Genomic DNA, 49718 nt, shown 5'->3' with positions numbered 1-49718 from the left:
ACATTAGGTGCCGGCGATGTCTCTACTCCATCTGCTTTCGTTGCAGGACGAAGAAATCGATCAGATTACAGCAGTCGTTCAGAAATGGTCTTCCGCCCATCGGACGCCCGTGGACAGTCAACGTGGACGCCGGGCGATGTGTGAGGCGGTGAGCATGGTCCTTCTTGCCAAGCAATCGCATGAACTTCTCTATGCAGAGCTTAGCCGCCACATGGACAAGCCAGTTATAGAGTTCGAAACGAACGCGCCTCCACTCGATAATATCCTCTCAGTTGAAACAGCAGGCCTGAAGCTCATTCTGTTCGAGATGAAGGCTGCCGAGCGTGATAGTGGACGCTAGCCAGTGCACCAATCGTTTTTATGGTGCGGAGTCCATGTCCTGGCAAATCCCTCCTCGAGAAGCTTGGTGCCGATCTCTTCCCCATTCGTTCGATAGATGTTGATGAGCGGCCTATGCTTCGGCGTGTGGTCGTAGCCTTTGATTTCGATCCGTAGGCCGCGCTCGTCCAAAAGCTCTTTCAGCCTTCCCTTGGCGATCAGCGCCAGCTTCCGTTCCTTGATGCATTTCGCGTGCGATCCGATCTCCGGGGTGTCAATGCCCGACTGGAACGGCACTCCTCCTCCCAATAACCGCATGAGCTGCCCATCGCAGCGTACGGTGTCGCCATCGACGGCCGTCAGACTGCCGCACATCAAGATAGCTGTTATCATTGCTGGCCAGATCCGTGCGCCGGCCAGCCGCGATAATTCGATGGCTGGTGCTCCCGGCAATACCAGAGGGTGATCGCCTGACTCTCCTCGAAGCCGTAGCATCCCCATTTCGGGCACCTCGATCCGTCGGGCCCTTCGTGGTCGCAATAGTGCTCTACAATCACATTAGCGCCTGGCGCGCTGCTGTGCCCTTCATTGCTCATCACGACTTCCCCGCTTTCCGTTATATCTCATTAGCCGGTGGTAATAGTCTTCCACCATCCGCATAGCCTCTCGGCCATTGGCTTCGTAGCCCTGATGCGGCAAGAGACGTCTCCTCGTCAGAGGGCCATGAGCAGACCACATCCAACGGTCCCTCATCAGGCCGTGCAACTGTTTTGTGATCCGACCGAGCGGCACATCTCCATCCCACCCCATCCAGTCGTCATCGCTCGGAGGATCGCTCTCGTCGATCTGCGTCCGGCGCCATTTGTAGAGGGGTTGGTAGGGACCTTCAATGAAGGTTCCGGCGGCCATTGAGCCGATCGCTCTGGACCCTGAGCGAAGCGCTCATCACGACCATCCCAAGAGCTTCGCTGAATTCATCTGTGCTCGGGCCGCCGGCGGACCATCGCTGGATAGGCTCGCCAGTTACGGACATCAGAAGCTCGCTGCCTGACGGAATGCGGTAGGCCGCAATCTCCCAGCGGTTTTCTCGATCGACAAAGCGCCAGCGTACGACCTGCTTGTTGGGCAGGCGGATCTCGTCAAAACGTCTCATATGTTTCTTTGGGATGATGTTGCGAAAACGATTGAGGGCCGCGCAGCGCTCGTTGGTGTCGAAACAAGGAGGTTGCCGCGCAGCCCACTTACCTTGCAAGGTGTTCTTATTATGTTCTCATTATCTCGAGAGTCAAGCGGCGTCTGATTCCTAGAATAGACCCTTCCGCTTCATGATCTTTAGGGCTGCCTCGACCTCGGCATTGGCTTCCATCATCAGCACACGATGATCCGAAAGTTCGATAAGTGAGATCAGGACCTCCTCTGGCCGCCAGCCCGCTAGCATCGCTCGTTCAACGAGCTCTTCAAAGCCTCCATGTAATGCCTCCTGGCAACGGAGGAAGCGATCGGGATCATTTGGGGGAAGCATCGGCGGCGGGATCTTGCTCATAGCCGGTAACTTGTCCTGCTTGCCTGCCGTGTCAATAGACGGCATTTTAAGCATTTGCTGATGGAGTGGTCTCATGACCAAGCCTCCCAAGTCGAAGCCGCTCCTTCAGGTTGACAAGCCGCTCCGCTCCCGAGCGCGCAAGCCGCGAGATCCTTCGCAGCCAAATCTGCCCCTCGATCCAATGCCAGCGCGCGTCGATCCGTGCCTTGCCCTCCTGAAGTCGAAACCGCCGAAAGGGCCACAGTGGGCCTTCGAAGTGAAGTGGGACGGCTACCGGATCGCAGTGCATATCGAGCCGAAGGGCGTTCGGATCCTGACGCGCGGCGGCCATGACTGGACGCACCGCTTCCCGGCGATCGCGGCGGAGGCAGCGCAGCTCGGCGCGGCGACAGCAATCCTCGATGGCGAAGCCGTGGTTCTCGATGAGCACGGGCGCTCGGATTTCGGCCAGCTACAGCAGTCGCTGGGCGGCCGCGGCGGGAAACTGAACTCCGGCGCATCCGTTTTGATGGCTTTCGATCTTCTGTATTTCGACGGCCACGATCTGATGAACACAGAGCTCTCGACCCGCCGGCACCTGCTCGAAGGCCTGATCGCACCAGGTCGGGAAAGCGCCATCCGGCTATCTGAGGAGGTGGAGGCCGATGCCGAGCAGCTCCTGCGGCTGGCGTGCGAGCACGGGCTTGAGGGGATCATCGCGAAGGATCGCAATAGCGCCTATCGCTCCGGCCGACTTGGTGACTGGCTGAAGATCAAGTGCATCCAGAGCGACAGCTTCTTTATCGTGGGCTGGGAGCGATCGAGCGTAGCGCGAGGGCAGGTCGGCTCATTGCTGCTCGCAGCCTACAGGGGCAGCGACCTAATCTATGTCGGGTCGGTCGGAACCGGGATCAAAGACAGTGAGGCCTGGAAGCTTCGCGGCATCATGGAAAAGCTGACGGTGAAGAAGCCTCCCGTCGCTTACGATGGCCGCCGCAAGGATCTGACATGGCTCCAACCGACCTTGATAGCGGAAATCGAATACCGGGCATGGACGCATGACAGGAAACTGCGCCACGCTTCCTATAAGGGTTTACGCGAAGCACAGGACAATGCCGAAGTGTATCGAGTGCAGAGATAGGCATCTGGGAACGAAAACTTGGCAACTTCGTTTGCCTTAGCGACCTGCGGACTCAGCGGGCGTTTGAGGTGGCGTGTGGACCGGTTACTCATTCACTTCATCCGGCAGCGGATGCCCGACAATGCCGATGTCGATCTCGGTGAACTGATCGACGCTGCTGAACGGTATTTCAAACAACACTTTCATACGAAGTTTGAGGCGCGCGCATTTTTCGATGCGCTTCGCATGGTCCAGCGCGAACGACGCCAAAAAACCGTTCGTCAAACAGCCAGCGAAATGGCTACAGCCCGTAGATGACTCCCATTGTCGCCACCGACGCGGAAGAACGTTCTGGAAACAGTTATTCAGAATGAAAAAAGGACCGAATTCAGAATGAAGCCTCTTGCACTTCTGTTAGGATGATTCTAAATCCGCGCCACCACACGATATTTTGACATATCGGTCAGAGGTGAGGCCTCGTGGCGGAGTGGTGACGCAGAGGACTGCAAATCCTTGTACCCCGGTTCAATTCCGGGCGAGGCCTCCAAAAAATTCCACCGACATAGAAATCCGATCCGCTTCAGAAATGAGGCGCGGCATCGATTCGGCAGTCTCGCATCACCAGATGCCGGGAACTTGGGCGAAATCGAATTGGGCTGGTTTGATGCCGGTGAGTGAATAAAGCGCCCGCAATCCGCCGCTACGCAGGCCCGCCAGATAGCTGGCATCGTCCTCTGCCGTTGGGTTCTCTATCTGCACATCGGGGCCGAGCAGTCGCTGCAGCGCCTGCGCTGAGATACGTGTGAAATTGCAGATGGCGCCGCTTTTGAACTTCACAAGCAGCAGCCGCGCTTCCGGATTGTAGTGAAGCGCTTCGATATCTGGCGATTGAATGGCGAATGTTTGCATGCGGCCAAACTAGCGAAAGCCGCGATTGGCGCAACAATATGGTTGATATAGAGTTAATGGCGCGATCGACTGTGCCGGCTTGATCCGACTGGACGCCGAAATCCATTTTTCCGGCGCGCCGAGCAGGCGGCCAGGAAACTTTTACTGAGAGAGTGCAATCTGTTCAGTTCATCTCGCGGTCCAGGAGCCCGCAGCAGAATATGCCGACGAGTGCTGCGCCGATGAAAAAGTCGAACAGCGTAAAATATTCCAGAATGGCAGACATGGCCTGCTCCTCCTCATTTCCTCCGGTTAGAACAGTATCATGAAATCGCAATTTACTCCACGCAGAAGTTGCAGCTATCGTTTTTCAGCTGTTGCATGTGGGAAGGGGTTTCCGGGATTCTTCAAACGGGTCTCCGGCAAGCCTTGAAAGCATTCGTGCCGGAGATTAAGAGACGGAAGACAGAACCGCTTTCATCGGCGAGAGGATATGATGGATTTCGAAGCAGCACGCGTAAAGATGGTCGACAACCAGGTCCGCACCACGGACGTTACCTCGCATTCGGTGCTGACGGCCTTCCTCACCGTCCCGCGCGAAGCATTCGTGCCGGAGAAGGCGAAGGTGCTGGCTTATATCGACAATGATATCGAGATTGCTCCGGCAACCGCCGGCAATCCGGGCCGTTTCATCATGGAGGCGTCGCCGCTCGCCAAGCTGCTGCAGCTCGCCGCCGTCACCAAGGATGATGCCGTTCTCGAAGTCGGCGCTGGCACGGGGTACGCCTCCGCGCTGCTGTCGCTGATCGCGGGCTCCGTCGTGGCGCTCGAATCGGACGAGACCCTTGCGGCTGAAGCCAAGGCAAATCTCGCCGGCTATGCAAATGTGCAGGTGGCGACTGGCCCGCTTGAGAAGGGTAATGCCGCCGGCGCTCCCTATGATCTGATCTTCATCAACGGTTCGGTTGAAGAGGTTCCCGCGGCACTTCTCGGCCAGCTGCAGGATGGCGGCCGTCTCGTTGTCGTGCAGGGTTATGGCAATGCTGCCCGCGCGAAAGTCTTCGTCAGCGAGCGCGGGGCTGTTTCCGAAAACGTCTTCTTCAATGCTTCGGTCAAGCCGCTGCCCGGTTTCGCCAAGGCTCGTGAATTCGTATTCTAAGGCGTTTCTACCGCCGATTTTTTTGAGCGGGCGCCATGGGCGCCCGTTTTCGTTTCGGCTGTCTTAAAAGCCTTCACAGACTTCGCTTACACTTGGGTAACAAAACTGTGCATGGCTGCATTTGTTTGATTCGCGCTGATTTTTTTCCCCTTTGGGGTATTCTAAGGTCATGGTGATTCGGGTGCATGCTCCACGCCATCCGGTCGTTGTTAAGGGATAACGGGGATAGATATGGCTCAGCCAGGTGTAGTGCGTGAACCGTCCATGGAAGAGATCCTGGCCTCCATTCGCCAGATCATCGAAAGCAATGAGCCAGGCGCCGGAAAGGCGATTTCCGCCTCGCTTCCTCCCGTTTACGGTGCGGAAGAGGACAACGACTCCGAAATCCATCTGACGGTTGACGATACCTATGCCGGCGTCGAGTTCCCGGAGCCGTCTGCGCTGCGTCCCGATCCGCGTTTCGTCGCTGCAAATTCTGCCGGTATTGCGCCTGAGCCGGAAATGCCGGCCCGCGCCATGTCACTTGCCGACGTCGCAGCCCGCGTCCGTGCTGCTTCAGAGCGTAACGCCGTTCAGGCCGGCCAGGCTCTCCGTGACATGCCGCGTGATATGCCCCAGGTGTTCCGCGAACCGCAGCCGCAATTCGAGCCGCAGTCAGCTTATGACGCGCCGCACGCAGCGCCCACCCCCCGCCCGGTCGAGCCGGCTCCGGCTCCCCGCGTTGCCCCCGTCCCCCATCATGCGCCCGAGCCTGCGCCGGTCTTTGCCGAGCAGCGCCTGCCCGAGGTTCCGCAGCCCGCGCTCGTCGAGGAGGCACCCATGCTTCCCGTCGTCGAACAGCGCGTCGAGCCGGTGGCCTTCCAGCCTGCCGAAGTTACACCTTTGCGTGTAGCGGAAGACGTTCAGCCGTCACTTCTGTCCCAGAACACTGGCCTGCAGGTTGCCCGTTCCTTCGAAGAGCTCGCCGCTGCCATCGATGGCGCAGCCGAGCGCCGCTCGCTGGATGAGATTGCCGAAGACATGCTGCGGCCGATGCTGCGCGAATGGCTAGACGACAATCTGCCGACGCTCGTCGAACGCCTCGTGCGCGAAGAGATCGAACGTGTGGCGCGCGGCCCGCGCCGCTGATCGGAAACGCTTTTTCCAGACAAGAGCCGCTCCGGTCTCCGGGGCGGCTTTTTTATTGACTTGGCCGTAACCATCCTATTTACAAAACGCCCATCCTCGAACCTCGAATTGGTCAGAAAATGCTCGAAAAGACCTACGATTCCGCCGCCGTCGAACCGAAAATCGCTGCGAAATGGGATGAGGCCGATGCCTTCCGCGCCGGCGCCAATGCCAAGCCGGGCGCCGACAGCTTCACCATCGTCATCCCGCCGCCGAACGTGACCGGTTCGCTGCACATGGGTCATGCGCTGAACAACACGCTGCAGGACGTCATGGTGCGGTTCGAGCGCATGCGCGGCAAGGATGTGCTCTGGCAGCCGGGCATGGACCATGCCGGCATCGCCACGCAGATGGTTGTCGAGCGCAAGCTGATGGAACAACAGCTTCCCGGCCGCCGCGAGATGGGCCGCGATGCCTTCATCGAAAAGGTTTGGGAGTGGAAGGGTGAATCGGGCGGCCTGATCTTCAACCAGCTGAAGCGTCTCGGCGCTTCCTGTGACTGGTCGCGTGAGCGCTTCACCATGGACGAGGGCCTGTCGCAGGCAGTTCTCGAAGTCTTCGTCACGCTCTACAAGGAAGGGCTGATTTACAAGGATAAGCGCCTCGTCAACTGGGATCCGAAGTTGCTGACAGCGATTTCCGACATGGAAGTCGAGCAGATCGAGCTCAAAGGCAATCTCTGGCATCTGCGCTATCCCCTGGAAGACGGCGTCACCTACCAGTATCCAATCGCTTTTGATGAGGAGGGCAAGCCCACCGAATTCGAAACGCGCGACTACCTCGTGGTTGCGACCACGCGGCCGGAGACGATGCTTGGCGATACCGGCGTTGCAGTTAATCCCAAGGACGAGCGCTACAAGTCGATCGTCGGCAAGCATGTCATCCTGCCGATCGTTGGCCGACGCATTCCGATCGTTGCTGACAGCTACGCCGATCCAACCGCCGGCAGCGGCGCGGTCAAGGTTACGCCGGCGCATGACTTCAACGACTTCGACGTCGGCAGGCGCACCGGGCTGCGTGTCATCAACATCATGAATGTCGACGCCACGATTACCATCAAGGACAATGAGGATTTCCTGGAAGGTCTCGATCATCCGGCCGCCTTGCATGGCGCCTGGGACCGGCTGGAAGGCCAGGATCGTTTCGCTGCACGAAAGATCATTGTCGAGATTTTCGAGGAAGCCGGCCTGCTCGACAAGATCGAGCCGCATAAGCATATGGTTCCGCATGGCGATCGTGGTGGCGTGCCGATCGAGCCGCGTCTGACCGAGCAATGGTGGGTTGACAACAAGACCCTTGCCAAGCCTGCCATTGCCTCTGTTCGCGAGGGCCGGACAAAGTTCGTCCCGAAGAACTGGGAAAATACTTATTTCCAATGGATGGACAATATCCAGCCATGGTGCATCTCACGTCAGCTCTGGTGGGGGCACCAGATTCCGGCCTGGTATGGCCCGGATGGTCAGGTTTTCGTCGAGAAGACCGAAGAGGAGGCGCTGCAGGCCGCCATCCAGCACTACCTGTCGCATGAAGGACCGATGAAGGCCTATGTCGAGGACCTGCTTGAGAACTTCAAGCCGGGCGAGATTCTGGTACGTGACGAAGACGTGCTCGACACCTGGTTCTCTTCGGCCCTCTGGCCGTTCTCGACACTTGGCTGGCCGGACAAGACGCCCGAACTGGAGCGATATTACCCGACCAGCGTTCTTGTCACCGGTTTCGATATCATCCCGTTCTGGGTTGTTCGCATGATGCAGATGGGCCTGCATTTCATGAAGGACGAGGACGATAACCCGGTCGAGCCGTTCCATACCGTCTATATTCACGCTCTGGTGCGCGACAAGAACGGGCAAAAGATGTCGAAGTCCAAGGGCAACGTCATCGACCCGCTCGAACTGATCGACGAATATGGTGCCGATGCCCTGCGCTTTACCCTGGCGATCATGGCAGCCCAAGGCCGCGACGTGAAGCTCGACCCGGCTCGCATCGCCGGCTACCGCAATTTCGGCACCAAGCTCTGGAACGCCACGCGCTTTGCCGAAATGAACGGCGTCAAGAGCGATCCGCATTTTGTGCCGGAAGCAGCCGAGCTCACCATCAACCGCTGGATCCTGACGGAGCTTGCCCGCACGGAACGTGACGTTACGGAAGCGCTTGAAGCCTACCGCTTCAACGATGCCGCCGGTGCGCTCTATCGTTTCGTCTGGAACCAGTTCTGCGATTGGTATCTCGAACTTCTGAAGCCGGTCTTCGGAGGTGAAGACGAGGGTGCGAAGGCCGAAGCTCAAGCGTGCAGCGCTTATGTTCTGGAAGAGATCTACAAGCTGCTGCACCCCTTCATGCCCTTCATGACCGAAGAGCTGTGGGCGCACACGGCGGGTGAGGGCCAGGAACGTGACGGCTTGCTCTGCCACGCCGAATGGCCGTCGCCGTCTTATGCCGACAATGCTGCGGCCGATGAGATCAACTGGCTGATCGACCTCGTTTCCGGCATCCGCTCGGTCCGCTCGGAAATGAACGTGCCGCCGTCGGCCACCGCGCCGCTCGTCGTCGTTGGCGCCAACAGCCTGACGCGTGAACGGCTGTTCCGTCACGACGCGGCCATCAAGCGCCTGGCGCGTGTCGAGGGTATCTCACTGGCGGAATCCGCACCGAAGGGTGCTGCTCAGATCATCGTCGCAGAAGCGACCGCCTGCTTGCCGCTTGGCAATCTGATCGATCTCGCGGCGGAAAAGAACCGTCTCGAAAAGGCGATTGCAAAGGCCGAGGGCGAGATCGCCCGCATCGATGGCAAGCTCTCGAATGAGAAGTTTGTCGCCAATGCCAACCCGGAAGTGGTGGAGGCGGAACGCGAGCGTCACGCCGAACTGACGAGCCAGATCGAAAGCCTGAGGACTGCTCTAGCGCGAGTTAGCGAAGCAGGATAATCGCGGGGAACGAGTATATTATTCCTGAAGGCGCGTTCCCTTGGAGCGCGCCTTTTGCGTTCAAAAGTATGATGATTCTCTTAAATTTGGCCCGTTAGGGCCGCAACCACTGTGGATATCACCCATTTTGGGCATGCTGTGCGCGAAAACTAACACTGTTGTCAGTTTGATACAGCTTCCACTCTTGATGGAAAAAGAATCTAACAGGCCCTTAAAAATCCAGAGATGGAAGAATAGAATTTTATCCATCCGATTTTTTGACGTGCCCGTCAATTAGTTACGTAAATTAGTCATAACGCAACTTCGCGTCGCAGCGGGGCGCCTCGTTGCGATTTGTTAAGTTCACTAGCACAGTGTGATTACATCAATTGCTTGAGTGGGGGAGACACAATGGCAGCGCGTATGTTTTTCAGGGGCGTAACATCGCTCGTTATCCTTTCGGCGCTCGCTTCACCGTCCTTTGCGGGTGGTCTGGAGCGCGGCGGCTATAATATCGATCAGTTGTTCGATACCTCGCCCTTCTCGTTTCAATCGGGCGTTATTTATGTCACGCCCCAGCGCAAGCTGAAGAATGCTCGCGACACGGATACCTCTGTATCTCCAGGGGGGGGCAATCTGAACAGCCGTTCGAGCACCGCCGACGATACCGCGAATTACGCCGTTCCCTATATTGGCTTCAAGGCCGGTTTCGGCGATGCGATCGACTGCCTTGTCGACTATTCCGAGCCCTTCGGCGGGCACACCGATCCCGGCTTGAACTGGGCTGGCGCCAACAACAATATCGAGACGGAGATCAAAACCCGTAATTATGGCGGCACCTGCTCCTATCGCTTCGATGTCGGTCCGGGACAGCTTCGCTTCATCGGCGGCGCCTTCTATCAGGAAGTCGAGGGCTTCAAGGAGCGTCTGGTTTCGACGGTTCCGCTTCTGGTCGGTACGGGTAATGGCATCGGTCGCCTCGATCTCGAAGACAATGGCTGGGGCTGGCGCGCCGGTCTCGCATACGAGATCCCGGAATATGCGATGCGCGCGAGCCTCGTCTATAACAGCCGCGTCAAGTACGACAACCTGACGGGCACGGTAGATCTGACCCAGGTTACCGCACCTTTTGCGCCGCTGAATGCTGCGCCTTACGGACGCGTCACGCCCGTTTTCGGTTCCGCCGAAGCGCCGGATTCGTTGGAATTGAAGCTGCAGAGCGGTATCGCTCCGGATTGGCTCGCTTTCGGTTCGGTCAAATGGACGAACTGGAGTGTCCTTCAGTCCGTGCCCTTCTGCCCGACATCGACAAAGGGCGTGATCGCCTGCACATCTGGCGGTAAGACAGAACTGACTTCGCTCGACCTTCTCTATCGCGACGGCTGGACCATCACCGGTGGCGTCGGCCACAAGTTCAATGACCAATGGGCAGGCGCCGTCAGCCTGACCTGGGATCGTGGCACCAGCCAGGGCTATGGCGCTCAGACCGATAGCTGGACACTCGGTGTCGGTGCAGCCTTCACGCCGACCGAGCACATCGAATGGCGCGTCGCCGGTGCCGTCGGCGTGCTGACGAGTGGTTCGTCTGGCGTCGTGACACAGAATGGCGTCACGTTTGGAGATGATGTCTCCTATTCCTTTGGCAACGATCTGGTTGCTGCGCTATCGACCAGCCTAAAGGTCAAGTTTTAATTCCCTGATTTGAAGAATTGAGGAGCCCGGCAGTGCCGGGCTCTTCTTTGTTTGCCGCTCTTAATCATTCCATCTTCTCGCCTCGTTTTGTGACGATTCAGCAACACTTTTTTACGACGGTTCGCGTATGGTGTCGGCGGGGCGAATTTGTCCATTTCCCGCCACAAAGAGGGCGCAGCGCTATTAGCGGGCGAGGAGATGACAAGCGTAGGGTGTGCGTAAGCAGTAGCATGGGTCGAGTTTTTTCCGGTAACGCCAGGTATCGCGATGGCGCGGGCGAGAAGCCAGCGGCAGCAGCCGTTTTGCTTTTCGCCAAAGGCATTTCCGGCCGGAAATCCGCCCCTTCGGTAGTGTTGCAGATTTACTCGTTTCAATCATTTTCAGTCTCCCGGCATGAAGCTTCGTTCCCCACGGAAGAGTGCGATACCGGTTTGGTCACATTTGCTGTTTACGAAGACGATAAAGGCGGACGGGTGGGGACCTGGGTCGCGAAAGGAGTACCGCAGGCATCACATGCGGGCCGTGCCGGAAGCCGGATGGTTCACAAGGATGTGCTGGTTTTGAAAGAGGGGTATGGGGCTGGAAGCGACGCGGGTAAAGGGGCCTTGGAGCCCGCCGCGGGATCGCTCGCCTGGAAGGAATGCATCCACGCGGGCAGAACGGCGAAAAAAAGCCGCCGCCAGGCGTCTGTGATGAACGAAAGAAACCGGTAAAGATGGTAACGTCCGAGTTCAGATTGTTCAAATTCATGCTGCTCAGCATGTCGATGGCCGTTTCGCTGGCCCTGGCCTGTCCGGTCCTGGCATTCGACATCAAGACGGGCGTGACGAAGGAATCGGGGCCCTTCGATCTCTTCAAATTCGGTTTCAAAGCTTACAAGAACGGTCAGAAGGAAGAGGCGGTCGAGGCCTATAAATACGCCGCCGAAAAGGGCCACACCGGTTCGCGCTGGGCGCTCGCCAATATGTATGCTGACGGCGACGGTGTCGCGCAGGACGATTTCGAGGCCTTCAAGATCTACAGCGAGATTGCACAGCAGGGCGTGGAGCCTGGCTCGGAGGATACCGGCTTCTTCATCAACGCGCTGCTGTCGCTTGCCAACTACTACAAGCACGGCATTTCCGGCAGCCCGGTGAAGATCGATCTCAATCAGGCCCGCCAGCTCTATTTCCAGGTTGCCTCCACCTTCGGCGTTCCCGAGGCGCAGTTCCAGCTAGCGCAGATGATGCTGGCTGGCGAGGGCGGTAGCGCCAATGTCAATCAGGCCAAGAAATGGCTCAATCAGGCCCGCAAGAGCGGCCATCCCGGCGCCATGGCGGTCTTCGGCAACATCCTCTTCGATGAAGGCCAGTCTGCTCGCGGTCTCGCGCTGATGACGGCGGCTCTCGATCGCTGTAAGCCGAAGGATTGCAGCTGGATGCAATCGCTTCAGGAAGATGCCTTCTCGATCGCCAGCGAAGCGGATCGGCGCACGGCCGTATCCCTGTCGCACACGATTGCGAGCGGCTCGGACGATTGAGTTTTCGAGCAATTACAGCAAAAGTGCTTAGCGGTTTTGCGTCCGGAATTGCGTAAAACGGAAGTGCTTTAAATCTCAGGCAGCGAAATCGAAGTAAGCGACGACGGGCACGTGGTCCGACGGCTTTTCCCAGGCACGCACATGCTTTTCGATGGCCGCTGACGTCATGCGGTCGGCGGCTTCCGGCGACAGCATCAAATGGTCGATGCGGATGCCGTTGTTCTTCGGCCAGGCGCCGGCCTGATAATCCCAGAAGGAATAGAGCGCCGTCGCATCGGTTGCCGAACGCACCGCATCGGCGAGACCGAGATTTTCCAGCCGGCGGAAGGCTTGGCGCGTCTGCGGCAGGAAGAGTGCATCGCTTTCCCAGACCTTCGGGTCGAAGCAGTCATGCGGCTCGGGAATGACATTGTAGTCGCCGGCCAGAATGAAAATTTCCTCGTATTCAAGGCGCTCGGCCGCGAACTTGCGCAGCCGTTCCATCCAGGCGAGCTTGTAGGGGTATTTTTCCGTTTCCGGCGGGTTGCCGTTCGGCAGGTAGAGGCAGCAGACGCGCGCCACCTTGTTGCCGGGCAAGGAGAAGACGGCTTCGAGAAAACGCGCCTGCTCATCGAGCGGATCGCCCGGCAGGCCGCGATTGACTTCGGATGGTGAGCTCTTGGAAAGAATGGCAACGCCGTTGAAGCCCTTCTGTCCATGCGTTTCGACATGGTAACCGAGCGCCTCGATTTCCAGCCGCGGGAAGCCTTCGTCGACCGTCTTGATTTCCTGCAGGCAGACGATATCAGGACTGGAATCCTTCAGCCATTGCGTGAGGTTGTCGATACGCGCCTTGACGCCATTGATGTTCCAAGTCGCGATCTTCATGGCTTCATCCTGCTCTCTGTGCTGAACGCTCTTTTATCTCGCTCCCGCGTCAGCGGACAAGACAAGAAACCGGCCGGAAGAAAATCTTCGGCCGGTTATCAATGGAAAGTCGTTCAAAGTCGTTCTTGGATCAGATCGCGAAGCTGGTGCCGCAGCCGCAGCTTGCCACCGCATTCGGATTCTTGATCTGGAAGGACTGGCCGAGCAGGTTGTCGACGAAATCAATCTCGGAGCCTGCCATGTAGACTAGCGAGAGACTGTCGATCAGCACCTTGGCATCATTCTTCTCGACGACGATATCGTCGTCAGCTGCGCCATCCACAAGATCGAACTTGTAGGAAAAGCCGGAACAGCCACCACCTTCGACGGAGACGCGCAGCGCGCTCTTGCCGGGATCGCTGCCGACGATAGCGGCAATACGCTTTGCCGCGGCATCGGAAAGGGTTACATTCACTTCAGTCATTCTTCCTCCTGCCGGGGTCAAGATCCGGAGAGAATTCTTTTTCGGCGTTTGATATTCAAACGCATGATATCAAAGAAACTTATCATGTTCCTTCGGTAAAGGACAGGATCTGGCGAAGCGGACAATGAAGCGCCTCTTTGCCGTTTCTGTAAGCTATAGGTATGAAGAGCGGATAGCCGCGTCAATGGGCAAGGCTACAACGCGTTAGTGACGGTGAAGAATGAGCTTCGACAGGCATGCATTGGGTTTCGGTTATGGCGAACGGGCGGCTTATGCGGCAGATCCATGGAACTCGCGCGGGCGTCTCTATCACGAGAGCGGCAGCCCGACGCGTTCCGATTTCCAGCGAGACCGCGATCGCATCATCCATACGACCGCCTTTCGCCGGCTGAAGCATAAGACGCAGGTTTTCATCGCCCAGGACGGCGACCATTACCGCACGCGCCTGACACACACGATAGAGGTAGCACAGATTGCCCGCGCGCTTGCCCGCGCCCTGAAGGCTGACGAGGACTTGGCCGAGGGCGTGGCGCTCGTCCACGATTTCGGCCATACGCCCTTCGGCCATACCGGCGAGGATGCGCTGCATGAAGAACTGCTGCCCTATGGCGGATTCGATCACAATGCCCAATCCTTGCGCATCGTCACCAAACTCGAGCGGCGTTATGCCGAATTCGACGGCATCAATCTGACCTGGGAAAGCCTCGAAGGCCTCGTCAAGCACAATGGTCCGCTGCTGACGGCCGATGGCGTCGGCACGCGTGGACCGGTGCCGCAGCCGATTCTTGATTATTGCGAGCTGCACGATCTGGAACTTGCGAGCTATGCGAGCCTGGAAGCCCAGGCAGCAGCGATTGCTGATGATATCGCCTACAATACCCACGACATCGATGACGGTCTGCGCTCGGGCTACCTGAATTTCGAGATGCTGGAGGAAATTCCGTTCCTTGCCGGGCTAATGGCCGAGGTAAGGGAGCGCTACCCGCATCTGGAGCCGAGCCGCTTCACGCATGAAATCATGCGCCGCCAGATCACGCGCATGGTTGAGGATGTCATCGGTGTGGCGCAGAAGCGCCTGGCAGAGCTGAAACCGCAGAGTGCCGATGATATCCGTAAGGCGGATCATGTGATTGCGACCTTTTCGGATGAGATGGCCGAGACCGACAGGCAGATCAAGGCGATGCTCTTCAAGCGCATCTACCGGAATGCAGATATTATGCGCATCCGCGCTGGTGCCGCCCAGATCGTCAAGGATCTCTTCGGCGCCTACATGGCCAATCCCAAGGAGATGCAAAGCCATTATTGGGTCGACCATATCGCCGGCCTTTCCGATGCGCCGAAAGCGCGGCATGTCGGCGATTATCTGGCCGGCATGACGGATACTTATGCCATCAGTGCCCACAGGCGATTGTTTGACCACACTCCGGATTTGCGATAGGCAGCGGGCGCCCGGCAGCCGCCGGCAAACCCGTTGGCACGGCCTGTGCATGGAAGAATGCGATGAACCTTTTTACCGATTTTGAAGCCAGGATTAAAAACGCCCTTGAACAGCTCGATCTGGTCAAGGAAAAGCGATCCGAGCTCGATTTCGGTCGCATTGCAGTCGAGCCGCCGCGTGATGCGAGCCACGGCGATGTGGCGACCAACGCCGCCATGGTGCTTGCCAAGCCGCTTGGCACCAATCCGCGCGCGCTTGCCGAAATCATCATTGCCAAGCTGCAGGAAGACACCGACGTCGCCGAGGTTTCGGTTGCCGGCCCGGGCTTCATCAATATCAGGCTCTCCGTCGGCTACTGGCAGCGCCTGCTTGCCTCGATGATCCAGTCAGGCACCGGCTACGGCCGCTCGGGCCTGGGGCAGGGCAAGAAGGTCAACGTCGAATATGTCTCGGCCAACCCGACGGGCCCCATGCATGTCGGTCATTGCCGCGGCGCCGTCGTCGGTGACGCGCTGGCAAACCTGCTTGCCTTTGCCGGCTACGATGTCGTCAAGGAATATTACATCAACGATGCCGGCTCGCAGATCGATGTGCTCGCTCGTTCCGTCTTCCTGCGTTACCGCGAGGCGCTCGGCGAGAAGATCGGCGAGATTCCGTCAGGTTTCTATCCCGGCGACTATCTGGTCCCGGTCGGAGAATCGCTCGCTGCCGAATATGGCGTGCGCCTGCACAACATGCCGGAAGAGCAGTGGATGCCGATCGTCAAGAATCGCGCCATCGAGATGATGATGGTGATGATCCGCGAGGATCTGGCCGCTCTCAACGTCCACCACGATATCTTCTTCTCCGAGCGCACGCTGCATGCCAACGGCGCGGCTGCCATTCGCACGGCGATCAACGACCTGACCTTCAAGGGCTATGTCTACAAGGGCACGCTGCCGCCACCGAAGGGCCAGCTTCCTGAGGATTGGGAAGACCGCGAACAAACGCTCTTCCGCTCGACTGAAGTCGGTGACGATATCGACCGTGCGCTGATCAAGTCGGACGGTTCCTATACCTATTTCGCTGCCGACCTTGCCTACTTCAAGAACAAGTTTGACCGCGGCTTCGACGAGATGATCTATGTGCTCGGCGCCGACCATGGTGGCTACGTCAAGCGTCTCGAGGCGGTTGCGCGCGGCGTTTCCGACGGTAAGGCGAAGCTGACGGTGCTGCTCTGCCAGCTCGTCAAGCTCTACCGTGACGGTGAGCCGGTGAAGATGTCGAAGCGCTCGGGCGATTTTGTCACATTGCGCGATGTCGTCGAAGAAGTCGGGCGTGATTCGGTCCGTTTCATGATGCTTTACCGCAAGAACTCGGAGCCGTTGGACTTCGATTTCGCCAAAGTAACGGAACAATCCAAAGATAATCCGGTCTTCTACGTGCAGTATGCGCATGCCCGCTGCATGTCCGTCTTCCGGCAGGCGAAGGAAGCCTTCCCGGATCTCGCCCCGACACCGGAGCTTTTGGCGCAATCCGTTGCAAGCATTACGGATTCTGCCGAATTGCAGCTGATTGCCAAGGCTGCAGAATTCCCGCGTATCGTCGAAAGTGCAGCCCAATCTCAGGAGCCGCATCGCATCGCATTTTACCTTTATGATCTTGCCAGCGCCTTCCATGCCCACTGGAACAAAGGTAAAGATCAGACTGAATTACGATTTGTTAACGATAAGAACCGAGAATCAAGTATTGCCAGACTTGGGCTGGTGTACGCTGTCGCGTCGGTTTTGAAGTCGGGACTTGCCATTACAGGTACTGCCGCACCGGACGAAATGCGATAACGTCACCATTTCCCCACAATGCGCTGGCATTGAAGTGTTTGCGTTTTTTGAGTGGGATGGGCATGGCTGATAAACGACTTGCGTATGACACGCGCGGTAAAGACGATATGTTTGCCGACGATGATCCGTTGGCTGAACTTGCTCGTATCGTCGGCTTTGAACCTCGAATTGCGGCCAATACTGTAGATGAGCCTCAGCGGCAGGAGCCGGTCCTCAATCTCGAGGACGAGCTTCTCCGTGAGTTCGAGCGTTACGATGCGCCGCGTCCCCTGGCTGATCTCGATCATCCGGCCGAGCCAATCGCTCAGGAAGTCGAAACCTACGACTATGCCGAGCCAGTCCACGAGGACGTGCCCTCCATAGGCGAGGAGCTCGCGCCGTCGGTTATGTCCGATTTCGAGACGCCTGTCGTCAAGCCCGAATTTTCTACGGAAACTGCCATAGCTCCCGAAGTAGCCGCGCCTGAGCCGGTCGCAGCCGAATGGGAAGCGCCTGTCGCCACCGACTGGGCTCCCGCTCCGTCAAAGCCTGTCGCTGTTTCCGCAGAACCTCCGGTTACCTTGACGGCCTATGGTGGCGCCCGCGATCTGATCGAAGAGCTTGAGCTTTCGATCGGCGGCGCTCTTCCTGTCGCTCCGGCCGTTCAGTCGCCGGCGAAGGCGCCGCAGTGGTCGGCTGCCAGCATTCGTCTGCCACTCGCCAATTTTCACGCGCCGCGTCGTGAAGAGCCGGTCGTCGAGACACCAGTTGTCGATACAACTGTTATTGAGCCGGCTCAGGCTCCGGTTGAAGCCTTGGTCGACGAGCCCGAGTTTGTTGCCGAACCGGAATTGACGGTCGAACCCGAAGTGGTTGCGCCTGAGGTAATTGAAGAGCCTCTGGCGGTCGCCGCGGTTGAAGCGGCAGATTTCGAGCCGGTTGCGGCCTCCTTCGGTTTTCCGGCCGAGATTGATCGCCACGAAGAAGTCGCCCTCCCTGAAGAGCCTGTCGCGACGTTCGAAGATGTTGCTGCCTTCGAAGAGCCGACCGAGCCCGACAATGCCGGTTTCGATCTGATTGCTGCGACCGCCGAAGGTGACGTCCATGCCGATGCAGCCTTGACGGAGGCGCCGCCGGAGTCAGCCTTTGATACGGATGCCTTTGATCTCGACGATCTTCTGGCGGATGTTTCCCGTTATCCCGTGCCGCAGCGTGCTGGTGCCTCCGTCGTGTCCGAACCTGTTGCCGCGACGCCTGAGACTGTTGCCACGCCACCGGTGCCGCAGCCGGTCTCGGCTCCTGCCGCGCCTGTTTTCCGGGCCCCCGTCTTTGATGCGCCCGTCTTTGAGGCCCCTATCTTCGAAGCGCCTGTCTTCGAAGCGCCCGTTGCTCGTGCACCGGCTCAGCCGACGGTGATTGCGCCTGTGCCGATGAGCCGTGCGACGCCCGTTCTTCGTCAACCCGAAGCGGTCGTTCGGGAGCCGATAGAGCCGGTGTCGCAGCCTATCGCGCCAGCGCCGGTCGTCGCGCGTCAGCCGGAACTGGAGGCCGAAGATCCCTTCGCCGGCCACGATTTCGAACTGGATCTCGCCGGCATCGAGCTGGAGCTCGCCGATCTCGATTTCTCTGAGCAGCCGGCTCCGCAGCCGAAGCCCGAGCCCGTGCGTGCAGCACCCTTGGTCGCAGCGCAGCCTGCGCCGCGTCCGCAGCCGCAATCCGCACCGGTTTTCGTGCCGGAGCCGCAGCCTGCTCCGGTGAGCTACGCCAAGCCGGCGCCGGCAAACGAATCCACCGATGATCTGCCCTTCGATCCCTCGATGATCTCCGATCCGGAAGAACGTCCCGAGACGGTCGAGGATATGCATGTTCCGACCCTGCCGCCTGTCGAGCATACGGAGCCGGTCACAAAGACCGCGGATTTCGATTTCGATCTCGATGCCGAGATCGCAAGCTTCTTCGAGCCTGCCAAGCGGCAGGAAAAAGCGCCGGTCGCCCCTGCCTGGGCGCCTCCGGCCGCTGCTGCATCGGCTGCCGCTGCGGTCAAACCGGCAAGCACCGCCTTCGCCGACGGTCTTGATGATTTCGAACGCGCGCTGGAAGAGGACTTCCGCCGCAGTGTGCGCGAGCCGGTCGAGCGCCGCGAGAACGTTTCCGAAGTCCATATCGAATCCGCAAGCCAGACTGCCGATTTCAACCGCGCTCGCTCCATGCGCCGCCTGCTGGCTGCAGCCGCCATGCTGGTCGTTTTTGCCGGTGGCGCTTACGGCGTCTACAGCTGGGTGTCCAACGGTGCCGGCCTCAGCATCGCCGGCTCCGGCGAGCCGCGCGTCATTACTGCCGACAAGGATCCGGTGAAGGTCGCTCCCGAAAATCCGGGCGGCAAGACCGTGCCGAACCAGGACAAGGCCGTCTATGATCGTGTCGCAGGTGCCGCCGAAGAGCCGAAGCAGAAGGCTCTGGTCTCCTCCGACGAACAGCCGGTCGATGTCGTTCAACGCACGCTGACGCCTGAAGTCTCGCCTGATGACGATGAAGGCAATGGCGATTCCGTGCTGCCGACTGCCGTCGGCGAGACGCAGGATCCGCGCTTGCTGCCCGACCACAACGCGACCGCGGACGCGTCCGCTGCCGATGACGATGCGACACCGTCCGTCTCGCCGCGCAAGGTCCGCACGATGATCGTCAAGCCGGACGGCACGCTCGTTGCCCGCGAGGAGCCGGCACCTGTCGAGCAATCCGCACCGGCCAATGAGGTGGCATCGGCAACGCCCGCAGCCCAGCCGGCAGCGACGCCGTCTGCTGCAAGCTTCCCGGCAAGCAACGGCAATCAGGTCGCGTCCACCGCTCTTCCGCCTGTCGGAACGACGCCTGCAGCCCAGCCGGCTCAGACGGCTAAGGTGGCTGAGGTGAACGCTGCCAACGCAAATCAGGTTGATCCGCCGGTTCGCGCAGTCAAGACGACACCGATCACCGATACAGCGTCGGCTGCGCCGACCGATACAGCGCCCGTCCCAACGGCTCGCCCGGCCGAACAGCCGGTCAATGTCGTCGGCACGGTAACCGAAAACGGCAATGTCCGCCCGACGGCTCAGCAGAAACCGACACAGGTCGCTTCCGCGCCGGCAGCAGCCGCTGCCCCGCCGTCACAGCAGGCTCCGACCGCCGCAAGCGGTGGCTACGGCATCCAGATCGCATCGCTGCCGTCAGAGGATGAAGCAAAGAAGTCCTACGCCAGCCTGTCGAAGAAGTTCGCTGGCGTGCTCGGTGGCCGTGCTTACGAAATCCGTAAGGCCGATATTGCCGGTAAGGGCACTTTCTACCGCGTCCGCATCCCGGCCGGCTCGAAGGATGAAGCTGCCGCCCTTTGCGAGCAGTATCGCTCTGCCGGTGGAAGCTGCCTCATCTCGCGCTGAGCTTTCTGGCTAGTCTTATCGGAGCGGCGGGCTTGTCCCGCCGTTCTTTTTTGTGGGATCGCGCTTGAGCTTGCTCGCAATTCGCGGGGTGGCCCTTATGATTCGAGTATGACCGAATCAAAAGCAATGATCCTCGGCTGCAGCGGCCTTAAGCTGACCGATGAAGAGAAGGCCTTCTACAAGGCTGAACGCCCTTGGGGCTTCATCCTTTTCGGACGAAATATTTCCGAAGCCCAGCAGATCAGCGATCTCGTTGCCGAGCTGCGCCAATGCGTCGGTTGGCACGCGCCCGTGCTGATCGATCAGGAAGGCGGCCGCGTCCAGCGCATCCGCCCGCCGATCCTGCAGCATTATCCGCCGGGACAGGCGCTTGGCGATCTCTATCGCCGCGACCGGGCGCTTGGGCTGCGCGCCGCCTGGCTGATGTCGCGCCTGCATGCCTTCGATCTCCAGAGGTTTGGCGTCAATGTCGATTGCCTGCCGGTATTGGACGTACCGGTCGAAGGCAGCAGCAACGTTATCGGCAACAGGGCTTATGGCGGCGATCCCGTCACCGTCACGGAAATGGGGCGGGCCGCAGCCGCGGGGCTGAAAGCCGGCGGCCTGCTGCCGGTCATGAAGCACATGCCGGGGCATGGGCGCGGTTTTGCGGATTCGCATCTGGAGCTGCCCGTCGTAACGGTGTCGCGCGAGGAGCTGGAAGCCCACGACTTCCCGCCCTTCGTTGCCATGAAGGACGAATTGATGGCGATGACCTGCCATGTCGTCTTCACGGCCATCGACCCGGATAATCCGGCCACCACCTCCCGCAAGGTGATCGATGAGGTGATCCGCACCGAGATCGGCTTCAAGGGACTGCTGTTGTCGGACGATACCTCGATGAACGCGCTTGCCGGCACAATCGGCGAACGAGCGGCGAATATCATTGCAGGCGGCTGTGATATCGTGCTGCACTGCAACGGCTATATGGACGAGATGCGTGAGGTCGTGGCAAATGTTCCGCCGCTGACAGGTCTTGCGCGCGAGCGGGCACGACTGGTCGAGGAAGGTTTCCCGACGGCCGATGCTACGGACGAGGCAGCGATAAGAGCAGAATTCGACGCGATGTTTGCGACAGCGTGAGCAGGGGCCTGAAAGGCAGGGTAGGGTGAACACGATCAAGGGCACGGAGCGGTCTCAGGCGGCGGCAACGCCGATGGACAAGCTGTGGCAGGAGAATGGCGCCGAGCGCGCTACTCATGAGCCGGCACTCGTCATCGACGTCGCTGGCTTCGAAGGCCCGCTCGATCTCCTGCTTTATCTGGCTCGCAACCAGAAGGTCGATCTGTCGCGCATTTCCGTCCTGGCCCTTGCAGAGCAGTATCTGCAGTTCGTCGAAAGCGCGCGGCGTATCCGCATCGAGCTCGCCGCCGATTATCTGGTCATGGCGGCTTGGCTCGCTTACCTGAAATCGCGACTGCTGATCCCCCAGCAGGTGAAGGACGACGGCCCTTCAGGTGAGGAGATGGCTGCAACGCTCGCCTTTCGCCTGAAGCGGTTGGAAGCGATGCGCCAGGTGGCCGACGGTCTTGTCAACCGCAACCGGCTCGGCCGGGATATTTTTGTCCGCGGCGCGCCGGAGCATATCCCGGATCGCCAGCAGTCCGATTATGTTGCCAACCTCTACGACCTCCTGAGCGCCTATGCGGCGTTGCGCCAGCGCCACGCGATCACCCAGGTGACGATCGAGCGCCGCAATGTCTGGTCGCTTACCGATGCCCGTGAACTGCTGACCCAGTTGATCGGCGACATCGTCGACTGGACAGTGCTCGAACAATATCTGCTGCGTTATCTCGCCAGTCCCGCCGAGCGCGTCACTGCCGTAGCCAGCGCATTTGCCGCCTCGCTGGAGCTAGTGCGCGAAGGGAAGCTCGAAATACGCCAGGACGGCGCCTTCCAGCCGATCTATATGCGCCGCGGCCCGAAACATGCCACCTTGCAAGTGGTCGAACAGGAGCAGTCGGATTGATCGACGCGCAAGACGATGACTTTGAAGGCGAAGACGGGGAAGGCGAGGGCATTGTCCGCGATCTGCAGGCTGAAATAGAGGCTGAGCGCATAGCTGAAGCGTTGGTTTTCGCCTCCGCCCAGCCGGTATCCGAAGGCTTCATCACCGAACGTCTGCCAAAGGGATTTAACGCGCATGAGATCATGCTGCGCCTGAAGGAGCAGTACGCGCCGCGCGGCGTCAATCTTGTGCAGGTCGACAGCGCCTGGGCCTTCCGCACGGCGGCAGATCTTTCCTTCGTCATCCGCCGCGACGAGAACGAGGTCAAGAAACTCTCTCGTGCAGCACTCGAAGTGCTTGCGATCATTGCCTATCACCAGCCGGTGACGCGCGCCGAGATCGAAGACATCAGAGGTGTCCAGACCTCCCGCGGCACTCTCGACGTTCTCATGGAGGCGGGCTGGGTGCGTTTCCGTGGCCGTCGCCGCACGCCGGGCCGGCCTGTTACGCTCGGCACGACGCGAGATTTTCTCGACCATTTCGGCCTTGAGGAATTGCGCGACCTGCCGGGCCTCGAAGAGCTGAAGGGTGCCGGCCTCCTGTCCGGCCGCATCCCCGCCAATTTCAATATTCCTTCGCCCCTCATGAACGACGAACTGACCGAGGATGAGGATCCGATCACCCAGATGGATCTCGAGGAACTCGGACTGCTGGCCCCCGGCGGCGCGTCCGAGGAATAACGAAGCTTGGTCTTGCTTTTGCCACGCCCGCGCAAAACAATGTCAATCACGACTTTTCGATGGATGAATGACTTGTCACAAAGGCCGATACCGTGACATTAAGCTCAATCCAGAAGGATTGATGTTGGAAACCGTATTGGAAATTCTTACATCGAGGGAACATCGCAACAGGGAGTATGGGTAATGGGTTCTTTTAGCATGTGGCACTGGCTGATCGTTCTGGCCATCGTGCTTTTGTTGTTCGGTCGCGGCAAGATCCCGGAACTGATGGGCGACGTTGCCAAGGGCATCAAGAGCTTCAAGAAGGGCATGACGGACGAAGACGCGCCGGAAGCAGCAAAGACCGTCGATCACAAGGCCGACGAAACGAAGTAATCACGTACGGGAAAGGGCGCTGCCCCCGCGCCGCCCGTTCAGGAGCCTTGCATGTTCGATATTGGCTGGACCGAACTTTTGGTTATCGCGGTCGTTCTGATCGTGGTTGTCGGTCCCAAGGATCTGCCACCGATGCTGCGCGCTTTCGGCAAGATGACGGCACGTGCCCGCAAGGTCGCGGGCGAGTTTCGTGCCCAGTTCGACGAAGCGCTTCGCGAAGCCGAGCTTGACGACGTGCGTAGCACGATCAGCGACGCCCAGAAACTCAACCCGGTCAACAGCCTGCGCGAGGCGATGAACCCGCTGCGCCAGATGGGCAACGAGATCAAAGCCGACCTGCAGAATTCGACGAAGGTCGAGAAGCCGGCAGAACAGCGCCCGCTAGAGCAGGGCGCCGAGACTGCGACGGAAGTGCCGCCTGCGGAAGTTTCCGTGCCGGCGCCGTCCATGAGCCTGCCGGAAACACCGCCGGTCGTTCCTGCGCCGCAGCCGGTCGCTGCCGCCACCGTTGTTCCGGTCGCCGTGGCCGAAAAGCCGAAGGCCGTGCGCAAGCCGCGCGTGAAGGCTGCAGACAAGGCTGATGCCGTTGCATTAGTCGCGGCACCGGTCGAGAAGCCGAAGCGCGCTGCCGCGACAAAGAAGCCGGCCGCTGTCGCAAAGCCGGCCGCCAAAAAGAAGAAGGATGAGGCATGAGCGGTGACACACAAGACAAGCCGCAGCCATTGATCGAGCACCTGATGGAGCTGCGCACGCGGCTGATCTGGTCGATCGCAGCCTTCTTCATTGCCTTCATCGCGTGCTTCATCTTCGCCAAGCACATCTTCAACTATCTGGTCTATCCCTATAAGCTCGCTGTCGGCTGGGCTCATCTCGATGTCGAGAAAGCCCAGCTCATCTACACCGCGCCGCAGGAATTCTTCTTCACGCAAGTCAAGGTCGCCATGTTCGGCGGTCTTGTGATTGCTTTCCCGATCATCGCAGCACAGATCTACAAGTTCGTTGCTCCCGGCCTCTACAAGAACGAACGCCAGGCCTTTTTGCCGTTCCTGATCGCATCGCCGATCCTGTTCCTCATGGGCGGCGCGCTGGTCTATTTCTTCTTCACGCCGATGGTCATGTGGTTCTTCCTGTCGATGCAGCAGGCACCGGGCCATGACGAAGTGGCAATCTCGCTTTTGCCGAAGGTTTCGGAATATCTGAGCCTCATCATGACGCTGGTCTTTTCCTTCGGCCTCGTCTTCCAGCTCCCGGTCATCACCACGCTTCTGGCCCGCGTCGGTCTTCTCACGTCGCAATGGCTGGCTGAAAAGCGCAAGTTTGCGATCGTGCTTGCCTTCGTCGTAGCCGCGGTGCTGACGCCGCCCGATCCCATGTCCCAGATCGGCCTTGCGCTGCCGACGATCCTTCTCTACGAGATTTCCATCTACGCGGCACGACTCGTGGAGCGTCAGCGTTCCAAACAGGCGCTTGAAGAGGCCAGCGAATCCTCTGACGTCGCCAAGACGGACAGCGTCTGAGCGCATCAGGACATTTCACTGAGTTCTGCCGTTTCCCATCCGGTCGGGGTTTTCTCCGACCGGTTCATTCCTGTTGAAACGATCTGGAACGACGATGCTCGATATCAAATGGATCCGTGAGAATCCCGAGGCCCTCGATGCCGCCCTTGCAAAGCGCGGAGCGGAGCCTCAGTCGCAATCTCTCATCGCCCTTGACGAGAAGCGCCGCTCCGCCGTGCAGAAGGCGCAGGATCTGCTGTCCCGCCGCAACACCGCCTCCAAGGAGATCGGTGCGGCCATGGCGCAGAAGAACGCCGAGCTTGCCGACAAGCTGAAGGGCGAGGTCGCCGAGATCAAGGAAACTCTGCCGGCTGCCGAAGAGGAAGAGCGTGCACTTTCCGCCGAGCTCAACGACCAGCTTTCGCGCATCCCGAACGTGCCGCTCGATGAGGTGCCTGTCGGCAAGGACGAGCACGACAATGTCGTAACGCGTATCGTCGGCGAAAGGCCGCGCTGGAACCACGCGCCGAAGGAGCATTTCGAAATAGGCGAAGCCCTCGGCTATATGGATTTCGAACGTGCCACCAAGCTCTCCGGTTCGCGCTTCACGGTGCTGACCGGGCCGCTCGCCAAGCTGGAACGCGCGCTCGGCCAGTTCATGATCGACCTCCACACAACCGAACACGGCTATACCGAAGTGTCTTCGCCGTTGATGGTGCGGGGCGAGGCACTGTTCGGCACCGGCAACCTGCCGAAGTTCGAGGAAGATCTCTTCAAGACGACGGATGGTCGTTACCTCATCCCGACCGCGGAAGTGACGCTGACCAACCTGGTTCGTGAAGAAATCCTCGATCAGGAAAAGCTGCCGCTGCGCTTCACTGCTCTTACGCCATCCTTCCGTTCGGAGGCGGGATCTGCCGGCCGCGATACCCGTGGCATGCTGCGCCAGCACCAGTTCTGGAAGTGCGAGCTGGTCTCGATCACCGACGCCGAGAGCTCGCTCGCCGAACATGAGCGCATGACGGCCTGTGCCGAAGAAGTGTTGAAGCGCCTCGGTCTGCATTTCCGCACGATGACGCTCTGCACGGGCGATATGGGCTTCGGCTCGCGCAAGACCTACGACCTCGAAGTCTGGCTGCCGGGCCAGAATACGTTCCGCGAGATTTCGTCCTGCTCCGTCTGCGGCGACTTCCAGGCGCGGCGCATGAACGCGCGCTATCGCGGCAAGGACGACAGGGCAACGAAGTTCGTTCATACGCTGAACGGCTCCGGTACGGCTGTCGGCCGCTGCCTGATCGCGGTCTTGGAAAATTATCTGAACGAGGATGGTTCGGTCACGATTCCGGACGTTTTGCAGCCCTATATGGGCGGCCTGACGAAGATCGAACGGGCGGCTTGAGACCATGCGCATCCTGCTGACGAATGACGACGGTATCCATGCCGAAGGCTTGGGTGCGCTGGAACGGATCGCAAGGGCGCTTTCTGACGATGTCTGGATTGTCGCCCCCGAAACCGACCAGAGCGGCCTTGCGCATTCGCTCAGCCTTTCGGAGCCGTTGCGGCTCCGGAAGATTTCCGACAAACACTATGCGCTCCGCGGCACGCCGACCGATTGCGTCATCATGGGCATCAAGCAGGTGCTGGATATCAAGCCGGACCTCGTCTTGTCCGGCGTTAACTCCGGCTCCAACGTCGCCGACGACGTGACCTATTCCGGCACCATCGCCGGCGCCATCGAAGGCACGATGCAGGGCGTGCGCTCCTTCGCCCTCAGTCAGGCCTATATCTATGATGACGGTGCCCGCATCCTGCCCTGGGAGGTGTGCGAGGCTCACGCTCCGGCGCTGCTCGAAAAGCTGATGACGGTCGATCTTCCTGAAGGCACCTTCCTGAACCTCAACTTCCCGAACTGTCGTCCCGATGAAGTCGAGGGCGTTGAAGTGACCGCGCAAGGCAAGCTTGCCTTCAACCTGCAGGTCGATGCGCGCACGGATGGTCGTGGCTTCCCCTATTACTGGCTGAAATTCGGCGAACGCGCCGGCGCCTTTACCGAGGGCAGCGATATTCACGCCCTCAAGCATAATAAGATTTCGGTAACACCTTTGAAACTTGATCTGACCGATTATTCCGTGACGGACCGCGTGGCGCGGGCCCTCGGACGCGGAGTAAAGGGTTGACGGCAAAACTGGCCGAGAAGGAAGGCTTCGCAGCGCTGGTCTTGAGATTGCGCGCGGAAGGCATTTCCGACATCGATTTGCTGACGGCTGTCGAGCAGACGCCGCGCTCGCTTTTCGTCCCGCCGCAATTTACCGAGAACGCCTATTCCAGCCGCACGATCCCGATCGAGTGCGGCTCATTTCTGGAGGGCGTCGATTTCGCCGTCCGTCTTTTGCATCACCTGAAGGTCCGCCCCGGTCAGCGCGTACTCGAGATCGGCACGGGCAGCGGCTTTACCGCGGCGGTTATCGGTCGCATTGCAGAACGCGTGCTGACGGTCGATCGCTACAAGACGCTGACGTTTTCGGCCCAGCGCCGCATGGAAAAGCTCAGCCTGCGCAGCGTCATCATCCGCCAGGCCGATGGCAGCGGCGGCATGCAGGGCGAGGGCACTTTTGACCGCATCCTCGTTACGGCCGCTTTCAATTCCATGCCGCGCTTCTATGCCGATCAGCTGGTGTCCGGCGGTTCCATGATTGCGCCGCTGATGATCTCCGAGAATGAATGCCGCATGGTGCGGCTGACAAAGACCGGCAGCCGCTTCGAGCGGGAAGAGCTCTTCGACGCTCCCTATCTGCCGATTGTTCCAAGGCTTGCTTCGCAGCTCTAGACCGGCAGCCCGCAAGGCCCGACGGGCTATGATTTTTCGCCCGCAAACTTATGGTTATCAAGTTCTCAAAAATATAGCACTGATTCCAGCGCCTTAACCGCATGGTAACACTAACGCGCTTTAATAGATTCACAAATGGTTGCGTTCTAAGTGGGTCGAGTCATGCGTTTCAGTCTTTCGCCGAAGTTCGGGAAATCGGCCGGCAATTTTCTGGTCGTCGCCTTGCTGGCGAGTGCAGCAACAGGCTGCAGCTCCGATGTAACACGTTTCGGCAATCTGTTTTCTTCCTCCGGGCAGGATCAGATGACGACGAATTCGATCCCGCGCAGGGGTTTCAACGGGCCGCAGGGCGACCCGGTGCCGCGCGCCGATCTTGGTGGTTCGGCCATGCAGCCGTCTTACGCTCAGAATAATACGATGAGCCAGCCCTATCCGGGCCGCCCGAGCTATGATCCGGTTGCCACATCCGGCTCCGCCGCACGGATGGCATCCGCACCGGTTTCCGTTCAGCGCACCGAACTCGCGCCGCCGAGCGCAGGGTCCGTTTCTCCCCGTCAGCGGGAAAGAGACGTTGCGCTTGCCCAGCCGTTTCCAGCCGCTCCGAAGCCCGATCGCATCGCTCCGGCGGGCATGAATGCGCCGAGAGTTACTCCCGATACGCTGACGACGGGCACGACGCCGAAGGTTTCGGGCTGGTCGGGGACCAATGCTCCGTCGGTCACGCTGCGTCCGGGTGAAAACATCGCTGTCCTTTCCCGCCGCTACGGCGTTCCGGAAAAGGAAATCCTGCGTGTCAACAATCTGAAGACGGCTTCAGCTGCGCAGCCCGGCCAGGCGATCCTCATCCCGACCTTCAACGGCGGCAACAATGCTGCCAAGGCTGCAGCTCAGTCCGCCGACCTTTCCAAGCCTGGCGACCTGCCGCAGCCGACGAAGGGCCAGGAGCAGAAGGTTGCTGTCGTTCCGGGTGCCAATTCGGCTCGCGACAAGACTGTCGCGAGTGCAGATCCAACGGGCAAAGCTCCTCCGGCAGGCGGCAAGAATCCGAATGGTGCCGCGGGAACCTACACAGTCAAGCAGGGTGACTCGCTAGCCAAGATCGCCAAGGCGACGGGCGCCAACATCGACGATATCAAGGCAGCCAACAATCTGTCGGCGAGCTCGATCCGCATCGGCCAGGAGTTGAAGATCCCGAACGGCGGAGCTTCTGCCGACACGATCAAGACGGCCTCCATCCCGGCGCAGAAGGTCGAGCAGGTCAAGCCTGCCCAGCCGGCGAGCGCCCCGGTCCAGACGGCCTCCGCGCAGCCGGCGCCCTACAAGGCCCCTGCCGCCACGCAGACAGTCGATGACGTCGAGAAGAAGTCCGATGTCAGCGCTGCTGCTCCTGAAGCCACCGGCATCGGCAAATATCGCTGGCCGGTTCGCGGCCAGGTGATCGCTGCCTATGGCGCCAACGTCAACGGCAGCCGCAATGATGGCATCGATATCTCGGTTCCGCAGGGGACTGCGATCAAGGCTGCCGAAAACGGCGTTGTCATCTATGCCGGTAACGGCCTGAAGGAACTCGGCAACACGGTTCTCGTCCGTCACGACGACGGCACCGTCACCGTCTACGGCAATGCCGATACGCTGAGCGTTACCCGCGGCCAGAAGATCCAGCGTGGCCAGACGGTCGCCATGTCGGGCATGAGCGGCAACGTCAAGCAGCCGCAGGTTCACTTTGAGGTTCGCAAGGATGCGTCCCCGGTCAACCCCATGACATTTCTTGAATAGGTGAGATTTCTGAGCAGGTAGAGCGTCTCAGGAAAGTGCAAAAGCCCGGCCAGCAGCCGGGCTTTTGTCGTTTTAGGCGTGTCGCCCAAAGTCCGCAGTGATTTTGCTAGAACGACACGCGTGAGGAAATGCTCAAGCGCGGTCGAGATGGACGCGCATGCGGCCGGCCAGATCCTGGATATATTGCCAGGCAACGCGACCGGAGCGGGCGCCGCGGGTCGTTGCCCATTCCAGCGCCTCGGCATGCATCCTCTCGCGCTCAAGGCCGAGCTTGAAGTGTTCGGCGTAGCCATCGATCATCGTCAGATAATCTTCCTGGCTGCATTTGTGGAAGCCGAGCCACAGGCCGAAGCGGTCCGAGAGTGACACCTTCTCCTCGACAGCTTCGGACGGATTGATTGCCGTCGACTGCTCGTTTTCCATCATGTGGCGCGGCAGCAGGTGGCGCCGGTTGGACGTGGCATAGAACAGCACATTGTCCGGCCGCCCTTCCACGCCCCCATCGAGCGCCGCCTTGAGCGACTTATAGGCGGTATCGTCGTGGTCGAAGGAGAGGTCGTCGCAGAAGACGATAACGCGATGCGGCGTATCCTTGAGGAGGTCGAGGAGCGTCGGCAGGCTGGCAATATCTTCGCGATGCACTTCGACGAGTTTCAACGATGCGCTGCTCTCGCGGCGCACATCTTCATGCACGGCCTTGACCAGCGAGGACTTGCCCATGCCACGCGCGCCCCAGAGCAGCACGTTGTTGGCTGCATAGCCCTCGGCAAAACGCACGGTGTTTTCGTGCAGGATGTCGCGCACGTGATCGACGCCACGGATAAGCTTTAGCGCCACGCGATTGGGACGCCTGACGGGCTGCAGATAATGGCGCGCAGGGGACCAGACGAAACAGTCAGCGGCGTTCCAGTCATTGGCAGCGGGCGCCGGTCCCGCCAACCGTTCGACCGCATCCGCAAGCCTCTTCAGCTCCTGAAGCAGAACACTATTGATTTCTTCGGCCATCGGGTGCCTCCTTCATAGATTGCAGCGATAATCCGCTTTCGCTTTTTTGATGCCGGGTAGCATGGCCTTTCCACAGCGGAAAGGTTATGAGGCAGCGGAATCGGTACGCTTTCCGGCTGTTTTTGTTGCATTCATAAAGGCTGCAACTATAGTCCGGCGACTTGAAAAGAGAGGCGGGGTTCCGCCGCCCATAGCCTGAGGAGCTTAGCATGTTTTTCACCCCGGCATTTGCCCAGAGCGCAACTGACGCCACGAGTGCTTTCGGCGGCTCAGGCCTCGAAATGATCATCCTGTTCGTGCCGCTGATGGTGGTCTGGTATTTCCTGCTCATCCGCCCGCAACGCGCGCAGGCCAAGAAGCGTGAAGAGACCTTGAAGGCGATCCGTCGCGGCGACCAGATCGTTACCGGCGGCGGCCTCGTTGGCAAGGTCACGAAGGTTGTCGACGAGAAGGAAGTCGAAGTCGAAATCGCCGAAGGCGTGCGCGTCCGCATCGTCCGCACCGGCATTTCCGAAGTCCGCGTAAAGGGCGAGCCGGTCAAGGCCGACGCTGCATAACATGCGATAGCAACACCCGCCGGATCGGAAGATAGTCGAGAGAATGCACCATTTTTCCCGCTTAAAGACACTTCTGATCTGGTTGGTCGCGATTGTCGCAGTTATCGTCGCTGCGCCCAATCTCCTGAGCCAGGCGCAGCTCTCTTCCTTGCCAAGCTGGATTCGGCAGGATCGCGTCACCCTCGGTCTCGATCTGCAGGGCGGCTCTCATATCGTACTCCGCCTCGAACGCTCCGACATTATCCGTGGCCGGCTCGAGGCAACGGTTGCCAGCGTTCGTGATGCGCTTCGTAGAGCCGGCATCCGCTATACGGGGCTTACCGGAACTGCACAGACGGTGACGGTCAAGGTTACCGATACGGCGCAGCTTCAGGCCGCAGCCGATCTCCTGAAATCACTGACCTCAGCTAATGTCTCGCTGCAGCAGAGCAATGACGGCCAGTTGACGCTGCAGATCTCCGACAAGGCGATCGATGCCGATACGGTTGCTGCGCAGACCCGCTCGCTCGATATTGTCGCCCGCCGCATCGCCGGTTTCGGCAAAGAGAATTTCACTGTTCGTCCTGACGGGGACGATCGTATCGCGGTACAGGTTCTAGGCTCCGTCGATGCCGAACGGCTGAAGAACCTGCTGAACGAACCCGCCGCGCTCTCCTTCCACCTCATTGATGAGAGCATGACCGGCCAGCAGGCGCTTGCCGGCCGCTGGCCCGCGACATCGCAGGTGCTTTATTCGCTGGATGATCCGCCGGTTCCCTATCTCGTCGATCGCACGGCGATAGCGACAGGCGCTGATTTTGCCGAAGTCGATACGAAGACCGATCCGCAAACGCAGGACAGCGCCATTGTCTACCGGCTGAATGCCGAGACGGCAAAGCGTCTGGCGCAGGCAACGACCGCCAATGTGGGAAAACATCTTGCCATCGTCTTTGATGATCAAGTCATGGCGAACCCGGTCATCGAAGCGCCGATCACAGATGGTAGCGGCGAGATATCAGCCAATTTCTCCGAAGAGGGCGTTCAGGATCTGGCCGTCATGTTGCGGGCCGGCGCACTGCCTGCGACGCTGACATCAGTGGAAGAGCGCACCGTCAGCCCGGTCTTCGGCTCGGAATCCGTTTTCTCCGGTCTTGTCGCCGGCATTGTCGCTGTCGTGCTCGTCGCAACGCTGATGATCGCGCTCTACCGGATGCTCGGCATCATCGCCGTCGTGTCGCTGGCCTTCAATCTGGTGCTGATCGTCGCAGTGTTGAGCCTTGCGGGTGCGATATTGACGCTTCCAGGCATTGCAGGCCTCGTGCTGATCGTCGGCATGGCCGTTGATTCCAATGTGCTGATCTATGAGCGCATCCGCGAAGAGGAGAGAGTGCCGCATACCACCTTCGCCCAGGCGGTCGAGCGTGGCTTCTCGCGGGCTTTCGCTACCATCGTCGATGCCAACGTCACGATCTTCATCGCCGCTGTCATTCTCTTCTTTGTCGGCAGCGAATCCATTCGCGGCTTTGCCGTGACGCTGGCCGTCGGCATCCTCACGACCATCCTGACGGCCTTCACGCTGACGCGCGGCTTCGTGGTTGCCTGGCTTGCAAGACGCCATCCTCGCCATCTGCCGAAGAGCGCGCTGACCGGCCTCTTCGAGCATGCCAATATCCGCTTCATGGGTATTCGCCGCTATGTCTTTACGGCATCGGCAGCACTTTGCATCGCCGCCATGCTCGCCTTCGCAACGGTAGGCCTGCAGCTCGGCATCGACTTTACCGGCGGTTCATTGGTCGAGGTCAAGGCGAAGCAGGGCAATGCCGATATTGCCGATCTCAGCGCCCGTCTCAACGAACTGAACCTCGGACCGGTGCGCGTTGAGCGCATCGGCGATGCCACCAACGCCCTGATCCGTGTTGGCTCGCAGGATGGCGGCGAAAATGCCGAGCAGTCGGTCGCAACATTCATTCGCGGCGAACTGGCCGAGGACTACGATTTCCGCCGTGTCGAGGTTGTCGGCCCGGCTGTCTCCGGCGAACTGACGATGCTGGCGACGATTGGCATCCTTGCTTCGCTATTCGCCATCCTCGTCTATATCTGGATCCGCTTCGAGTGGCAGTTTGCGGTCGGCGCAATTGTTGCGACGCTGCACGACGTCATCATCATGCTCGGCCTCTTCGTGCTGACCGGTATGGAATTCAATCTGACGAGCGTCGCAGCACTCCTGACCGTCGTCGGCTATTCGCTGAATGATACCGTCGTCGTTTATGACCGCATGCGCGAAAACCTCAAGCGCTACAGGAAGATGCCACTGCCGATCCTAATCGATGCGGCAATCAACCAGACACTCTCGCGCACCATTCTGACGGCGGCCACGACACTGCTTGCGCTCTTTGCACTCTATATTTTCGGCGGCGCCGTCATCCGCTCCTTCACTTTCACCATGCTCTTCGGCGTTGCGCTCGGAACATTCTCCTCCATCTATATAGCCGCGCCCGTTCTCATCATCTTCCGGCTGCGCCGGGAGAGCGGTGGCGAGGACGAGGGCGATATCAGCATGAAATCCGGCAAGCCGGCGGTATAGATACATGGCAAAAGGCATTGAAATCCGCGACGCCCATTTCCCGGGCCGCGCTCCCATCGACACCTATGGCAATGGCGGCTTCCGCTTTGCGGATATGTCGCATCGCGGCTCCATCCTCTGCCTGCCATCGGGCATCCACGGCTGGGATATGGACATGACGAAGCCGCTGTCGGTGGAAAATTTCCGCCGTGTGCTTGATGAAGCCGCCGATATCGAAGTGCTGCTCGTCGGCACGGGCACGGAGCTTCGCCGCCTGCCCCAGGAGTTGCGTGCTGCTCTCAAGGCACGGGGTATCTCTTCCGATCCAATGAGCACGGGTGCTGCCGTGCGCACCTTCAACATCATGCTCTCCGAACAGCGCGCCGTCGCCGCCGCCCTGATTGCGGTTTGAACATGGCCGATCCGAAGACGAACCAGGAGATCAGCCTGGCGATGCTGCGCGACATCGATCGCGATCGCTACCTCGCCTGCCTGCTGTCGCCTGATGACAAGCGCGGTGCGCTCGCCGCCCTCTATGCCTTCAACGCCGAACTCGCGCGTATCCGCGACCTCGTGCACGAGCCGCTGCCCGGCGAGATCCGCATGCAATATTGGCGCGACCTTCTGGAAGGCAATGCACATGGTTCGACCGAGGCCAATCCGCTCGCGGCAGCCCTTCTTTCGGCTGTCGAGACGCACCGGCTTCCACGCCAGACGCTCGTCAATATGATAGAGGCGCGAATATTCGATCTCTACGACGACCCGATGGAAAGTCGAACCGTGCTGGAAGGCTATGCAGGCGAAACAGCCTCAGCACTTATCCAGCTTGCAGGCCTCATCCTTTCCCCGGAAGAGGCGATGAAATCTGCAGATGCGGCCGGTCATGCCGGCGTGGCGCAGGCCATTTCCGGCATGCTGTTGCTGATGCCGCTCCATCAACGCCGTGGCCAGGTCTATATCCCGCTCGAAATTCTCTCGGCGACGGGCCTCGACCGGGAGACCTTCCTGGCTGGTGCGGACAAGCCGCGCATCTCTGCAGCCATCGAAGCGTTTGCCGGGCTCGGCCGCGATCACCTTGCCAAGGCGAGGGCGTCTGCCCTGCCGCCATCTGTGCTGCCCGCCTTCCTGCCGGTTGCGCTTGCGGAACCGGTGCTGGTGAAGGCACAGAAGCGCGGTGCGGCTGTTCTGGAAACCTCGCTGCAAGAGCCGCAATGGCGCCGTCAGATGCGCATGGCATTTGCCGGCATGCGCAAGAAAATCTGACAACGGTCAAACTCGCGCAAGTCTCGCGCGTTATGTCAGGCATAACCCCATTCTAAACGGAGAATCCGCGTGGGCATTATCGTCTGGTGCGTTCTTTTCGCCATCGTCATCTTCTTCGCCTTCGTGGCTACGCGCATGGCTGCTCAGAACAAGGAAGATGGCCTGCATGACACGGGCCTTGCCATCATCGAGTTTGGGCGCGCATTCCCCAATGAAGCGATCCGCCAGCTTCAGGCGACCGTTGACGGTCAGGCCGTCTTCGTGCGTCTGCATGACAACAAGGCCGGCTTCATGCGCAACATGTCGCGCCACTTCGCCTGCCATCTGATCGAGCCCGGTACTGTGCGGGTTTTGGCTTCTGAAACCGGCAGGGGGCTGAGCATCGAATTTATCAATGCGCCCCATCACAACGGCACTTACGAGTTTGCTTCGGCCAAGGAGGCGTCGGAAGTGTCGCTCTGGCTGCTCGGCAACTATATCGCCGAGCCGGATAAGGAATTGCCTGCGCCGAATTCGTCCGCCGCAAACGGCCATTAGTCAAAACAAAACATAGGGCATTCCCGTAAACCGAAGAAAAACGGAAATGCCCGATCTCAGGCGCTTTCGGCGAGCTTGAGGTCCTGACCCAGCCACGCGGCGCAATCTGCAAGCGCCCGTTTGGCAATCAATTGCCGCTTCATGACCGTCTTGTCCTTGCCACGGAAGCGCTTGACCCCTTCAGGCTTGACGATAGAGCCGGGCTGAAGCTCCGGAAACAGACCGAAATTGATGTTCATCGGCTGGAATGAGCGTTTGCCGGGCTCCTCATCGGTGACGATATGGCCGCCGGTGATGTGGCCGAGCAGCGAGCCGAGCGCCGTTGTTGCAGGAGGAGGCGAAACTGGCTCTCCCTTGCGTTCCGCGGCGGCAAAGCGGCCGGCCAGCAGACCCACGCTTGCGCTTTCCACATAACCTTCGCAACCGGTGATCTGGCCGGCAAAACGCAGGCCCGGCCGCGACTTCAGAGTCAGCGACGGATCGAGCAGGGTGGGCGAGTTGATGTAGGTGTTGCGGTGCAGGCCGCCGAGCCGGGCGAATTCGGCACTCTCAAGCCCTGGGATCATACGGAAGATATCGGCCTGCGCGCCATATTTCAACTTCGTCTGGAAGCCGACCATGTTGTAGAGCGTGCCGAGCGCATTGTCCTGGCGAAGCTGCACGACGGCATAGGCTTTCACGGTCGGGTTATGCGCATTGGTGAGGCCCATCGGCTTCATAGGCCCATGGCGCAGCGTCTCGCGCCCGCGCTCGGCCATGACCTCGATCGGCAGGCAGCCGTCAAAATAGGGCGTGCCCTCCCACTCCTTGAATCCAACAGTGTCGCCGGCAATAAGGGCATCGACGAAGGCATTGTACTGCTCTTCGGTCATCGGGCAGTTGATATAGTCCTTGCCGGTGCCGCCGGGACCGACCTTGTCATAACGCGACTGATACCAGCAGATATCCATGTCGATGCTGTCGCGATAGACGATCGGCGCGATGGCATCGAAGAAGGCAAGAGAATCCTCACCCGTTTCCGCCTGGATGGCACTCGCAAGCGACGGGGCCGTCAGCGGACCGGTGGCGATAACAGCCAAATCCCATTCCTTCGGCGGCAGGCCGGAGATTTCCTCGCGCACGACCGTGATCAGCGGATGCTCGTGGATTGCCTTGGTTACGGCATCAGAGAAGCCATCGCGGTCGACTGCCAGCGCGCCACCTGCCGGCACCTGATGTTTGTCGGCCGATGCCATGATCAGTGAACCGGCCATGCGCATTTCCGCATGGATGACGCCAACGGCATTGCTGGTGGCATCGTCCGAGCGGAAGGAGTTGGAGCAGACAAGCTCGGCAAGTCCATCGGTCTTGTGCGCATCCGTGCCGCGCACGCCGCGCATTTCATGCAGGATCACAGGAACGCCAGCATTGGCGATCTGCCACGCAGCTTCAGAGCCGGCCAGTCCGCCGCCGATGACATGGATAGGGGAGTATGAGGAGTTCTTGGTCATTGGCGGCTGATATCACGGCGGGGAACGCGATCCAACAGCAGAATCGAAACGGCGCCTTCCGGCGCCGCAAGGTAACTAGCTCTGCTCTCGTGTTCCGGGCGATGCCTCGCGCTGGTCGGCATCCTCCAGATCGGTGTCGACGATATAGGCGTCACTATGTTCCCTTGCCGCTTCCCGTTGCGCAGCAAGGTTAGGAACGTCGTCCGGAGTTGTTTCCGGCGCATGTTCGTTGAGCGTATCGATTCCGCCCTTTGGCGACCGGGTGCTCTTATCTGGTTTTTCGGGGAGGGTCCTGGTCATCATCTCACCTCCAGAAGCGGTCCGGCGCGGCGGATTGGCGCCCAAGCAGATAGCCGATGCTGAAGGCGAGGACGCCGATACCGACGACGACAGAGCTTGCCATGTGAGGGTGATCGGCAGCGCCTGTCGCAACGGCCTGCACCTCACGCCTGACTGCGGAGGCGGTATCCGAAGCAGCCTTGCGGATGCCCTCGGGCTTGTTGGCGGGTCGCCCGGTGAAGCCTGCATTGAGTTGGTTTGCCATGGGATGGTCTCCTTTCGTCAAGGAGAACTGCCGGAAAGCCCCAGGGTTCCGATAAGGCGAGGCAAAGCCAAAAACGAAACGGCGCCTGATGGCGCCGTCTTGGGGAATGGTGCTCGCTATATTAGCGGAACGAGCGGGATGCGATGCTGCGGATGTCGTAACGGCTGACGCCGATATCGGACAGGGTCTGGTTGGACAGGTTGCCCAGTTCGTTGAGCGTGCGGCGGTAGCTAATCCAGCTCTTTGCAATGCGGATCGGGTTCATGATCTTTTCCTCGGATGTCTTGCGCGACCGGCGGGATCGCCGTGTCTGCGGTTGACATCTATATAGTGGAGATCCCTGATATTGTGCAGTGCAAATAAAAGGCGTCTGCTATGCAATTGTGCAATCTGATGCCCGCTAATTACGCAGAGCACGATTTTTGAGCAGGCCAGGAATTAACACTTCCGCAACTTTTGCGGCAGTCTGGCCCGATAGGCAAAAAGAAAACGCCCGCTGCGGAGGCAGCAGGCGTTTTGGGAAGGCAATCTGCTTCGGAGGAGCAGCGATTACCTGTACTTAGCGGGCGGAAGCTTCGCGAGCAACGCGATGGATGTCCGAACGGTCGATGCCGAGGTCATGCAATTCGCGGTTGGTCATGCGACCGAGTTCAGTAACCGTCTGACGATACTTGCGCCAGTTATTGAAAGAGCGAGAGAAGTTCATGTTAATCCCCTTTCCTAGGGCTTGATCCTGCCAGCAGCCTGTCTTCGGCGCTGACCTCTATTTGATGACCGGAATATATGTTGCGCCGCGAAGAACTAACAGAGCCAAGATTTCAAGCCACCTATGCATGATTCGCAAAGCTCGGGCCGTTATTTACACGCTTTGGCCATTTTCTGGTCAACGAATAGGCAGAATGATTTTTTCTCAGGCTGCCGTTTTCGCAGATGGATATTTGGCCTGCCGGGCCGTCCGCGAATGGTCTTTCCTATAGGCGCATTTTCTCGATGCGGCTCGGCGAACAACAACAGGCTTCGGGCTCTGAAGCGCTCTACCGACTGCCCCAGGCGGCTTAACGCTTGCTTTACCTTGATTCGCGCGAAGGCCCGAAAAGCTGGCATGCTAATCGTTTAACCACCTGTTAAGCAAAACGCCCACCGGGGGAGGATCCGGTGGGCGTCATGATGGTGACTGGCAACTGGGAGGAGGAGTGTTGCCAGTCTATCGCAGGGCGCTGGGAGGAGGAGTGCGCGTCTGCGAATCTCGTCACGGACATATCATCCGCAGGCTTCCGGAAAACCGGGCCGGGGCGCCATCCCCGTGCTTCGATATGAGTTAAATAGTATGACTTTTGATTGTTTTGCAGTGCAATATATTCATGAGGGCTATGCGGTTCATGCATGCCTCCTGTGTGGCGTTTATATATTAGCAATGATGCGGTTAGTGTTTCGTTAATGGCTGACCCAATTAAGACCAGTGAGGAATTTGCATATTTCAAATACCGGCGTTTCCGAGCGCCGATCCTGCGCTATAAATGCAGAAGCCGAAGATGGCGGATCAATGCGGGGTAGGGCATGTATCGCGGCAGGTTGGGGCGGGATCTCTCGCTCTGGGTGGAGAAGGGGCTCCTTGAGGAAGAGACGGCGAAGACGCTGCTGGCCGAATACGATACGCGCCCGGCAAGTTTCAGCCTCGGCCGCGTGCTGATGGGATTGGCGGCCGTATTGCTCGGGGCCGCCCTGCTGCTTCTCGTCGCTTCGAACTGGGAGTATATCCCGCGCCTTGTCCGCGTGGGCCTGATGCTGGCGCTCATCTGGGCGGTTCACATCGGCGCTGCACTTCTTCTTATGCGCGGCGCGCTCGCTACCGCCGGCGGTCTGCTCATCGTCGGTACGCTGAGCTTTGGCGGCGCCATCTCGCTCATCGGCCAGATGTATCATCTCTCAGGCGACGAGCAGACGGTCATGTATCTGTGGTTTGCCGTGGCGACCGTTTCAGCAATCCTATTCCGCTCGGCTGCGGTGACCGTTGTCGCTGGCTTCCTCTCCTGGGCCTCCTTTGCAGTCTATCTTGAGAATTTCGATACGCGCTGGGTCGGCTCTGGTCCCTATGCGCCGCTTGTCATGGCGGCTGTTGTTATCGGGCTCGTGCGCTTTACCGGTGCCGATCGGGCGCGCCATCTCGCCTATCTGCTGGTGGTCGGCTGGCTCGCTTGGCTTTATGTGCTGACGGAAGAGATCTCCGTGGCGATCGCTTTCGCCGTCCTTGGCATGGTGGCTTTCCTGCTGACAGCTTTGCCCATCCGCCCGATCTCTACGCTCGTCAGGACCGCAGGTGCCGCCCCGGCAGTCTATAGTTTCCTCGTCGCCATCATGGGGTTGTTCCTGCTTCATACCGAGATGGACGAAGGCGGGCGTATGGTCGTGATCGGCCTGCTAACGCTTGCCGCCGCCGTTGTGGGCATCGTGCTGCATGGCCGGGACAATGGCGCCGTACGCTATCTGGCCTATGGCGCCTTCGCCGCCGAGATGCTCTATCTGGCCTCGGTGACGGTCGGCACGATCTTGGGCACGTCGAGCCTCTTCCTGTTCTCGGGCCTGGTGGTCGCAGCCGTCGCCTGGGTTGTCATCCGCCTCGAAAGACGCTTCGCGGCCGGACCAGCAACAGTTGAGGCAGGGGAGGAACGCGCATGAGCTTTGCCTTCGCAAAACCACAGGCTGGCCGCTCTTATATTGTTGCCGCGATCCTCGTCGCTGGCTTGCAGACGCTGATCCTCGGTTACATCATCCAGAGCCGTGCTTCTATCCTGGCAAGCGGCGCCGAAGTATTGCTGAAGACGGCCCCGGTTGATCCGCGCGATTTTCTGCGTGGCGACTACGTGGTTCTGAATTACGATATATCGTCGGTCCCGATCTCGACAGTCACCGGCGGCATTCCGGCGGAAGCCGGCGAGCAGACCCTGTGGGTGCGCCTCAAGCGCCAGCAGGATGGCTTCTGGGGCATTGCCGAATCGTCATTCAAGGAATTGCCGACAGCAGCAGATACGGTCGTACTGCGCAGCCTGCCTTTCTATAGCTATGGTCCCAATAACGGCGAAACGATCCGCGTCGAATACGGGATAGAGCGGTATTACGTGCCGGAGGGCGAAGGCAGGCCGCTGGAGGAGGCCCGGAACGAGGGCGTCGTTTCGATCGCTGCCAGCGTTTCCTCCTCTGGTGCCGCGCAGATCCGCAGCCTCGTTGTGGACGGCAAGCCGGCCTACGAGGAGCCTCTCTATTGAGAGCCGGGGTGGCTGACGGGAACGGTGCGCTTTTGCCCGCAAATCCCTGTCATTTGCCGTTCATTTTTCCTTTGCCTGTTCTGAATCGGATGATATAGAGACGCCGCGCTCCGGAAGGCCTCATGCGCAGGCATATGCATGCGGTTTTGCGAACGCGGGTATGGTGAAATTGGTAGACACGCCAGATTTAGGTTCTGGTGCCGCAAGGCGTGGGAGTTCAAGTCTCTCTACCCGCACCAAGCTGCCTTGCAGGGCGGGAGGACTGGAACTTAGTTGTCCCGGATACCCGGAAAGCGAGTGCTGTTCCGCTTAGAACGGAACGAACAGGAATTGAGAAAAAGCCACGTGCGGCAGTTGGCCGGCGTCGTGCTCACCGAAACGAACGGCGTCTGGGCACGGCCGCCACTGAAATGAAGGTAGGAAGACATGCAGGTTATCGAAACGCTCGCTGAAGGGCTGAAGCGCGAAATCAAGGTCGTTATCCCGGCCAAGGACATGGAAAACAAGCTGAACGAGCGCCTTGCCGACGTAAAGGACAAGGTTCGCATCAACGGCTTCCGTCCGGGCAAGGTTCCGCCCGCCCACCTCAAGAAGGTTTACGGCAAGTCCATCATGGCCGATCTCGTCAACGAGATCGTGCGCGACCAGCCGACCCAGATCCTGTCCAGCCGTGGAGAAAAGTCGGCTACCCAGCCGGAAATCAACATGACGGAAGACAAGGACGAGGCAGACAAGATCCTCGCCGCCGAGCAGGATTTCGAATTCACCCTCTCTTATGAAGTTCTCCCGCCGATCGAGCTGAAGTCCAACGCGGGCATCAAGGTCACGCGCGAAGTCGTCGACATCTCCGACGACGAAGTCAACGAGCAGGTTCTCAAGGTCGCTGAAAGCGCCCGTGACTACGCCGAAAAGAAGGGCAAGGCTGCCAACGGCGACCGCGTCAAGATGGACTATCTCGGCAAGGTCGACGGCGTTGCCTTTGACGGCGGCACCGATCAGGACGCTGAACTGGTTCTCGGCTCCGGCCGTTTCATCCCAGGCTTCGAAGAGCAACTCGTCGGTCTCAAGGCTGGCGATGAGAAGACCATCACTGTGACCTTCCCGGCCGACTATCCGGCCAAGAACCTCGCTGGCCAGGAAGCCACCTTCGACGTCACCGTCAAGGAAGTTGCTGCTCCGGCTGATGTCGAAATCAACGACGAACTCGCCAAGAAGCTCGGCCTCGAATCTGCCGACCGCCTCAAGGAAATCGTCCGCGGCCAGATCGAATCCCAGTACGGCTCGCTGACGCGCCAGAAGCTGAAGCGGCAGATTCTCGACCAGCTCGACGAGCTCTACAAGTTCGAAACCCCGTCCAAGCTTGTCGAAGCCGAATATAACGGCATCTGGAGCCAGGTCAGCAACGACCTCGCTCAGTCCGGCAAGACCTTCGAGGATGAGGACACCACCGAAGAACAGGCGCGCGAAGAGTACCAGAAGCTCGCCGAGCGTCGCGTCCGCCTCGGTCTCGTTCTCTCCGAAATCGGCGAAAAGGCCGGCGTCGAAGTCAGCGAAGACGAAATGCAGCGCGCGATCTACGAACAGCTGCGCCAGTATCCGGGCCAGGAAAAGCAGATCCTCGAGTTCTTCCGCAGCCAGCCGGGTGCAGCCGCTTCGATCCGCGCTCCGATCTTCGAAGAAAAGGTCATCGACCACCTGCTGACCGAAATCGCCGTCACCGACAAGAAGGTGACCAAGGAAGAGCTGCTCGCCGACGAAGAAGGCGAAGGCACTGAAAAGGCCGACACCAAGAAGGCTGCTCCGAAGAAGAAGGCTGCTGCCAAGGCCGAAGCTTCTGAAGAAGCTGCCGGAGGCGAAGAAGCCGCTCCGAAGAAGAAGGCTGCTCCGAAGAAGAAGGCTTCCGAGGACAGCGCCGAGTAATCGGTTTTTCAAGCTGAAATTCAAAAAGCCCTGCCGCTCGCGGCAGGGCTTTTTTGTTGACGCGCTGAAATCAGACTGATCGTGCTCAGATCGGCGTGCCCCACGGCCAAGACGCGAAGCCAAGCCAAAGCGGTGCCACGACACAGGATCGAGAACCGGCACTAGGCCGGGTTCGATCAAGCGTACACGCTCCAGAGCGGTTCATGCTGTTGGCTGGAGCGACGAGAGACGGGACGATTGATCGGCCCCTGCTTTGCTTTGACAACTGGATGATATAGAGGCTGTGACAGGACGCGACCGCCATTAACTTAAGAATGGGGTCGGGCGGCAGATTGACGTCACGTCGCTGCCACGAGATCACGTGGCCGTTCTCTCTTGGTCCCTCAACAAATACGCCTGCAGCACCATCCGAAAATCGGAATCGATTTTCGGATGTCGGATAGAGTGATTCAAAGAGTTAGAGCGTCCTTGATGCGTCCAGATGGACGCAGGGCGTTCTACACGGCTTTGCGGGCATGGGTCAGTTCGGCAACCTTCTTGATGTGGCTGACGGCAGCGGTGCCCCCGGCGGTCTTGGTGAAGAGGTCGAGAACATCTTCGTCGTCCTCGGCGACCGGTGTCAAAGCCTTGTCCATGTAGCTTTTGGCGCCGGCATCGCGGGCAATCAGGAAGGCCGAAACACTGAGATTGATGATCGTGCCGGCGAGCGATACGTGCTTGCGGATCGTATCGAAGGCAAAGCGCGGCCAGAAGAGCAGCGGATGCTCGCGTTTCAGGCCGGGGCGGCGCTCCGAAGGATGCTTCAGGCGAACCAGACCGCTCTGCAGTGGATGAACGTTTTCAAGAGGCACGGTGGTCGCAAACGACACCAGTACCTTGACGAGGCTGGAGAGCTTGATGCCGGTTGCCGCTCCGCGGCGCAGCAGGGTCTTCATATGCTCAGGCGAGTAATAGAGCGACCAGGCCTCCTGATAGATATCTTCCCACTCTTTCTTGCTCATCTTCGGATGCGCTGTGCAGACATGCTCGACATCGTAGATATTGAGATCAGGATCCATCTCGATGCCCTTCTTCCAGAGGACCTGATGGTCCTCGGAGCCGGGCAGGGGCGTCAGAATGAAGAATTCGATGACGTCGAGCGGCAGTTCTTCCTGAATGATCTTGATATCGCGACGGATCGATTCCGGCGTGTCGGCCGGGAAGCCCAAGATATAACCGGCCAGCGTCATGATGCCCTGTGCCTTCCAGGCCAGCAGCATCTTTCGATATTCGGTGATCTTGTTCTGGTTCTTCTTGGCGGCGGTCAGATTGTCAGGATTGACGTTCTCGAGGCCAATGAAGACGCGGGTGACGCCGGCGCGCTTCGATTTTTCGATGAAGTTTGGGATCTTGTGGCAGAGCGTGTCCACCTGGATCATCAGGCCGAGCGGAATGCCGTCTTTTTCCCTGAGCTCGATCAGCCGGTCGAAGATCGCTTCCCAGTCCTTGTTGCGGGCGAAATTGTCGTCGGTGATGAAGAATTTATGGATGCCCTGCGCCCAGTTCATGCGCACCAGCTTCTCGACATCGTCAGCCGAGCGGAAGCGGGATTTGCGGCCCTGCACGTTGATGATCGTGCAGAAGGAGCATTGGTAGGGGCAGCCGCGGCCCGCATCGAAACTGGTGCTGAGGCCAAGCGTGCGCTGGATATTATCCTTCGGCAGGAAAGGTACCGGCGTGCCGCCGATGCCGGGAAGGTCGTTCATGAAATTGTAAAGTGGCTTCAGCTCGCCGGCGGCTGCATCGCGCAGCACCATCTCCAGCCGTCCTTCAGCCTCGCCCGCAAACATCGAAACACCCATCTTGCGGCATTCGTCGAGCCCGATGGCATCGCCACTCAGCATCGACAGGCATCCCGAGATATGGAAACCACCCATCGAAACCGGCAGTCCGGCTTCGCGGAAGGGGCGGGCGATATCGAGCGCACGAGGATACTGGTTGGACTGGACGCCGATAAGCGCAATCATCCCGAAGTTGTCATTGCGTTTGAACTGGGAGATCAGCGCCGCAAAATCGATCCGCGTATTGGTCTCATCGATGACGGTGATGTCGATGGCGGTGTCGGCCCCAAGCACCTGCCGCTCCGCACACTCGGCGGCAATCCCAAAGATCGCCGCCAGCGAGTTGGAGGGGATCATTGCCCGCCACCATCGGATCACGTAGCCGTCGTCGTCATAATGCGACGGCTTTATCAGGACGAGCTGAAACCGTCTGCGAGCAGCCTCTGAAATATCGGGCAAAATAACTATCTTTCGTTGTGGTCTGCATAGCTGGACTTGGTGGTACTGCAGGCCGGTCTAAGACACGGATTTCAGGCTGTCGAAAGGCGCGCCCCATACTTGGGAAGGCGATAGGCAAAACGCAATAGAACAATGCAAGGCACGAACACCTGACCTTACCAATATCTTTTGACATAGGATATAGGCAGTTGCCGCAGACCACAGGCAGCCACCAACAGCGTGCAATGAGGCGCGCAGTAGTAAAATAAGAATTGAGGATCAGTGGCTTACGTGCTCTAGCCTGGAAAGGCGAGGGCGTTCCCTCGCTTCTTCAAAGTTCAGATTTTATGTCGCCCATGCGGTTCCACGCATCGAGGCCGGCGATTTTATAGGCTTCTGCAAGCGTCGGGTAGTTGAAGGTATTTTCGACGAAATATTCAACAGTACCCTTCAGGTTGAGCACAGCCTGGCCGATATGCACGAGCTCGGTAGCACCTTCGCCGACGATGTGTACGCCCAGCAGGCGGCGCGTCTTTAACGAGAAGATGAGCTTCAGAAGCCCTGTATCGAGGCCCATGATGTGGCCGCGCGATGTCTCCCGGAAACGGGCAATACCGCACTCATAGGGAATGCCACGCTCCTTCATTTCCTCTTCGGTCAGGCCGCAGGTGGAGATTTCAGGCACGGCATAGATGCCATAGGGGAAATATTTCTGCGGTTCCTTCGCAACGGCGCCGATTGCGACGCGCGCAGCAATGCGGCCCTGTTCCATTGAGGTCGAGGCAAGGCTCGGGAAGCCGACAACGTCGCCGGCGGCGTAGATATTAGGCACGGACGTCTGGAACGTCTCGGGATTGACCTTCAGGCGTCCGCGGCTGTCCGCCTCAAGACCGATGGCATCCAGGTTGAGCGTATCGGTGGCGCCCATGCGCCCGGCGGCGAAAAGCACCATGTCGGTCACGAGATGCCGGCCGCTGTCGAGTGTCAGCTGCACCTTGCCTGTCTCAAGTCGCTCGACCTTCTCGGCCTTCGTGCCGAGCAGCAGCTTCATATTGCGGTCGCGCAGCTGATAGGTGAAATCCTCGATGATTTCCTTGTCGATGAAGTCGAGCATGGTCGACTTTGGATCGATGACGGTCACGACCGTATCCAGCGCCGAAAAGATCGTTGCATATTCGATGCCGATGACGCCGGCGCCGATGACGACCATGCTGCGTGGCAGCTCCTCGATATCGAGCAGTTCGTCGCTATCGAGCACGGTCTTGTTGTCGAAGGGCATGTAGTCAGGCCGAAACGGCTTGGTGCCGACGGCGAGCAGGATGCTGGCGCCAGTCACCGTCATTGTGTCGCCGTCGTCCTTGATGATCTGCAGGGTATTGGTATCGACGAAGCTTGCCTTGCCGCGGATATGCTGGACGCGGTTGCGGGCGAACTGATGTTCGAGCACTTCCACTTCATGATCCAGCGTGATCAGCAGGCGACGGCGCAGGTCTTCAGCGCTGATCTCCTGCTTGACGCGGTAGCTGCGGCCGTAAAAACCGCGCTCGCGCCAGCCGGAAAGATTGAGTGCGGTTTCGCGCAACGTCTTGGAAGGGATCGTGCCGGTATGGACGGACACACCGCCGACACGTTTTCCCTGCTCGATGACCAGCACTTTCTTGCCGAGTTTTGCAGCCTGGATTGCGCCGCGGCGCCCTGCCGGACCGCTGCCGACTACCACGAGATCGTACTGGAACATCTTTAGCCCCGAACTGGAATTGGAATCATATTGCGACGCGAAATGTCGCGCGTTCATCGGTAGCCGGTCAATGTTACAGTTTGTATTCCGGCGCAGTTTAGGAGTTCAAAAAGCCGAACATTGGCTCAAGCCGCTCGAATGTGCGGTCCATCGCGTAGGCGCCGATAAAGAAAAGCGATAGATGGCCGTATGTCAGCGAGATCTGCGACTCCGCCGCGATCTCTCCTTCCTTGGCAACGCCGGCGACGTAGATGGCTGAAGCCAGTCCCGTACGGTCGGCGCCGGCCTTGCAGTGGATGAGCAGCGGCTTGGGCGCGGCGGCCATGATCGCCATCAGCTGGCGCCCTTCCTCGATGGAGAGTTCTTTCGTCGCCGACATACGGAAATCGATATGCTGGACATTGAGGCCCTTTGCTGCGGCGACCTCGTTGTCGTACCAGGCCTCGCCGCTGCTATCGCCGCGGAGATTCAGTACGGATTTGATGCCGTACTCCTTGACGAGTTCGCCAAGCTTCGCGGGCGAAGGCTGGGCGGAGCGGTAGACCTGGCCATCGACCACCGCATGAACATTGGTCGAAACCTGCAGGTATCCGAGATAGAGACCGGTTACGACGAGCAGCAGAAGTGTCAGTCGTATCAGCGATCGAAGGCTCGGCGGCGCGTACAAGCGACCAGGAGAAATGCCCATAATTCCCATCCTGTTGTCAGTCATTCAGCTTGGAGAACGCCAAGATGGCTTTTTCATGCCTTAGCCGCAGTCTTATATCAAGCGCAGGCCCTTGAGGCTTGCTTGTCCGTCTTTGCCGATGATGATGTGATCGTGGATGGCAATACCGAGCGGCTTTGCAGCATCGATGATCATCTTCGTCATGTCGATATCGGCGCGCGATGGTGTAGGGTCGCCCGAGGGATGGTTGTGGACGAGAATAAGCGCCGTTGCCGAAAGCTCGAGCGCCCGCCTGACCACCTCGCGCGGATACACGGGTGTGTGGTCCACGGTTCCGCGCCCCTGCACCTCGTCGGCGATCAGCGCGTTGCGTTTGTCGAGGAAAAGAATGCGGAACTGCTCGCGCGTCTCATGCGCCATGGCCGCATGACAATACTGGATGACCGACGACCACGAGGAAAGCACCTGCTTGCCCTTGAGCTCGCTCTTCAACGTGCGATGGCTAATGGTGGATATCAGCTTCAGATCGAGCGCCACCGCCTCTCCGACGCCCTTGACCTCCTGCAGCAGCGCTGCCGGTGCGCCGAAGACGCCGGCAAGCGACCCGAAGCGATCGATCAGTGCCTTGGCAATCGGCTTGGTGTCGCGGCGCGGGATCAGCCGGAAAAGCAGAAGTTCGAGGATTTCATAATCGGCAAGCACCGTATCGCCATGGTCGCGGAAGCGATTGCGCAGCCTCTCGCGATGGCCGTGATAATGCTCTTCCTTGGCGGGCAGGGCGGCTTTTTTGGCGGAAGCTGCCGCCTTTGACGGCTGTCCGAAAAACGCCCGTTCGTCCATAGCGATATCCTCGTCCATGTCGAAAGGCAGTTCGTCGTTGCCAACCTGCGGAACGGGACCTTTCGCCATGGCGAGTGTTACCCGTTGAGCGGCGGCAGGCCTGGCCGGTCGAGACCGGCGGGCGACAGCGTGAAGATCTCGCAGCCATTGGCGGTCACGCCGACCGTATGTTCGTACTGCGCTGATAGCGACCGGTCGCGCGTCACGGCGGTCCAGCCGTCCGCCAGCACCTTCACATGCGGGCGTCCGAGATTGATCATCGGCTCGATGGTGAAGATCATGCCCTCACGCAGTTCCGGCCCTTCATTGGCGCGGCCGTAATGCAGGATGTTCGGCGAATCGTGGAAGAGACGGCCGACACCATGGCCGCAGAAATCGCGCACGACGGAGCAGCGCTCCGCTTCGGCATAGGTCTGGATCGCTTCGCCGATCGCGCCGGTGCGCGCGCCGGGATGAACGGCGGCAATGCCGCGCATCAGCGACTCATAGGTCACTTCCAGCAGACGTTCGGCTGCGCGCTTGACCTGGCCGACCGGATACATGCGGCTCGAATCCCCATGCCAACCGTCGACGACGAAGGTCACGTCGATATTGACGATATCGCCCTCGCGCAGCGGCTTGTCATCGGGAATGCCGTGGCAGACCACATGATTGATCGAAGTGCAGGTGGACTTGGTATAGCCGCGATAGTTCAGGGTCGCCGGATAGGCGCCGTTATCCATGCCGAATTCGAAAACGAAGCGGTCGATTTCATTGGTTGCGAGACCCGGCTTGACGATATCGGCAAGCGCATCGAGGCAGCGCGCGGTCATCTGGCACGCATTGCGCATTCCCTCGAATGCTTCAGGGCCATAAAGCCTGATGGCGCCGGTATTCTTCGGCGGCGCGGAGGAGGCTTCGATATAATTCACCATTGCAAGGCCTTAGCAGAAATTGTCGTCTCTTTTCATAATGCAGCTATGCCGGGTTCGTCCATCGCGATCAACCGCATGGGCAAGATTTCTCGGGCGCGTTGTACCGGGTGAAAAAATGCCGCCGGGCCGCCCACCAGCGTCAGCAGAGCTGCGGACCATCAATATCCACAGTCTTCTCAATAAGATAGGATTGTGAACGGAAAATTCCACTGTTACTCACCGATTGGTGACAGACCGGGGTTGACCGAATGCTGAATGAAACTGCCATGGCCGCGCTCGAACAGACGGGTGCCAATGAGCCTGAAAAGCGTATCCGCGACAGAAGCGCTACGGAACGCGCTATCCTGAAAGCCGCCAAGAACCTGCTGGCGGAAGAGGGTTTCCAGAATTTCGGCATCAATGCCGTCGCCCGCCGCGCCGGCTGCGATAAGCAGCTCATCTACCGCTATTACGGTGGTCTCGACGGCCTCGTCGAGGCGATCGGCGCCGATCTCGGCAACTGGGTCAAGGACCGCATCCCCGAAGATACCGGCGGCATGTTCCTCTTGACCTATGGCGATCTCATGGAGCGGCTGTCGCTGCTTTTCCTGGAAGCGCTGCGCGACGATCCCCTAATGCGCCGCATCGTCGCCTGGGAGATCTCGGAAAATACCGAGCACGTGAGGCGTCTCTCCGAGGCGCGCTCAAAAGCGCTCGGACTGTGGCTGGATC

General features: G+C 59.4%; 48 protein-coding genes and 2 tRNA genes. 32 read left to right on the top strand and 18 right to left on the bottom strand.

What is annotated here, in order from left to right; all coding sequences use genetic code 11:
- Positions 1-16 precede the first annotated feature (16 nt).
- A complete protein-coding gene (locus tag AC1DTN_RS34010) occupies positions 17-340 on the top strand; it encodes a hypothetical protein (protein ID WP_477924491.1) in 324 nt (107 codons plus the stop codon).
- Here AC1DTN_RS34010 and AC1DTN_RS34005 read toward each other — a convergent pair.
- The 3 genes from AC1DTN_RS34005 to AC1DTN_RS33995 all read right to left on the bottom strand — a co-directional run bounded on the left by AC1DTN_RS34005 (position 337) and on the right by AC1DTN_RS33995 (position 1936).
- Positions 337-711, bottom strand: coding sequence for a thermonuclease family protein (locus tag AC1DTN_RS34005; protein WP_477924490.1), 375 nt, complete (start codon positions 709-711; stop codon positions 337-339). The genes AC1DTN_RS34010 and AC1DTN_RS34005 overlap by 4 nt on opposite strands.
- Before the next feature lie 493 nt (positions 712-1204).
- Positions 1205-1471, bottom strand: a complete 267-nt coding sequence (locus AC1DTN_RS34000) for a hypothetical protein (protein ID WP_477924489.1) — start codon at positions 1469-1471, stop codon at positions 1205-1207.
- Positions 1472-1621: 150 nt separating this feature from the next.
- Positions 1622-1936: a hypothetical protein gene (locus AC1DTN_RS33995; protein ID WP_477924488.1), complete on the bottom strand. Its 315-nt coding sequence runs from the start codon at positions 1934-1936 to the stop codon at positions 1622-1624.
- Here AC1DTN_RS33995 and ligD point away from each other — a divergent pair.
- A complete protein-coding gene (gene ligD / locus AC1DTN_RS33990) occupies positions 1935-2981 on the top strand; it encodes a non-homologous end-joining DNA ligase (protein ID WP_477924486.1) in 1047 nt (348 codons plus the stop codon). The genes AC1DTN_RS33995 and ligD overlap by 2 nt on opposite strands.
- Positions 2982-3065: 84 nt before the next feature.
- Here the strand turns inward: ligD and AC1DTN_RS33985 are convergent, their stop codons facing one another.
- The gene (locus AC1DTN_RS33985) at positions 3066-3230 is read right to left on the bottom strand and encodes a hypothetical protein (protein ID WP_477924485.1); all 165 of its coding nucleotides are present in this window, start codon (positions 3228-3230) and stop codon (positions 3066-3068) included.
- 203 nt (positions 3231-3433) lie between these two features.
- On the opposite strand from AC1DTN_RS33985, the gene AC1DTN_RS33980 reads away from it, so the two are divergent.
- Positions 3434-3507: transfer RNA gene (locus tag AC1DTN_RS33980), tRNA-Cys, on the top strand.
- Positions 3508-3578: 71 nt separating this feature from the next.
- Here the strand turns inward: AC1DTN_RS33980 and AC1DTN_RS33975 are convergent.
- The gene (locus AC1DTN_RS33975) at positions 3579-3869 is read right to left on the bottom strand and encodes a hypothetical protein (RefSeq protein WP_037106434.1); all 291 of its coding nucleotides are present in this window, start codon (positions 3867-3869) and stop codon (positions 3579-3581) included.
- Between the two features lie 472 nt (positions 3870-4341).
- Here AC1DTN_RS33975 and AC1DTN_RS33970 point away from each other — a divergent pair, with 472 nt between their 5' ends.
- The 6 genes from AC1DTN_RS33970 to exoR all read left to right on the top strand — a co-directional run bounded on the left by AC1DTN_RS33970 (position 4342) and on the right by exoR (position 12288).
- Positions 4342-5007, top strand: coding sequence for a protein-L-isoaspartate O-methyltransferase family protein (locus AC1DTN_RS33970; RefSeq protein ID WP_439014822.1), 666 nt, complete (start codon positions 4342-4344; stop codon positions 5005-5007).
- Positions 5008-5238: 231 nt separating this feature from the next.
- On the top strand, positions 5239-6135 hold the full coding sequence (locus tag AC1DTN_RS33965) for a PopZ family protein (RefSeq protein WP_477924484.1): 897 nt from the start codon (positions 5239-5241) through the stop codon (positions 6133-6135).
- A 119-nt stretch (positions 6136-6254) separates the two neighbouring features.
- Entirely contained in the window at positions 6255-9098 is a 2844-nt protein-coding gene (locus tag AC1DTN_RS33960; protein WP_439014824.1) for a valine--tRNA ligase, read from the top strand.
- A 390-nt stretch (positions 9099-9488) separates the two neighbouring features.
- The gene (locus AC1DTN_RS33955) at positions 9489-10769 is read left to right on the top strand and encodes an OmpP1/FadL family transporter (protein WP_113325714.1); all 1281 of its coding nucleotides are present in this window, start codon (positions 9489-9491) and stop codon (positions 10767-10769) included.
- 32 nt (positions 10770-10801) lie between these two features.
- Positions 10802-11482: a hypothetical protein gene (locus tag AC1DTN_RS33950; RefSeq protein ID WP_439014825.1), complete on the top strand. Its 681-nt coding sequence runs from the start codon at positions 10802-10804 to the stop codon at positions 11480-11482.
- Positions 11483-11484: 2 nt separating this feature from the next.
- Positions 11485-12288: an exopolysaccharide production regulator ExoR gene (exoR, locus tag AC1DTN_RS33945; RefSeq protein ID WP_113325715.1), complete on the top strand. Its 804-nt coding sequence runs from the start codon at positions 11485-11487 to the stop codon at positions 12286-12288.
- 75 nt (positions 12289-12363) lie between these two features.
- Here the strand turns inward: exoR and xth are convergent, their stop codons facing one another.
- The gene (xth, locus tag AC1DTN_RS33940) at positions 12364-13155 is read right to left on the bottom strand and encodes an exodeoxyribonuclease III (protein ID WP_113325716.1); all 792 of its coding nucleotides are present in this window, start codon (positions 13153-13155) and stop codon (positions 12364-12366) included.
- A gap of 130 nt (positions 13156-13285) precedes the next feature.
- Positions 13286-13618 (bottom strand): iron-sulfur cluster insertion protein ErpA, encoded by a 333-nt coding sequence (erpA, locus tag AC1DTN_RS33935; RefSeq protein WP_007815592.1) that lies wholly within the window; start codon positions 13616-13618, stop codon positions 13286-13288.
- 220 nt (positions 13619-13838) lie between these two features.
- On the opposite strand from erpA, the gene AC1DTN_RS33930 reads away from it, so the two are divergent.
- The 13 genes from AC1DTN_RS33930 (at position 13839) to AC1DTN_RS33870 (ending at position 29469) form a co-directional block, all read left to right on the top strand.
- On the top strand, positions 13839-15056 hold the full coding sequence (locus tag AC1DTN_RS33930) for a deoxyguanosinetriphosphate triphosphohydrolase (protein ID WP_113325717.1): 1218 nt from the start codon (positions 13839-13841) through the stop codon (positions 15054-15056).
- A 62-nt stretch (positions 15057-15118) separates the two neighbouring features.
- A complete protein-coding gene (gene argS, locus AC1DTN_RS33925; protein WP_439014826.1) occupies positions 15119-16876 on the top strand; it encodes an arginine--tRNA ligase in 1758 nt (585 codons plus the stop codon).
- A 62-nt stretch (positions 16877-16938) separates the two neighbouring features.
- Positions 16939-20268: an SPOR domain-containing protein gene (locus AC1DTN_RS33920; protein WP_439014827.1), complete on the top strand. Its 3330-nt coding sequence runs from the start codon at positions 16939-16941 to the stop codon at positions 20266-20268.
- A gap of 108 nt (positions 20269-20376) precedes the next feature.
- Positions 20377-21390, top strand: a complete 1014-nt coding sequence (nagZ, locus tag AC1DTN_RS33915) for a beta-N-acetylhexosaminidase (protein WP_439014828.1) — start codon at positions 20377-20379, stop codon at positions 21388-21390.
- A gap of 25 nt (positions 21391-21415) precedes the next feature.
- Entirely contained in the window at positions 21416-22276 is an 861-nt protein-coding gene (locus AC1DTN_RS33910; protein WP_439014829.1) for a segregation and condensation protein A, read from the top strand.
- A complete protein-coding gene (gene scpB / locus AC1DTN_RS33905; protein WP_113322433.1) occupies positions 22273-22995 on the top strand; it encodes an SMC-Scp complex subunit ScpB in 723 nt (240 codons plus the stop codon). The genes AC1DTN_RS33910 and scpB overlap by 4 nt, the downstream gene beginning before the upstream one ends.
- A 183-nt stretch (positions 22996-23178) precedes the next feature.
- Positions 23179-23370, top strand: coding sequence for a twin-arginine translocase TatA/TatE family subunit (locus AC1DTN_RS33900; protein WP_007813596.1), 192 nt, complete (start codon positions 23179-23181; stop codon positions 23368-23370).
- 51 nt (positions 23371-23421) lie between these two features.
- On the top strand, positions 23422-24063 hold the full coding sequence (gene tatB / locus AC1DTN_RS33895) for a Sec-independent protein translocase protein TatB (protein ID WP_439014830.1): 642 nt from the start codon (positions 23422-23424) through the stop codon (positions 24061-24063).
- A complete protein-coding gene (tatC, locus tag AC1DTN_RS33890; protein ID WP_439014831.1) occupies positions 24060-24887 on the top strand; it encodes a twin-arginine translocase subunit TatC in 828 nt (275 codons plus the stop codon). The genes tatB and tatC overlap by 4 nt, the downstream gene beginning before the upstream one ends.
- A 94-nt stretch (positions 24888-24981) precedes the next feature.
- Positions 24982-26265, top strand: a complete 1284-nt coding sequence (serS, locus tag AC1DTN_RS33885) for a serine--tRNA ligase (protein WP_439014833.1) — start codon at positions 24982-24984, stop codon at positions 26263-26265.
- A gap of 4 nt (positions 26266-26269) precedes the next feature.
- Positions 26270-27043 carry a 5'/3'-nucleotidase SurE gene (surE, locus tag AC1DTN_RS33880; RefSeq protein WP_439014834.1) on the top strand — a complete coding sequence of 258 codons (774 nt, stop codon included), beginning with the start codon at positions 26270-26272 and terminating at the stop codon, positions 27041-27043.
- Positions 27040-27693, top strand: a complete 654-nt coding sequence (locus tag AC1DTN_RS33875) for a protein-L-isoaspartate(D-aspartate) O-methyltransferase (RefSeq protein ID WP_439014835.1) — start codon at positions 27040-27042, stop codon at positions 27691-27693. Before surE ends, AC1DTN_RS33875 begins: the two co-directional genes overlap by 4 nt.
- A gap of 162 nt (positions 27694-27855) precedes the next feature.
- Positions 27856-29469: a peptidoglycan DD-metalloendopeptidase family protein gene (locus AC1DTN_RS33870; RefSeq protein ID WP_113322427.1), complete on the top strand. Its 1614-nt coding sequence runs from the start codon at positions 27856-27858 to the stop codon at positions 29467-29469.
- A gap of 132 nt (positions 29470-29601) precedes the next feature.
- Here AC1DTN_RS33870 and AC1DTN_RS33865 read toward each other — a convergent pair whose 3' ends face one another.
- Complete coding sequence (locus AC1DTN_RS33865) at positions 29602-30474, bottom strand: ATP-binding protein (protein ID WP_477924481.1); 873 nt, start codon at positions 30472-30474, stop codon at positions 29602-29604.
- A 209-nt stretch (positions 30475-30683) separates the two neighbouring features.
- Between AC1DTN_RS33865 and yajC the strand changes: the two genes are divergently transcribed.
- The 5 genes from yajC to AC1DTN_RS33840 all read left to right on the top strand — a co-directional run bounded on the left by yajC (position 30684) and on the right by AC1DTN_RS33840 (position 35373).
- Entirely contained in the window at positions 30684-31031 is a 348-nt protein-coding gene (gene yajC, locus AC1DTN_RS33860) for a preprotein translocase subunit YajC (protein ID WP_439014836.1), read from the top strand.
- Between the two features lie 43 nt (positions 31032-31074).
- On the top strand, positions 31075-33594 hold the full coding sequence (secDF, locus tag AC1DTN_RS33855; RefSeq protein WP_439014837.1) for a protein translocase subunit SecDF: 2520 nt from the start codon (positions 31075-31077) through the stop codon (positions 33592-33594).
- A 4-nt stretch (positions 33595-33598) separates the two neighbouring features.
- Positions 33599-33985, top strand: coding sequence for an Mth938-like domain-containing protein (locus AC1DTN_RS33850; protein WP_007813576.1), 387 nt, complete (start codon positions 33599-33601; stop codon positions 33983-33985).
- Positions 33982-34836, top strand: coding sequence for a phytoene/squalene synthase family protein (locus AC1DTN_RS33845; protein WP_439014838.1), 855 nt, complete (start codon positions 33982-33984; stop codon positions 34834-34836). The genes AC1DTN_RS33850 and AC1DTN_RS33845 overlap by 4 nt, the downstream gene beginning before the upstream one ends.
- Before the next feature lie 69 nt (positions 34837-34905).
- Positions 34906-35373 carry a hypothetical protein gene (locus AC1DTN_RS33840; RefSeq protein ID WP_007813572.1) on the top strand — a complete coding sequence of 156 codons (468 nt, stop codon included), beginning with the start codon at positions 34906-34908 and terminating at the stop codon, positions 35371-35373.
- A 56-nt stretch (positions 35374-35429) separates the two neighbouring features.
- Here the strand turns inward: AC1DTN_RS33840 and trmFO are convergent, their stop codons facing one another.
- The 5 genes from trmFO to AC1DTN_RS33815 all read right to left on the bottom strand — a co-directional run bounded on the left by trmFO (position 35430) and on the right by AC1DTN_RS33815 (position 38113).
- The gene (gene trmFO, locus AC1DTN_RS33835) at positions 35430-36863 is read right to left on the bottom strand and encodes a methylenetetrahydrofolate--tRNA-(uracil(54)-C(5))-methyltransferase (FADH(2)-oxidizing) TrmFO (RefSeq protein ID WP_007813571.1); all 1434 of its coding nucleotides are present in this window, start codon (positions 36861-36863) and stop codon (positions 35430-35432) included.
- Between the two features lie 75 nt (positions 36864-36938).
- Positions 36939-37277 (bottom strand): hypothetical protein, encoded by a 339-nt coding sequence (locus tag AC1DTN_RS33830; protein WP_442206359.1) that lies wholly within the window; start codon positions 37275-37277, stop codon positions 36939-36941.
- Complete coding sequence (locus tag AC1DTN_RS33825; RefSeq protein WP_007813566.1) at positions 37168-37407, bottom strand: hypothetical protein; 240 nt, start codon at positions 37405-37407, stop codon at positions 37168-37170. Before AC1DTN_RS33825 ends, AC1DTN_RS33830 begins: the two co-directional genes overlap by 110 nt.
- A gap of 121 nt (positions 37408-37528) precedes the next feature.
- Positions 37529-37672 (bottom strand): DUF1127 domain-containing protein, encoded by a 144-nt coding sequence (locus tag AC1DTN_RS33820; RefSeq protein ID WP_007813564.1) that lies wholly within the window; start codon positions 37670-37672, stop codon positions 37529-37531.
- Between the two features lie 294 nt (positions 37673-37966).
- Positions 37967-38113, bottom strand: a complete 147-nt coding sequence (locus tag AC1DTN_RS33815) for a DUF1127 domain-containing protein (RefSeq protein ID WP_003558908.1) — start codon at positions 38111-38113, stop codon at positions 37967-37969.
- Positions 38114-38964: 851 nt separating this feature from the next.
- Here AC1DTN_RS33815 and AC1DTN_RS33810 point away from each other — a divergent pair.
- The 4 genes from AC1DTN_RS33810 to tig all read left to right on the top strand — a co-directional run bounded on the left by AC1DTN_RS33810 (position 38965) and on the right by tig (position 42590).
- Complete coding sequence (locus AC1DTN_RS33810) at positions 38965-40083, top strand: DUF2157 domain-containing protein (protein ID WP_477924478.1); 1119 nt, start codon at positions 38965-38967, stop codon at positions 40081-40083.
- On the top strand, positions 40080-40670 hold the full coding sequence (locus AC1DTN_RS33805; protein WP_439014841.1) for a GDYXXLXY domain-containing protein: 591 nt from the start codon (positions 40080-40082) through the stop codon (positions 40668-40670). Before AC1DTN_RS33810 ends, AC1DTN_RS33805 begins: the two co-directional genes overlap by 4 nt.
- 154 nt (positions 40671-40824) lie before the next feature.
- Positions 40825-40909, top strand: a tRNA-Leu gene (locus AC1DTN_RS33800).
- 187 nt (positions 40910-41096) lie between these two features.
- Complete coding sequence (gene tig, locus AC1DTN_RS33795) at positions 41097-42590, top strand: trigger factor (RefSeq protein WP_007813556.1); 1494 nt, start codon at positions 41097-41099, stop codon at positions 42588-42590.
- Positions 42591-43087: 497 nt separating this feature from the next.
- On the opposite strand, the gene AC1DTN_RS33790 is transcribed toward tig, so the two are convergent.
- The 5 genes from AC1DTN_RS33790 to map form a co-directional block, all read right to left on the bottom strand.
- The gene (locus tag AC1DTN_RS33790; protein ID WP_439014842.1) at positions 43088-44869 is read right to left on the bottom strand and encodes a B12-binding domain-containing radical SAM protein; all 1782 of its coding nucleotides are present in this window, start codon (positions 44867-44869) and stop codon (positions 43088-43090) included.
- A 310-nt stretch (positions 44870-45179) separates the two neighbouring features.
- A complete protein-coding gene (gene sthA, locus AC1DTN_RS33785) occupies positions 45180-46586 on the bottom strand; it encodes a Si-specific NAD(P)(+) transhydrogenase (protein WP_439014843.1) in 1407 nt (468 codons plus the stop codon).
- 97 nt (positions 46587-46683) lie between these two features.
- Positions 46684-47274 carry a dual specificity protein phosphatase family protein gene (locus AC1DTN_RS33780; RefSeq protein WP_439014844.1) on the bottom strand — a complete coding sequence of 197 codons (591 nt, stop codon included), beginning with the start codon at positions 47272-47274 and terminating at the stop codon, positions 46684-46686.
- 72 nt (positions 47275-47346) lie between these two features.
- Entirely contained in the window at positions 47347-48162 is an 816-nt protein-coding gene (gene radC, locus AC1DTN_RS33775) for a RadC family protein (protein WP_439014845.1), read from the bottom strand.
- 8 nt (positions 48163-48170) lie between these two features.
- Entirely contained in the window at positions 48171-49007 is an 837-nt protein-coding gene (map, locus tag AC1DTN_RS33770) for a type I methionyl aminopeptidase (protein WP_113322415.1), read from the bottom strand.
- A gap of 248 nt (positions 49008-49255) precedes the next feature.
- Between map and AC1DTN_RS33765 the strand changes: the two genes are divergently transcribed.
- The coding region (locus AC1DTN_RS33765) for a TetR/AcrR family transcriptional regulator (RefSeq protein WP_477924475.1) at positions 49256-49718 on the top strand (463 nt) is incomplete at its 3' end.

The sequence above is a fragment of the Rhizobium sp. 01T444 genome (assembly GCF_056398305.1).
The sequence above is the reverse complement of the archived record's forward strand: the minus strand, read 5'-3'. Positions and strand labels throughout refer to the sequence as shown.

Coding starts and splice junctions, on each gene's coding strand:
- surE (WP_439014834.1), top strand. CDS start 26,270: ATGCGCATCCTGCTGACGAATGACGACGGTATCCATGCCGAAGGCTTG.
- AC1DTN_RS33820 (WP_007813564.1), bottom strand. CDS start 37,672: ATGAACCCGATCCGCATTGCAAAGAGCTGGATTAGCTACCGCCGCACG.
- AC1DTN_RS34010 (WP_477924491.1), top strand. CDS start 17: ATGTCTCTACTCCATCTGCTTTCGTTGCAGGACGAAGAAATCGATCAG.
- AC1DTN_RS33955 (WP_113325714.1), top strand. CDS start 9,489: ATGGCAGCGCGTATGTTTTTCAGGGGCGTAACATCGCTCGTTATCCTT.
- AC1DTN_RS33995 (WP_477924488.1), bottom strand. CDS start 1,936: ATGAGACCACTCCATCAGCAAATGCTTAAAATGCCGTCTATTGACACG.
- AC1DTN_RS33965 (WP_477924484.1), top strand. CDS start 5,239: ATGGCTCAGCCAGGTGTAGTGCGTGAACCGTCCATGGAAGAGATCCTG.
- tatB (WP_439014830.1), top strand. CDS start 23,422: ATGTTCGATATTGGCTGGACCGAACTTTTGGTTATCGCGGTCGTTCTG.
- AC1DTN_RS34000 (WP_477924489.1), bottom strand. CDS start 1,471: ATGAGACGTTTTGACGAGATCCGCCTGCCCAACAAGCAGGTCGTACGC.
- ligD (WP_477924486.1), top strand. CDS start 1,935: ATGACCAAGCCTCCCAAGTCGAAGCCGCTCCTTCAGGTTGACAAGCCG.
- secDF (WP_439014837.1), top strand. CDS start 31,075: ATGCACCATTTTTCCCGCTTAAAGACACTTCTGATCTGGTTGGTCGCG.
- tig (WP_007813556.1), top strand. CDS start 41,097: ATGCAGGTTATCGAAACGCTCGCTGAAGGGCTGAAGCGCGAAATCAAG.
- tatC (WP_439014831.1), top strand. CDS start 24,060: ATGAGCGGTGACACACAAGACAAGCCGCAGCCATTGATCGAGCACCTG.
- argS (WP_439014826.1), top strand. CDS start 15,119: ATGAACCTTTTTACCGATTTTGAAGCCAGGATTAAAAACGCCCTTGAA.
- erpA (WP_007815592.1), bottom strand. CDS start 13,618: ATGACTGAAGTGAATGTAACCCTTTCCGATGCCGCGGCAAAGCGTATT.
- AC1DTN_RS33780 (WP_439014844.1), bottom strand. CDS start 47,274: ATGGGCATTTCTCCTGGTCGCTTGTACGCGCCGCCGAGCCTTCGATCG.
- radC (WP_439014845.1), bottom strand. CDS start 48,162: ATGGCGAAAGGTCCCGTTCCGCAGGTTGGCAACGACGAACTGCCTTTC.
- AC1DTN_RS33920 (WP_439014827.1), top strand. CDS start 16,939: ATGGCTGATAAACGACTTGCGTATGACACGCGCGGTAAAGACGATATG.
- AC1DTN_RS33960 (WP_439014824.1), top strand. CDS start 6,255: ATGCTCGAAAAGACCTACGATTCCGCCGCCGTCGAACCGAAAATCGCT.
- AC1DTN_RS33870 (WP_113322427.1), top strand. CDS start 27,856: ATGCGTTTCAGTCTTTCGCCGAAGTTCGGGAAATCGGCCGGCAATTTT.
- AC1DTN_RS33825 (WP_007813566.1), bottom strand. CDS start 37,407: ATGGCAAACCAACTCAATGCAGGCTTCACCGGGCGACCCGCCAACAAG.
- AC1DTN_RS33930 (WP_113325717.1), top strand. CDS start 13,839: ATGAGCTTCGACAGGCATGCATTGGGTTTCGGTTATGGCGAACGGGCG.
- AC1DTN_RS33975 (WP_037106434.1), bottom strand. CDS start 3,869: ATGCAAACATTCGCCATTCAATCGCCAGATATCGAAGCGCTTCACTAC.
- AC1DTN_RS33810 (WP_477924478.1), top strand. CDS start 38,965: ATGTATCGCGGCAGGTTGGGGCGGGATCTCTCGCTCTGGGTGGAGAAG.
- yajC (WP_439014836.1), top strand. CDS start 30,684: ATGTTTTTCACCCCGGCATTTGCCCAGAGCGCAACTGACGCCACGAGT.
- sthA (WP_439014843.1), bottom strand. CDS start 46,586: ATGTTCCAGTACGATCTCGTGGTAGTCGGCAGCGGTCCGGCAGGGCGC.
- serS (WP_439014833.1), top strand. CDS start 24,982: ATGCTCGATATCAAATGGATCCGTGAGAATCCCGAGGCCCTCGATGCC.
- AC1DTN_RS33900 (WP_007813596.1), top strand. CDS start 23,179: ATGGGTTCTTTTAGCATGTGGCACTGGCTGATCGTTCTGGCCATCGTG.
- map (WP_113322415.1), bottom strand. CDS start 49,007: ATGGTGAATTATATCGAAGCCTCCTCCGCGCCGCCGAAGAATACCGGC.
- AC1DTN_RS33850 (WP_007813576.1), top strand. CDS start 33,599: ATGGCAAAAGGCATTGAAATCCGCGACGCCCATTTCCCGGGCCGCGCT.
- AC1DTN_RS33970 (WP_439014822.1), top strand. CDS start 4,342: ATGATGGATTTCGAAGCAGCACGCGTAAAGATGGTCGACAACCAGGTC.
- AC1DTN_RS33865 (WP_477924481.1), bottom strand. CDS start 30,474: ATGGCCGAAGAAATCAATAGTGTTCTGCTTCAGGAGCTGAAGAGGCTT.
- trmFO (WP_007813571.1), bottom strand. CDS start 36,863: ATGACCAAGAACTCCTCATACTCCCCTATCCATGTCATCGGCGGCGGA.
- nagZ (WP_439014828.1), top strand. CDS start 20,377: ATGACCGAATCAAAAGCAATGATCCTCGGCTGCAGCGGCCTTAAGCTG.
- exoR (WP_113325715.1), top strand. CDS start 11,485: ATGGTAACGTCCGAGTTCAGATTGTTCAAATTCATGCTGCTCAGCATG.
- AC1DTN_RS33805 (WP_439014841.1), top strand. CDS start 40,080: ATGAGCTTTGCCTTCGCAAAACCACAGGCTGGCCGCTCTTATATTGTT.
- AC1DTN_RS34005 (WP_477924490.1), bottom strand. CDS start 711: ATGATAACAGCTATCTTGATGTGCGGCAGTCTGACGGCCGTCGATGGC.
- AC1DTN_RS33815 (WP_003558908.1), bottom strand. CDS start 38,113: ATGAACTTCTCTCGCTCTTTCAATAACTGGCGCAAGTATCGTCAGACG.
- xth (WP_113325716.1), bottom strand. CDS start 13,155: ATGAAGATCGCGACTTGGAACATCAATGGCGTCAAGGCGCGTATCGAC.